At 69.2% G+C, this 56834-nt stretch carries 47 protein-coding genes, 4 tRNA genes, 1 other RNA gene and 2 pseudogenes (1 of these 54 cut by a window edge); 25 read left to right on the forward strand and 29 right to left on the reverse strand.

Annotated features, from left to right (window positions below):
• Nucleotides 1–412 carry the final stretch of a hypothetical protein gene (locus ACIP6N_RS12790; protein WP_401815100.1) on the forward strand. Its footprint begins 881 nt before the window's first position, so 412 of the gene's 1293 nt are visible here — the last part of the coding sequence; the start codon falls outside the window, past its left edge; its stop codon occupies nt 410–412.
• A gap of 17 nt (nt 413–429) precedes the next feature.
• On the opposite strand, the gene ACIP6N_RS12795 is transcribed toward ACIP6N_RS12790, so the two are convergent.
• Nucleotides 430–1566, reverse strand: a complete 1137-nt coding sequence (locus ACIP6N_RS12795) for a hypothetical protein (RefSeq protein ID WP_401815101.1) — start codon at nt 1564–1566, stop codon at nt 430–432.
• A 185-nt stretch (nt 1567–1751) separates the two neighbouring features.
• Here ACIP6N_RS12795 and ACIP6N_RS12800 point away from each other — a divergent pair, with 185 nt between their 5' ends.
• Both ACIP6N_RS12800 and ACIP6N_RS12805 read left to right on the forward strand, forming a co-directional pair.
• Nucleotides 1752–2603, forward strand: a complete 852-nt coding sequence (locus ACIP6N_RS12800; protein ID WP_401815102.1) for an alpha/beta fold hydrolase — start codon at nt 1752–1754, stop codon at nt 2601–2603.
• A 57-nt stretch (nt 2604–2660) separates the two neighbouring features.
• Nucleotides 2661–3107, forward strand: a complete 447-nt coding sequence (locus ACIP6N_RS12805) for a hypothetical protein (protein ID WP_401815104.1) — start codon at nt 2661–2663, stop codon at nt 3105–3107.
• A gap of 147 nt (nt 3108–3254) precedes the next feature.
• Here the strand turns inward: ACIP6N_RS12805 and ACIP6N_RS12810 are convergent, their stop codons facing one another.
• Together ACIP6N_RS12810 and ACIP6N_RS12815 are read right to left on the reverse strand one after the other, a co-directional pair.
• Complete coding sequence (locus ACIP6N_RS12810; protein WP_401815105.1) at nt 3255–4388, reverse strand: hypothetical protein; 1134 nt, start codon at nt 4386–4388, stop codon at nt 3255–3257.
• Nucleotides 4389–4708: 320 nt separating this feature from the next.
• Nucleotides 4709–5728, reverse strand: a complete 1020-nt coding sequence (locus tag ACIP6N_RS12815; RefSeq protein ID WP_401815106.1) for an LLM class flavin-dependent oxidoreductase — start codon at nt 5726–5728, stop codon at nt 4709–4711.
• 279 nt (nt 5729–6007) lie between these two features.
• On the opposite strand from ACIP6N_RS12815, the pseudogene ACIP6N_RS12820 reads away from it, so the two are divergent.
• Nucleotides 6008–6166: pseudogene (locus ACIP6N_RS12820) on the forward strand (Uma2 family endonuclease); the annotation flags it as partial.
• A gap of 76 nt (nt 6167–6242) precedes the next feature.
• Here ACIP6N_RS12820 and ACIP6N_RS12825 read toward each other — a convergent pair.
• Nucleotides 6243–6441 (reverse strand): annotated as a pseudogene (locus ACIP6N_RS12825) (6-pyruvoyl trahydropterin synthase family protein); the annotation flags it as partial.
• A gap of 117 nt (nt 6442–6558) precedes the next feature.
• On the opposite strand from ACIP6N_RS12825, the gene ACIP6N_RS12830 reads away from it, so the two are divergent.
• Complete coding sequence (locus ACIP6N_RS12830) at nt 6559–7965, forward strand: SUKH-3 domain-containing protein (RefSeq protein WP_401815107.1); 1407 nt, start codon at nt 6559–6561, stop codon at nt 7963–7965.
• A gap of 394 nt (nt 7966–8359) precedes the next feature.
• Nucleotides 8360–13018, forward strand: coding sequence for a DUF6531 domain-containing protein (locus tag ACIP6N_RS12835; protein ID WP_401815108.1), 4659 nt, complete (start codon nt 8360–8362; stop codon nt 13016–13018).
• A gap of 203 nt (nt 13019–13221) precedes the next feature.
• Here ACIP6N_RS12835 and ACIP6N_RS12840 read toward each other — a convergent pair whose 3' ends face one another.
• From ACIP6N_RS12840 to ACIP6N_RS12895, 12 genes are all read right to left on the reverse strand, one after another.
• Nucleotides 13222–14499, reverse strand: a complete 1278-nt coding sequence (locus ACIP6N_RS12840) for an IS256 family transposase (RefSeq protein ID WP_401815253.1) — start codon at nt 14497–14499, stop codon at nt 13222–13224.
• 265 nt (nt 14500–14764) lie between these two features.
• A complete protein-coding gene (locus ACIP6N_RS12845) occupies nt 14765–15220 on the reverse strand; it encodes a 6-pyruvoyl trahydropterin synthase family protein (RefSeq protein ID WP_401815110.1) in 456 nt (151 codons plus the stop codon).
• A 6-nt stretch (nt 15221–15226) separates the two neighbouring features.
• A complete protein-coding gene (locus ACIP6N_RS12850; protein WP_401815111.1) occupies nt 15227–17878 on the reverse strand; it encodes an ATP-binding protein in 2652 nt (883 codons plus the stop codon).
• A 223-nt stretch (nt 17879–18101) separates the two neighbouring features.
• Nucleotides 18102–18488, reverse strand: coding sequence for a hypothetical protein (locus tag ACIP6N_RS12855; RefSeq protein ID WP_401815112.1), 387 nt, complete (start codon nt 18486–18488; stop codon nt 18102–18104).
• Nucleotides 18489–18513: 25 nt separating this feature from the next.
• Nucleotides 18514–18831, reverse strand: coding sequence for a hypothetical protein (locus tag ACIP6N_RS12860; protein WP_401815114.1), 318 nt, complete (start codon nt 18829–18831; stop codon nt 18514–18516).
• 591 nt (nt 18832–19422) lie between these two features.
• Nucleotides 19423–19833: a hypothetical protein gene (locus ACIP6N_RS12865; protein ID WP_401815115.1), complete on the reverse strand. Its 411-nt coding sequence runs from the start codon at nt 19831–19833 to the stop codon at nt 19423–19425.
• A gap of 22 nt (nt 19834–19855) precedes the next feature.
• Complete coding sequence (locus ACIP6N_RS12870) at nt 19856–20299, reverse strand: hypothetical protein (protein ID WP_401815117.1); 444 nt, start codon at nt 20297–20299, stop codon at nt 19856–19858.
• 2 nt (nt 20300–20301) lie between these two features.
• Nucleotides 20302–21870: a peptidoglycan-binding protein gene (locus ACIP6N_RS12875; RefSeq protein WP_401815118.1), complete on the reverse strand. Its 1569-nt coding sequence runs from the start codon at nt 21868–21870 to the stop codon at nt 20302–20304.
• 15 nt (nt 21871–21885) lie between these two features.
• Entirely contained in the window at nt 21886–22269 is a 384-nt protein-coding gene (locus ACIP6N_RS12880) for a hypothetical protein (protein ID WP_401815119.1), read from the reverse strand.
• Nucleotides 22270–23036: 767 nt separating this feature from the next.
• On the reverse strand, nt 23037–24026 hold the full coding sequence (locus tag ACIP6N_RS12885) for a hypothetical protein (protein ID WP_401815120.1): 990 nt from the start codon (nt 24024–24026) through the stop codon (nt 23037–23039).
• A gap of 22 nt (nt 24027–24048) precedes the next feature.
• Nucleotides 24049–25341, reverse strand: coding sequence for a hypothetical protein (locus ACIP6N_RS12890; protein WP_401815122.1), 1293 nt, complete (start codon nt 25339–25341; stop codon nt 24049–24051).
• Nucleotides 25338–25700 (reverse strand): hypothetical protein, encoded by a 363-nt coding sequence (locus tag ACIP6N_RS12895; RefSeq protein ID WP_401815123.1) that lies wholly within the window; start codon nt 25698–25700, stop codon nt 25338–25340. The genes ACIP6N_RS12890 and ACIP6N_RS12895 overlap by 4 nt, the downstream gene beginning before the upstream one ends.
• Before the next feature lie 299 nt (nt 25701–25999).
• On the opposite strand from ACIP6N_RS12895, the gene ACIP6N_RS12900 reads away from it, so the two are divergent.
• The 3 genes from ACIP6N_RS12900 to ACIP6N_RS12910 are packed head-to-tail and all read left to right on the forward strand — an operon-like array spanning nt 26000 to nt 27254.
• Nucleotides 26000–26233, forward strand: coding sequence for a hypothetical protein (locus ACIP6N_RS12900; RefSeq protein ID WP_401815125.1), 234 nt, complete (start codon nt 26000–26002; stop codon nt 26231–26233).
• The gene (locus tag ACIP6N_RS12905; protein WP_401815126.1) at nt 26224–26646 is read left to right on the forward strand and encodes an SAM-dependent methyltransferase; all 423 of its coding nucleotides are present in this window, start codon (nt 26224–26226) and stop codon (nt 26644–26646) included. Before ACIP6N_RS12900 ends, ACIP6N_RS12905 begins: the two co-directional genes overlap by 10 nt.
• A gap of 20 nt (nt 26647–26666) precedes the next feature.
• The gene (locus tag ACIP6N_RS12910; protein ID WP_401815128.1) at nt 26667–27254 is read left to right on the forward strand and encodes a class IV adenylate cyclase; all 588 of its coding nucleotides are present in this window, start codon (nt 26667–26669) and stop codon (nt 27252–27254) included.
• 548 nt (nt 27255–27802) lie between these two features.
• On the opposite strand, the gene ACIP6N_RS12915 is transcribed toward ACIP6N_RS12910, so the two are convergent.
• A tRNA-Ser gene (locus ACIP6N_RS12915) sits at nt 27803–27890 on the reverse strand.
• 73 nt (nt 27891–27963) lie between these two features.
• Here ACIP6N_RS12915 and ffs point away from each other — a divergent pair.
• The 6 genes from ffs (at nt 27964) to ACIP6N_RS12945 (ending at nt 37583) form a co-directional block, all read left to right on the forward strand.
• An RNA gene (gene ffs / locus ACIP6N_RS12920) (signal recognition particle sRNA small type) lies at nt 27964–28058 on the forward strand.
• Between the two features lie 76 nt (nt 28059–28134).
• Nucleotides 28135–30426 (forward strand): DNA polymerase III subunit gamma and tau, encoded by a 2292-nt coding sequence (locus ACIP6N_RS12925; RefSeq protein ID WP_401815129.1) that lies wholly within the window; start codon nt 28135–28137, stop codon nt 30424–30426.
• A 153-nt stretch (nt 30427–30579) separates the two neighbouring features.
• Nucleotides 30580–31830, forward strand: coding sequence for a phosphoribosylamine--glycine ligase (purD, locus tag ACIP6N_RS12930; protein ID WP_401815131.1), 1251 nt, complete (start codon nt 30580–30582; stop codon nt 31828–31830).
• A 407-nt stretch (nt 31831–32237) separates the two neighbouring features.
• Nucleotides 32238–34148, forward strand: coding sequence for a hypothetical protein (locus tag ACIP6N_RS12935; RefSeq protein ID WP_401815133.1), 1911 nt, complete (start codon nt 32238–32240; stop codon nt 34146–34148).
• A 933-nt stretch (nt 34149–35081) separates the two neighbouring features.
• On the forward strand, nt 35082–36539 hold the full coding sequence (locus ACIP6N_RS12940; RefSeq protein WP_401815134.1) for a N,N-dimethylformamidase beta subunit family domain-containing protein: 1458 nt from the start codon (nt 35082–35084) through the stop codon (nt 36537–36539).
• A 144-nt stretch (nt 36540–36683) separates the two neighbouring features.
• Nucleotides 36684–37583: a phosphoribosylaminoimidazolesuccinocarboxamide synthase gene (locus ACIP6N_RS12945; RefSeq protein ID WP_401815135.1), complete on the forward strand. Its 900-nt coding sequence runs from the start codon at nt 36684–36686 to the stop codon at nt 37581–37583.
• A 100-nt stretch (nt 37584–37683) separates the two neighbouring features.
• Here the strand turns inward: ACIP6N_RS12945 and ACIP6N_RS12950 are convergent.
• The 8 genes from ACIP6N_RS12950 to ACIP6N_RS12985 all read right to left on the reverse strand — a co-directional run bounded on the left by ACIP6N_RS12950 (nt 37684) and on the right by ACIP6N_RS12985 (nt 42741).
• Nucleotides 37684–37756, reverse strand: a tRNA-Gly gene (locus ACIP6N_RS12950).
• 22 nt (nt 37757–37778) lie between these two features.
• Nucleotides 37779–38483 (reverse strand): response regulator, encoded by a 705-nt coding sequence (locus ACIP6N_RS12955; RefSeq protein ID WP_401815137.1) that lies wholly within the window; start codon nt 38481–38483, stop codon nt 37779–37781.
• 107 nt (nt 38484–38590) lie between these two features.
• A complete protein-coding gene (locus ACIP6N_RS12960) occupies nt 38591–39994 on the reverse strand; it encodes a sensor histidine kinase (protein WP_401815138.1) in 1404 nt (467 codons plus the stop codon).
• A gap of 22 nt (nt 39995–40016) precedes the next feature.
• Nucleotides 40017–40847, reverse strand: coding sequence for an ABC transporter permease (locus tag ACIP6N_RS12965; RefSeq protein WP_401815139.1), 831 nt, complete (start codon nt 40845–40847; stop codon nt 40017–40019).
• A 38-nt stretch (nt 40848–40885) separates the two neighbouring features.
• Entirely contained in the window at nt 40886–41836 is a 951-nt protein-coding gene (locus ACIP6N_RS12970) for an ABC transporter ATP-binding protein (protein ID WP_401815141.1), read from the reverse strand.
• Between the two features lie 202 nt (nt 41837–42038).
• A tRNA-Gly gene (locus ACIP6N_RS12975) sits at nt 42039–42111 on the reverse strand.
• 69 nt (nt 42112–42180) lie between these two features.
• Nucleotides 42181–42252 (reverse strand) — tRNA-Gly (locus ACIP6N_RS12980).
• 153 nt (nt 42253–42405) lie between these two features.
• Complete coding sequence (locus ACIP6N_RS12985; RefSeq protein ID WP_401815142.1) at nt 42406–42741, reverse strand: Lsr2 family protein; 336 nt, start codon at nt 42739–42741, stop codon at nt 42406–42408.
• 510 nt (nt 42742–43251) lie between these two features.
• Between ACIP6N_RS12985 and purS the strand changes: the two genes are divergently transcribed.
• The 6 genes from purS to ACIP6N_RS13015 all read left to right on the forward strand — a co-directional run bounded on the left by purS (nt 43252) and on the right by ACIP6N_RS13015 (nt 48647).
• On the forward strand, nt 43252–43503 hold the full coding sequence (gene purS / locus ACIP6N_RS12990) for a phosphoribosylformylglycinamidine synthase subunit PurS (protein ID WP_401815144.1): 252 nt from the start codon (nt 43252–43254) through the stop codon (nt 43501–43503).
• Nucleotides 43500–44183, forward strand: a complete 684-nt coding sequence (gene purQ, locus ACIP6N_RS12995; protein WP_401815146.1) for a phosphoribosylformylglycinamidine synthase subunit PurQ — start codon at nt 43500–43502, stop codon at nt 44181–44183. Before purS ends, purQ begins: the two co-directional genes overlap by 4 nt.
• On the forward strand, nt 44180–46429 hold the full coding sequence (gene purL, locus ACIP6N_RS13000) for a phosphoribosylformylglycinamidine synthase subunit PurL (RefSeq protein WP_401815147.1): 2250 nt from the start codon (nt 44180–44182) through the stop codon (nt 46427–46429). Before purQ ends, purL begins: the two co-directional genes overlap by 4 nt.
• Before the next feature lie 97 nt (nt 46430–46526).
• Nucleotides 46527–46733: a DUF4177 domain-containing protein gene (locus ACIP6N_RS13005; protein WP_401815149.1), complete on the forward strand. Its 207-nt coding sequence runs from the start codon at nt 46527–46529 to the stop codon at nt 46731–46733.
• A gap of 147 nt (nt 46734–46880) precedes the next feature.
• Nucleotides 46881–47702, forward strand: a complete 822-nt coding sequence (locus ACIP6N_RS13010; RefSeq protein WP_401815150.1) for a sterol carrier family protein — start codon at nt 46881–46883, stop codon at nt 47700–47702.
• 78 nt (nt 47703–47780) lie between these two features.
• Nucleotides 47781–48647: an META domain-containing protein gene (locus ACIP6N_RS13015; protein WP_401815152.1), complete on the forward strand. Its 867-nt coding sequence runs from the start codon at nt 47781–47783 to the stop codon at nt 48645–48647.
• Nucleotides 48648–49004: 357 nt separating this feature from the next.
• Here ACIP6N_RS13015 and ACIP6N_RS13020 read toward each other — a convergent pair whose 3' ends face one another.
• Together ACIP6N_RS13020 and ACIP6N_RS13025 are read right to left on the reverse strand one after the other, a co-directional pair.
• Complete coding sequence (locus ACIP6N_RS13020; RefSeq protein WP_401815153.1) at nt 49005–49202, reverse strand: DUF397 domain-containing protein; 198 nt, start codon at nt 49200–49202, stop codon at nt 49005–49007.
• The gene (locus ACIP6N_RS13025; protein ID WP_401815155.1) at nt 49199–50029 is read right to left on the reverse strand and encodes a helix-turn-helix domain-containing protein; all 831 of its coding nucleotides are present in this window, start codon (nt 50027–50029) and stop codon (nt 49199–49201) included. Before ACIP6N_RS13025 ends, ACIP6N_RS13020 begins: the two co-directional genes overlap by 4 nt.
• 296 nt (nt 50030–50325) lie before the next feature.
• On the opposite strand from ACIP6N_RS13025, the gene ACIP6N_RS13030 reads away from it, so the two are divergent.
• From ACIP6N_RS13030 to purM, 3 genes are all read left to right on the forward strand, one after another.
• A complete protein-coding gene (locus ACIP6N_RS13030) occupies nt 50326–50589 on the forward strand; it encodes a hypothetical protein (RefSeq protein ID WP_401815156.1) in 264 nt (87 codons plus the stop codon).
• 435 nt (nt 50590–51024) lie between these two features.
• A complete protein-coding gene (purF, locus tag ACIP6N_RS13035) occupies nt 51025–52551 on the forward strand; it encodes an amidophosphoribosyltransferase (protein ID WP_401815157.1) in 1527 nt (508 codons plus the stop codon).
• Nucleotides 52552–52594: 43 nt separating this feature from the next.
• Nucleotides 52595–53665, forward strand: coding sequence for a phosphoribosylformylglycinamidine cyclo-ligase (purM, locus tag ACIP6N_RS13040; protein WP_401815158.1), 1071 nt, complete (start codon nt 52595–52597; stop codon nt 53663–53665).
• A 123-nt stretch (nt 53666–53788) separates the two neighbouring features.
• Here purM and ACIP6N_RS13045 read toward each other — a convergent pair whose 3' ends face one another.
• Both ACIP6N_RS13045 and ACIP6N_RS13050 read right to left on the reverse strand, forming a co-directional pair.
• Complete coding sequence (locus ACIP6N_RS13045; protein ID WP_401815160.1) at nt 53789–54040, reverse strand: DUF3073 domain-containing protein; 252 nt, start codon at nt 54038–54040, stop codon at nt 53789–53791.
• Between the two features lie 301 nt (nt 54041–54341).
• On the reverse strand, nt 54342–55424 hold the full coding sequence (locus ACIP6N_RS13050) for a Leu/Phe/Val dehydrogenase (RefSeq protein ID WP_401815255.1): 1083 nt from the start codon (nt 55422–55424) through the stop codon (nt 54342–54344).
• 169 nt (nt 55425–55593) lie between these two features.
• Here ACIP6N_RS13050 and ACIP6N_RS13055 point away from each other — a divergent pair, with 169 nt between their 5' ends.
• Nucleotides 55594–56463: a hypothetical protein gene (locus tag ACIP6N_RS13055; protein WP_401815162.1), complete on the forward strand. Its 870-nt coding sequence runs from the start codon at nt 55594–55596 to the stop codon at nt 56461–56463.
• The last annotated feature ends 371 nt before the right edge of the window (nt 56464–56834 follow it).

The raw sequence follows: 56834 nt of genomic DNA on the forward strand, positions 1-56834 counted from the left end.
GAGGGTAGCTGAGCAGGACGGTATTGTGGATTCCATCGTCCAGTTGCTGAAGGAGCTGGGGTTCACTGAAGGGTCGGACGATTGGAAAGTCTACGTGCATCGTATCGCGGGCTCGACGGAGGCGGCAGGCCACCAGGCTGCCGCAGATCGTATTCGCCGGGATCTCCTCGGTGAGTCTCCTTCCGGTGGAGAGAAGGTTGTAAGTCAGCCTCGACCTAATCCCGAACCGGGCGCTGCAGATACGGGATTCCACGTTGGTAAGGACCCGGATACCGGCCGGGAGAATCCAATGAGTGAAGCAAGGCAGAGGGCGTATCCAGGGTGGTCTGGTTCGGCTTGGGCTGTCCCCCCTGCAGTTGCGGAGCCGAACGTGAACGAGCCGGAATCTGACACCGAGACGTCGGTTGGTTGACATCCGGATGTGAGTGGTCAGTGGCGCGGACGGCCCGGGTTCTGTGCGGCCCACCGCAGCAGGGCCGCCGCGGCCTGCCGTATGCCGCTGTGGCCGAAGCGGTCCGTCAGGGACTGTGCTCTGCCCGGGAAGAGGCCTAGTTCGGCGGTGGACTTGGCGAGGCGTCCCACCAGCCGCTCACGCAGGGGCCGTTGGGTGGATAGCTCGCGTACCGCGCGGTTGACCGCTTCCATGGCGGTCGGGAGCGGTGCGCTGTAGTCGACCGGCCGGCCGAGGTCCGTCCAGTCCACGTGCGCGTCGCAGTAGCCGTGTTCACGGAGCAGGCGGGCCTGGGCGTACTGGCTGTCATTGGTGGACGGCAGCCAAAGGGTGGGGACACCGGTGGTCGCGGCGTCGTAGATGTTGCCCAGGCCGGGGGTCATGCAGGCGTATGCCGCGTTGCTCATCAGGTCGAGCACGGTGCCGTGGTCGTGGGTGCCGACGGCCGGATCGCCGAGCGCCGCGGCGATGCTCCGGCTCGCAGTGACGACGACGGAGCGGCCGACGGGCTGGGCGGCGCGGACGGCCGCCGCCATCAGGCGCGCGTACGCGGCGGCCTCGGACGGCTGCCAGAAGGGGCTGTGCAGACCGCCCAGGTTGACCAGGACGTGCTTACCCGGCCGCCATACGCGCGGCGGCGGGATGATCGGGGGCACGATCACGCTGTTTCTCCGGAGCGCCGGATCCGCGGCGATCCTTTCCCGGACTCCGAAGAAGTCCTGCGCGATGTACAGCGCCGCGTCGCGAGCCACTGCCGGGATGGCGGACCAGAACCACGTCAGCGCGTCGTAGACCGCCACGCTCAGGCCGGCGCGCTGCGCCCGATCGCCCGCCTCGAAGTCCATCGCCGTGACGAACAGGTCGTATTGCGGGGAGAGTTGAGTCAGCAGCGTCTGCTGTTCCGACTCCGACAGGCCTGTTGTGTCATGGACGGCGTGGTACGGCGGCCCGCACTGGAGGTCGAGGGTGTGGCCGCCGCCGACGTAGCCCAACGTGCCGCAGAAGGGCGCCAGTTCCGCGGCGAGGATCGCGCTCGCCGCCGAGGGCCCGAAGCCGAAGGGCTCAGCGTTGAGGAGGAGTCGGGGTCTGGTGGTGTCGGCGGTGTCGTCCGCCATATCGGCTACCCCCGGGAGGAAGGGCTGGTTCGGTCGGCCGGATCGGTCGGCCGGCAGTTCTCGGCCGATGGCATGGGCTTACGGCGCACGTTAACCTGAAATGGTAACCCTGAGTGCGTATATGGTGACTTTGAGGTGGTGGGTCGTGCTGGGAGTCGGGAAAGTCGTGCTGGGAGGCGGGAAAGATGTCGGAGGCGCCCGAGATCGGCACGCTGGCAGTGCCCGGCGCGACGCTGCGCTACGAAGTGCGCGGCGCGGGACCGTCCCTCCTGCTCATCGGGGGCGGGAATTCCGGCGCGGCCGTCTTCGAACGGCTCGCCGCCGTCCTCGCGGCCACTCACCGCGTCGTCTCCTACGACCCGCGCGGAATCTCCCGTAGCCCGCTCGACGGACGGCCCGTCGACCAGTCCATCGAGGTGCACGCGGACGACGCGTACCGCCTGCTCTGCCGGGTGACCCCACCCGGCGAGGCGGCTTCGGTTTTCGGTGGCTGCTCCGGCGGATCGGTCGCGCTTCAACTCGCCATCCGTCAGCCGGAGATGGTCGGGGCACTGGTCGTGCACGAGCTGCCCGCGTTCGGGCTGCTGCCGGACGCCGAGGCCGCGGAGCATCTGGCGTTCATCGACGCCGTGTACGACACGTTCCGGCGCGAGGGGATCCCGGCGGCCATGGAGCGGCTCAGCGCGCTCTTCGGCGGTCGTCCCGCGCCGGTGCTGCCGGAAGCGCGGGACAACACGGCCTTCTTCCTCGCGCACGTGCTGCGGCCGTTCACCCGCTTCGTGCCCGGCCTCGCGGCGCTCGACGCGATGGCGGAACGCACCGTGGTGGCGGGCGGCCGGGACTCACGTACGCAGCTCGTGCACCGCCCGGCCGTCGCTCTCGCCGAGCGCTTCCGGCAGGAGCTGGTGGAGTTCCCGGGCGGTCACGTCGGCTACGCGAAGTGGCCCGACGACTTCGGCCGGCTGCTCCGCGAGGTGCTGGCGGCGCTGCCCGGGGGCGGTCCGGGCGGTGCCGACGCCGCTGGCCCCGTACGGTAGGAGTACCGGCAGCGTGGTGGTTGGCGGCGCTGCCGAGTCATGTGGAAGGTTCGTACGATGGCTTCGGAACGCGACGACAGAGCTCCACGCAACGACACATCGCCCGCGGTGACAGAGGCGGAGGTGGCCCTCCGGTCCGCCGGCGCGCGGAACGCCACGTTCCACCAGCAGTCGGTCGGGCGCGGGCGCTGGTTCGCCGACTGGTCGGGCACGCTGGCCGATTCCGACGTCTACATCGCGATCACGGGCAAGGGCCGGACCCCGCGGAAGGTACGTCTGCTGCTCGACGACTGGATCTTCGACGACGTGGCCGCCGGCCATCTCGGCGGGATGCTCTCGGAGATCTTCTCCGGCGGGGCGACGATCAGGACGACGCGCGCCTTCCTGATCGTCCCCGTCCAGTCCCTGAAGGTGTCCGTGGGACGCTCCCGCTACTCCGCCGCGCGAAAGCTGCCGCCGGACGGCGAACTGTCGCCTTGGGAACGGGCGCTGGCGGACGGATAGGCCAGCTGCCCGGCAGGGGATCGTGCGCGCGCCCGACGGGATCGTGCGCGCGCCCGACCCACCGCCCCGACCGCCGGAAGCGGCCGGGGCTGCCGTCGGGCCGTCCGGCTGAGGAGGCGGCTGCCGGAGCGTCCGGCCAGGGACGGATCAGTGGGTGCCGGGGGTCATGGGGAGCGGGGCGGAATGCTCGATCAGGCCGTTGATCGTCCATTCGCCGTTCTTCGTCATCGGTGTGCTGTACTCGCCGACGGCCCAGAAGGCACCCGTATCGCCGGCCGGCTCCAGATCGTAGAAGCCGTAGTCCGGCCGCTCGACAGCGCCGTCGGGTGCCCAGGCTCCCGGCTCCTTGGACCAGGTGGCACCGTCGTAGTGCCAGAAGAACGGACTGGACTCAGCGAGTTCGGTCTTGTCCTGGCCGGCGATCCACAGGCCGCCGCGGCCGTCGGAGCTGATCGCGTTGACGTAGAGATCGGCGAGTGACCCGGTGATGTCTTTCCATGCGCTGCCGTTCCAGTGCACGACACTCGGGATGGGCGGGTCGGCGTGCGGGCCTTCGGCCCACCCGGCCACGTAGACGCTGTCCGGGGCCTCCACGGCGATCTTCGCCGTATCCGTACCGGCGCGCACCGGAGGCTGCTCCATCAGGGTCCACGTCGTGCCGTCCCAGTGGTAGGTCACCGGGTGGCCGCCGTCCACCGGGTACTGCATGCCGGTCGCGTAGGCGTCGTCCGCGGACAGGGCGTCGATGTCCCGGATGTGCACGAGGTTGGGCAGAGGGAAGGTCTGCCATGCGCCGTCGGCGTATGTATAGAGCTCCTTGCCGCCCTTGAAGAGGCGCCCGGGGACGGCCTTGATCGGGACCTCCGGCCAGCCGTCGTCGGAGGGGCCGACGGTGGGAACGACGGACCAGCGCACGCCGTCGTAGTGCACGAGAACCTGATCTCTCACCAGTGTGCCGTAAGCCCACACCTCGTCGGCGGAGACGGCGCTCACCGAAGACCATTGCCACACGTCAGGAAGCCCCGGCGTGGTGTCTTCCCGCCAACTCTTGCCGTCCCAGCGCATGATGACGCCATGCTGGGCATCCCTTCCGACGGCCCAGGCCAGATCGTCGCTGACGGAGGAGACCGACATCAGGGACTCGGCAGCGCTGTCACCGGAGAGCGAGACCGTCCAACTGGACGCCGTGCCTGCGGCGTCGGCGCCGCCCGCAGTGATCAGCAGGGTGGCGGCCAGAGCGAGTGAGGTGGTGGCGGTACGTAGCAAGTGCCTTGTGCGCATGGAGAAGTGGGTCCTTTACGGTGGGCCTCCATCCGTTGGTGACGTTCGCGGACGCACGAACTGACGGGAGGACCGGGGGAGATCTGGACGATGGCCAGACTCCCGGCAGGGCCGGATGGTTGTACGAAGGGCCGACCCGCCCTGACGCGTGGTGCGAGGTATGAACCACCCGATGGGGGAGACGGGTTGAGGAAACGGGTCGATGAGTCCGCGTTGCCCGGCCATGGCCCGCACGGCCCGTCGTCAGGAAAAAACCGCCTGCTCAAGCGGAACGCTGCCACCGCTGCGTGCTCAGGCGGAAGGCTGCCACCGCTGCATGCTCAGGCGGAAGGCCGCCACCCCAGCGCCGGGCCGAGCTTGGTGGCGATGTCGGTGAGGATCTGTACGTAGTCGTCGTGGTCGAAGCTGAACGGCAGTGCGAACGCGACCTCGTCGATCTCCCTGAAAGCGGCCTGGGCGTAGAGCCGTTCGGCGATCTCGGCGGAGCTGCCCACGATGTCGGGCGCGAACATCAGGCGGGCCGGACCCTGTGGCGTGCTCGTGCGCGGCAGCCGCTTCTGCGCGTACGCCTCGTACTTGGCGCGCTGTTCCGGCGAGGCGCTGTCGGTCGGGATGACGACGAGTCCCTGCGAGACGCGGGCGCGGTCGCCGTCGGGGTGGTGGGCGCGGAAGGCCCGGACGTGCGAGAGCTGGATCCCGTCGAAGTCCTCCGACTCCTCGGCCTTCACGACGCTGCTGGTCAGGAAGTTCACGCCCTGCTCACCGGCCCATTGCGCCGACCGCAGGCTCGCGCCGCCGTACCACATGCGGCTCGCCAGTCCAGGCGCGTGGGGCTGGACGCGGTCGGAGAACTCCTCGAAGCCTTCCGTGCCGCTGAAGTCGCTGGCCGTCTCACCGCGCACGAACGCCAGGAGCCGGCGTACGCGCTCGTAGCTGAAGTCCTCGGCCTCGGAGGTGTCCGGGTACAGCGCGTGCCGCACCCGGTCGTACTGCATCGGCGGACCGACGCTGACCCCCGGATTCAGGCGGCCGCCGGACAGGATGTCGACGGTGGCCAGGTCCTCGGCCAGCCGCAGCGGGTTCTCCCAGCCCAGCGGGATGACCGCGGTACCCAGCTGGATGCGGCTGGTGCGCTGGGAGGCGGCTGCCAGCACGGCGACGGGAGAGGAGATGCCGTACTGCAGATGCCGGTGCCGCACCCACGCGCTGTCGAAGCCGAGCTGTTCGCCCAACTCGATGATGGAGAGCGTCGTTTCGTGGCCCCGGCGCGGATCGGCTTCGTCGAACAGCCCGATGGTCAGGAAACCCAGGCTGCGCAGCGGCTCAGAGATTGGTGGCACAGGCTCCTCCATCGTCCACGGACGCTCTGACGTACACCAGTACTGTCCCGATTGTCGCAGGCGGCTGGGGCGCGCACCTCTTGGCGTCGGGCTCGTTTCGCGGGTCGGGGCGGCACGCCAGGTGGACGAGCGGATACGTGCGCGGTGGGTGACACGGAAGACCGAAGTGCGTCTGCGGACGGTCGTCGCCGAGTCCCGCTCGTCGCCAGGGCCGGACGGGGGCCGGACAGTACGCTGATCTCAGCAGCGTCATGCCCGTCGACCAGTGGAAGGTACGGCATGAGCGCCGAGATGGTGGTGCCCGCGTGGATGCATGCTCCGGTCACGGCTGAGGAGTACGCCTCCTGGTCCGAGGAGCAGTGCGCAGGTATCGAGATCGTGGACGGGATGGTTGTCGTGAGCCCCAGTGCGTCCAAGCGCCACAATCGCCTGGCTCGGAGATCGACCTCGGCGGGGTGTGAGGCACCTCGTCGATCGTCGCCCTCGAACGAAAGCGGATCCCGCGGTGTGCGCGTCAGCGCGGTAGGCCCGGTTGTCCGCCCGGGCCGGTGGAATCCCGCTCCCGGTAGATCGCCCGCGTTTTCGGTGTCTCCGAGACCCAGACCCGCCATGAGCTCCGGGTAGGTCTCGACCCACTCGCTGTACACCCACAGTGCCAGGTGCTCCGCCGACGGAGAGATGTCCATGACGTCGTTGAGATGCCGGTGATCCACGATGTGTCACCGCGAGAGGGCAACCTGGGGTTACGCCACGCATCACACACCCGAGCCCGGTTGCCGCTCACGCCCAGATACGGTTGATATGGAGGGCGACAGGGGAGCTGACTGGGTATGAGAGATGAAACGCGGCAACGCTGGTCTGCGGAGACAGAGCGAGGACTGGGCGCATCGGGGTGGTTCCCGGGCCGGTCGGTCTCCGCTGAGTCCCTCGACGCGTGGCTGGTTGACCAGCGAGGACGCGGCGGCCTTGAGATGCATGAGGCGGCTCGCCGTTTCCTGGCCGAGTTCGGGGATCTGACGCTTGAAATCGGCGCTGCGCGCGTGCGGTTCGTGCCTGTGGCGGCGGGTTGGGATGCCAAGGTCTTCGACGTACCGGGCGATGCGTCTCCGTCGTACCTCTATCCGCTCGGCGGCAGCGGCCAGGGGGACGCCATCGGGATGGCGCGGGACGGGGCGGTCTACATGGGGCGGGGTGACAGCGTCCATCTGGTCGCGGGTTCTGCGGACGAGGCGCTGGAGCGGCTTGTCGGGAACGGGGCCGAGGGCGCGGGAATAACGGGTTCGCGGCCCGAAATCCGTACGCGGTGGTCCGCGTTGACTTATCGGGTCATGCGCTATGCGGCGTGGACCCCCGACCGGCGGCTGACGAAGTCACTTTGGGAGGACGCCCTGCGTGAGCGTGGCGGGTTTGAGATGCATGAGGCCGCAAGGCAGTTCCTGGCGGAGTTCGGTGGTCTGCGGACCGATGAGTGGACGCCCGGCCCGATCATGCCGCAATCACCGTTTCGCTTCGACCCCCTGCTCGCCGCGCAGGACCTCCGGGCCTTCGCCCGATTCAGTGAGCAGGTGGGCACCGCGCTCTACCCGATCGGTCAGGTCGACGGAGGAGCCAGCTGCATGGGTATGGCCGAGGACGGTGCGGTCTACGTCGGGCGCCTGGGCGAAGACGGTGGGACCGAGCGGCTGGCGGATTCCGGTTACGGGGCGGTGGAGGCGCTTGTCATGGATCGGCATACGGAGGCTCCGTTGCCGTTCGTAGTGGACGGAGACCACCTCGTACTGCCGCACGATCCTGAGCACGACCTGAGTGAGGAGATCGGGACGCGGTGGTCGGCGGAGACGGACCGCGTGCTGCGTCTGGCGGGCTGGTTCCCCGGCCGCCGCGTCGCGACCGAGGAATGGGAGCGCGGCCTGCGCGCGGAGGACGAAGGCTTCGTGATCCATGAGGCCGCTCGCCGCTTCCTCGCGGAGTTCGGCGGTCTGGAGATCAAGCAGCAGGGTGCGGGCCGTTCGCCGTTCCGGTTGGATCCGCTGGTGGCGAAGTGGGACTACGAGATCATCGAAGATCTTGCAGAGCAGGCTGGGACCGACCTCTACCCGCTCGGCGATACCAGGGGCGGGGTCTTCTATCTGTGCATGGACGTGAAGGGCTCGGTGTACCGAGGTTTGGATTACGTCCAGCTGCTGGGGGAGAGCGGTGACGGGGCGCTGGACATACTTATCAGCGGGGCCCGGTAGCTGTCGGGGGCGGAGGCGATGATGAGCGCACGTGCTGTCCGGAGCCGAAGCTGCACCGTGAGATCGCTGTCCGTGCCTGATGGCCGATCACGCTCGCGCCCACTGATCGGCGATGACCGGGCAACGGGCTGGGACGATCGCCGACCGGCTTCGCTCGGCAGGAAACGCAGGTCGGTGCACTTGACGGTCGTGCGTGCGCGCCGCATTTCCCCGGCGTGGGGTGTCACTCCCCACACGTCGTCGCTCCACACGCCCATGGCACCCTTGCGCGGACGCTTGCTGTGATCGAGCTGCCTGGACAGGTACATCTCCTGCCCGCAGCCGATCCCTTGGAATCAATCATCTAGTAACTTTGCGCACTCTTGAGGTTGCTGATGAGCGCGGGGGGCACAGGGTGACGGGCAATCGTCCAGCGGACTGGCACATTCTTGAGCTGGACAAGGACCCGACCCCGGGGGACCCGGACCGGGTCCGCGACCTGGCCAGGAATCTGCATGATTTTGCGGACGACGTGGCGAAGGCGCTGCGGGACGTCAAGGGTATGGCGGGCGAGGACGCCATTCTGTCCTGGGTGGGGAAGACAGCTGACTCGTTCACGGCGGAGTTCGAGGACGTGCCCGGCAAACTGAAGAAGCTCAAGAAGAGCTATGAGATGGCGGGCGACGCGCTCGCCGCCTATTGGCCCGAACTGGAGCGAGCTCAGGCTCTCGCAGACAAGGCTCTGGCCCAAGGGCGAGAGGCACAAGGGGACTTGGGCTCCGCGCAGACTCGCCTGGGCAGCGCCGACTCATGGGTCGACCGAGCCGGCAGGGTAGCCGACAAGTACAAGAAGGACAGGGGCAAGGATGTTCCTCCCCCCGATGAGAGCGATGTCCGCGCCGCGACCCGCAACGCCGCAGCCGCCAACAAGGAACGGGCTGCGGCCCAAGACGCCGTTGACTCCGCTCGAAACCATCTCGACGCCGCAAAGAAGATGGCTGAGGATGCCCGCAGAATGCGTGAGGACGCTGCGCACACGGCGAAACAGAAGATAGAGGATGCCTCCGACGCCGGCATACACAATCGTCACTGGTGGGAGGAGGCGGGCGACTGGGTTTCCGATCACTGGGACGGCATCGTCGCCGTCTGCAAGGTAATCGTCACCGTCGTCGGTGTCGTCGCCATGATCGTGGGCGGACCCATCCTTGGCGCCATCGTTCTGATTGCCGCACTTGTCGTCCTTGCCGACACCCTCAACAAGTACGTCAAAGGCCAAGTCGGCCTCTTGGACGTGGCGTTCGCCGCCCTCGACTGCATACCTGGCGGCAAAGGCATCACCTCCATCGGCAGGCTCGCCAAGGGAGCGAAGGGACTTGCCAAGGTCGGCCTCAAAGGTATGGGCAAGGGGCTGAAGGGGCTCGGAAAGAAAGGGCTGCGGGAAGGGGCGGACGACGCTGCGGGCGCGAGTAAGAGAGCCGGCTCGCGTTGTAAGAACGGCGACCCCATCGACATGGTCTCCGGTGAGATGATCATGGAGGAGGTGGATGTCGACCTGCCGGGCCTGCTTCCGCTGACCCTTCGGCGTACGCATCTGTCGACGTACCGCTCGGGCCAGTGGTTCGGCCCCTCCTGGGCCTCCACGCTCGACGAGCGCCTCGAACTGGACAGCGGGGGCGCCGTCTTCGCCACCGAGGACGGCATGATCCTGCTGTACCCGGTGCCCGAGCCCGGCATCTCGGTCATGCCTCTTGAAGGCCCGCGTTGGCCGCTCGACTGGGATGGTGCCCCCTCCGCTCCGATCGTGATCACCGACCCGGCCACCGGCACCACCCGCCACTTCGCTCCATGCGCCACGCCCGTTCCCACCGAGGCTGCTTTCACGATGCCGCTGGCAGCCATCACCGATCGGAATGGTCTTCGCGTCGACATCGAGCGCGACGCGAACGGCGCCCCCACGGCCGTACGCGACTCCGGCGACAGGTACGTCCGCATCGACATCGAGGGCGACCGGATCACAGGGTTGCGTCTGCGTAACCCGGAGGATGGACCGGAGGGCACCACTCTGCGGCGTTTCGGCTACGACGTCGACGGCAACCTCACCGAGGTCCGCAACTCGACTGGTCTGCCCCTCACTTTCACGTACGACGACCGCGCCCGCATCACGTCTTGGACTGACCGTGTCGGCTGCTGGTATCGCTTCACCTATGACGATCAGAACCGCTGCGTCGCCGGTGAGGGGGCGGAAGGGCGTCTTTCGTGCACCATCGAGTACGACGATGACGCCCGGCGAACGCGTTACACCGACGCCCTCGGCCACACCACCACGTACCGTCACAACGAGCTGCGCCAACTCGTGGCGGAAACCGACCCACTGGGCCACACCACGTACTCCGAGTGGGACCGCTACAACCGACTGCTTTCCCGCACGGACCCGCTCGGTGCGACGACCCGTTACGTCTATGACGCGGAAGGCGCGCCTACGGAGGTCATCCGGTCCGACGGCACCCGGGAAACAGCGGAAAACGGCCTGTACGGACAGCCCCTGACCGTGGCCCAGGCGGACGGGCATGTCTGGCACCTGGAGTACGACGAGCGCGGCAACCTGTTGGCCGAGACAGACCCCGAAGGCGCTCGGATCGCCTACGAGTACAACCCCTTCGGCGCGTTGACGGCGATCACTGACGCGGTAGGGCGCACGGCACAGTTGGAGCCCGATGCGACTGGTCAGCCGGTCGCGAGTACCGACGCCGAGGGTGCAACGACCCGCTACGAGCGCGACGCCTTCGGCAGAGTCACCACGCAGACCGGCCCGGACGGCGCGATCAACCAGTTTGCCTGGAATCCCGAGGGCAAACTGATCCGGCGCACTCTGCCCGACGGCAGCATCGAGCGCCGGACCTACGACGGCGAGGGAAACCTTGTCGAGCACGTAGACCTTGCCGGCCAGGTGACCCGGTTCGAGTACTCCGGCTTCGACGTGCCTTCGGCTCGAGTGGACCCCGACGGATCCCGCCTCCAATTTACCTACGACCGCGAGCTGCGTGTCACCTCGGTGATCAACCAACGGGGAGCCACTTGGGAGTATTTCTATGACGAGGCCGGTCGCCTGACCCGTGAGCTGGACTTCGATGGTCGAGAACAGAGTTACCGTTTCGACCCGGCCGGGCATCTCATTGCCCAGACCAACGGGGCGGGGCAGACGGTCGAGTACACGCGCGGCTCCTTTGGCAAGGTGGTGGAGGAGCGGACGGCCGAGGGAGTCACGGCCTACACGTACGATTTGGTCGGGAACGTGCGCCACGTCCGGAGCGGGTACGCCGAACTCACCTACGAGCGCGACGCCTGCGGAAGGGTTCTCGCCGAGACATGCAACGGTGCCACAGTCCGCTCGGCGTACGACGCCGTCGGCAGACGGACCCGCCGTGTGACCCCCTCGCAGGCCGAGAGCGTTTGGGAGTATGACGGCCGTGACCAACCCGTGCTTCTGCGGACGGCAGGCAGGACCGTCACCTTCGGTTATGACAGTGCCGGGCGGGAGGTGGAACGCCGCGCGGGCATTACGGTACTCAGCCAGACCTGGAACACGGACGGTCGGCTGGCCTCCCAGACGTTGACGGCGGACAGTGCGGCTCCGGGCCTGCTTGGCCCGCGACGTATACAGCACCGTTCCTACAACTACCGCCCGGATGGGACGGTCAGCGCGATCAGTGACCTGCTGGGCGGCGACCGGCGCATCGAGGTCGACGGCAGAGGCCGGGTCACCGGCGTACAGGCGGCGACGTGGTCGGAGCGGTACGCGTACGACCCGGCGGGAAACATCAGCCAAGGAGGCCGGCAAGAGGCTCCCGCTGCTTCCCTTCCGGCCGGCCCGCTGGCTGGGCGTGAAACGGCCGGCCGTTCCGAAGACGTCCGCTACGAGTACGACGCGCAGGGGCGGGTGGTCGTACGGCGGAAGAAGCGGCTGTCACGCAAGCCGGATGTCTGGAAGTACACGTGGGACAGCCAGGACCGTCTGGTTGGGGTGATCACTCCGGATGGCACGAAGTGGGCCTATCTGTATGACCCGTTCGGTCGTCGTGTCGCCAAGCAGCGGTTCGCAGGCGACGGCAGAACGGTGGTGGAGGAGGTCACCTTTGCCTGGGACGGGTTCGTCCTGGCCGAGCAGGTCAGCAAGGTCGGCGACGGGGCCCCCAGGTGCACGGTGTGGGACTGGGAGCGGGGCCGCTTCAGCCCGGTTACGCAGATCGACCGGATACCCGCGCAGGAGACCGGGGAGCGTCCGGAGGTCCAAGAAGATCTCGCGCAGGAGTGGGTGGACGACCAGTTCTACTCGATCGTCACCGACTTGGTGGGCACACCCACGGAAATGGTCGACGAAGAGGGTGAGGTGGTTTGGCACTCCCGCACGACAGTCTGGGGCGCGCCCCTGGACGCCCCTGGTGACGGCGGCGCGGACTGCCCGCTGCGCTTCCCGGGCCAGTACGCTGACACGGAATCGGCGCTCCACTACAACTATTACCGTCATTACGACCCGGAGACAGCGCAGTACGCCTCGCTCGACCCTCTGGGCCTTGCCCCAGGCCCGAACCCCCGCGCGTACGTCCCGAACCCGTTCACTGCCGTGGACCCGCTCGGCCTCGCTCCCGACTGCGAACAGGCAGCCAGGGACGCGGCGAGGAAGCGGGCGGACGAAGAACAGACGCGGCCGGGCGCCAGTAAGAAGACCAGACCGACGAGCGCGGCGGGGCTCTCGGTTCCCGGGCACGAGACACCGTTTACCGGCGCGAACGCCAAGGGCGGAGTCGATGTGCAGCACGACCTCCATCCGACCATCAGGAAGGCATACGACGACGTGCCTCCGCATATCAAGGAGGAGGCCGGCAATCAGCATGGCAAGTGCGCGGAAGCGGAAGCCTTGTCGAATGCGGTGCGCGCGGGCGTCGACGTGAGGGGCGGTGTGAGTGCGGCAGTCAATGTGCGTGCGGAGGGAAACGTGGCACACGGTACGCCGAAGCCTCCTTGTCCGTCGTGCGCAGATGTTCTCGAACGGTTCGGCATCAAGGCGGTGCTTTAGAAGTGCGGCATGAACCTCAGTAGCCGTTGTTGTACCGCTCCTGGGACTTGGTGATCGAACGGTCGTCCCGATCGGGTGGTCGTCGGGTGCTCGGTGCATACGAGGAGGGCCTCCTGAACAGCTCGCTGGTGTCGAATCACCGAGCATCAGGAGGCCCTGGTGTGGGTCTGTCAAACGAGCGGTGTAACTCGGGTTGTTGAGGGTTACTGTCGGGCTGCGGAGAGCCGGCCGTCAAAGGTGATGTCGAAGGCGTTCAAGGCTGTCTTCCAGCGCATGGTCCAGCGGGCCTGGCCCTTGCCGGTCGGATCCAGCGACATGATGGCCATGTAGACGCACTTCAGGGCGGCCTGTTCGTTCGGGAAGTGGCCGCGGGCTTTCACCGCCCGGCGGATCCGCGCGTTGACGGACTCAATCGCGCTGGTGGTGCATACGATGCGGCGGATCTCGGTGTCGAAGCGGAGGAACGGGGTGAACTCCTCCCAGGCGTTCTCCCAGAGCCGGACAATCGCCGGATATTTCTTGCCCCACGCGTCGGCGAACGCCGCGAACCGCTCGAGTGCGGCCTCTTCGGTCGCTGCGGTGTAGACGGGCTTGAGCACCTTGGCGATCTTGTCCCAGTCCTGGCGTGCTGCGTAGCGGAAGGAGTTCCGCAGCAGGTGGACCACACAGGTCTGCACGACGGTGCGGGGCCAGACGGCCTCGACCGCGTCGGGCAGCCCCTTCAGCCCGTCGCAGACCAGCATGAGGACGTCGTTCACGCCGCGGTTCTTGATCTCGGTGAGGATGTGCATCCAGTGCTTGGCGCCCTCGCCGCCGTCGCCGGCCCACAACCCCAGGATGTCCCGTCGGCCCTCGGTCGTGACGGCCAGGGCCACGCAGATCGGCCGGTTCGCCACGGCGCCGTCGCGGATCTTCACGTGGATCGCGTCGATGAAGACCACCGGATAGACCGCGTCCAGGGGCCGGTTCTGCCATTCGGCCATGCCTTCGAGGACCTTGTCGGTGATCGTGGAGATCGTCTGGCGCGATACCTCGGCGCCATAGACCTCGGACAGGTGAGCCTGGACCTCACCGGTCGTCAGGCCCTTCGCCGCGAGTGAGATGACCATCTCGTCGACGCCCGTCAGACGCTTCTGCCGCTTCTTGACGATCTTCGGTTCGAAGGAGCCCTCGCGGTCGCGAGGCACGGATATCTCCACCGGCCCGACATCAGTCAGCACGGTCTTGGCACGGGTGCCGTTGCGTGAGTTGCCGTTGTTCTTCCCGGCCGGGTCGTGCTTGTCATAGCCGAGGTGGTCGGTGATCTCGCCCTCGAGAGCGGACTCCAGCAGCCGCTTGGTCAGCTGCTGGAGCAGCCCGCCCTCGCCGGTCAGCTGCAAGCCCTCGGCCTGGGCCCGGCCCACCAACTCGTCAATCAGCCGGTCGTCCAAAGACTTCGCCGACGCCGCCTCAGAAGGCTCGACGGAATCGGCCTCGGTCATGTTGTTGCTGGTCATCGATGCATCTTCCATGATCAGGAGTTACACCGAACGTTTTACAGTCCCCCTGTCGACCAGCCGGAGCTGTGGCACAAGCGTCGAAGGGTGACGCCGGGTGGACGCGGCGCGCCGGTCACGGTTCAGGGGTGCGTCTACCCGGTCCTCCGAGGTCGTCCGGCTTCTCGGAAATCGGCCTGGGCGGGCTGAGAGAGGTCTCGTGGATCGGCGCGCTCAGACTTTGGCGAAAACGGATCCCGCCGTCGTCGGGTCAGACCGGTGGGCCCGGTTGTCCGCCGGGAGCGGCGGAATCCCGCTCCCGGTAGATCGCCCACGTCTTCGGCGTCTCCGAGACCCAGACCGCGACGAGTTCGGGGTACTTCTCGACCCACTGGCTGTACACCCACAGTGCCAGGTGCTCCGCCGACGGGGAGATGTCCATGACGTCGTTGAGGTGGCGGTGGTCCACGGTGTCGTCGAGCCACGTCTTGAACGCGTCGAGGTCGCTGTAGTCACGTACGAAGCCGACCTCGCCCAAATCGGCGGGCGGTGCGGAGAGTTCCATGACCACGATGTAGTTGTGGCCGTGCAGACGCGCGCACTTGTGCCACGAAGGCAGTTTGTCCAGGACATGGCTGGCCGAGAAGTGGAACTCCTTGGTGATGGTCAGCGTCCCGGGCGCCCCCGGCCTCAGGTCTGCGAGCGGCGATCCGTTCTCGTAGGGCATGACGGGTTAATCAACCTCCAGGTCGCCGAGCATGATGGCCCGGTTGAGTGGCACTGCTTCGAGGAAGCCGCGGCGCGCTGCGACGTCATCGATGCTGTCGGCCTTATCCGTCACCTTGACGCGGGCCTGCTGGAGCAGGTCCTGCGCTTCGGTCTCGGCTCCGGTGATGTACAGGGCGCGTGCCGCGTGGAACAGCACCTCTTCGCTGCGGAGAGCAGGCATGTCGCCGGTCTGTCGCAGGAGTTGGACGGATGCGCGGGCGTGCTCCGCGGCTGCGGTCACGTTGTCCTGTCGAAGCCGGACCTGCCCCGAAAGGCAGAGGGCGGCGATCTCGCTGCGGACCATCCCTGTGCGGCGGGTCTCCACGACGGTGTCCGTGGTGAGGCGGTACGAGGCTTCCAGCGTCTGTGGGTTGCCGTCCGCGGTGTCCAGCAACACCTGCGCGTAAAGGTTACGGACGATGGGGACGAGGTTGATCAGCCACGTCCGCTCGGTCTCCAGCCACGCCTCCTCGATCAAGGTCAGGCACTCGCCGCGGCGGCGCGGGTCGGGTGCGATGAGGTGGGCGAGGAGCGCGGTGTTGTAGGCGTGCCAGCCGCTGTCGCCGCCGCGCCTCGACTCGATGCCGCGCGCCTCGTTCAGTACTTCCTCGGCCTCGCCGAAGTGACCGAGGCCCGCTCGGATCTGGGCCAAGTAGTTCAGCGCGATGGGCAGTTCGGCGTTCAGCCGCTCCGTACGGAGCCGGGCGGTGCAGCGCAGAAGACGGGTGAGTGCCTGGTCGAGCTGTCCGTGGTCGAACAGGGTGATGCCCAACTGCATCTCGTTCAGGTTGCGCGCGTGCTGGAGAACCGGGTCGCTGCCCCCGCCGAGCCGTGGCTCGGACGCGTACAACTCCTCGGCCTCCCGCAGCTGTTCCAGCCCGTCGACGAGCGTACGTTTGGACGCCTGACGGCCGTATTCGACCTTGGCCACGAACAGTGCGACCGGATCTTCCTGCTCTTCGGCGATCCGAACGGCGTCGCGGAGCTTGTCGAGTCCGGGCACCAGCCCCTGGGTGGCCATGAGGGTCTTGCCGCGCAGCAGGGTCGTACGGGCGACGAGCTCGGGCGCGGCACACCGGGACGCCGCTTGCTCGGCCTCGACGGCGAGTGCGTCGATGTACGAGCCACCGCCGGACTCCGACTGACCGCGCCAGCGGACTTCGGTGAGCGAGAGCAACAGCTCGATCGCTTCCACCAGTTGGCGATCACGACCCGGATCCTCCGCAGGCAGGGCGCGCGCGGAATGGATGGCCTTCTCGCAGTGCCGCTCGGCCTCGGTGAAGGACAGGCCGTCGATGGCGGCCGAGCGGGCCAGGGCGTAGTGCGCGGCGGCCGACTCGGCCAGGCACTCGTAGCCGCCCTCTTCAAGATGGCGGGCGATCTCCAGCCGCCGCTCGAGCGAGGCCCGTGCCCTCACGTCGCCCCGCGCGAGGGCACGGGCGATGCGAGCATGCCGGGAGCGGCGCTGCTGTGTGGTCTGCTGCCGGTAGAGGACATCCCACAGGGCCCGGTGCTGGAACTGGTAGCAGTCCGAGCGGTCGTACCGGGCCCACTCGGGCGTCGCGGCCGAGACGATCAACTGGTCCGGGCCGGACAGAACGTGCAGACGTTCTTCGACCTCCTCGGGAGGCAGATCGAGAGCCGCCGCGACCGTACGCGAGAGGAACGTGGGACCTTGCGTGGACGCCGTGGCCAAGAGCCTCTTGTCCTCGGGGGAAAGGCGTCGCATCCGGTCCTCCACGACCCGCGACAGGCGATCAGGGAGAGGTATCCGATCGCCGTGCTCGGGCTGCCACTCGTCCAGACACAGCTGCACGAAGACCGGGTGCCCTGCGGTGAGCCGGCTCAGATTCGCGGACAGGGCCGGCGGTGCCGACGGGTGTCGGTGGCGTACGAGTTCGGCCACCGCCTCGCCCGGGAGCCCGCTCAGTGAATGCGAGCGGACCAGCCCCTCGCTCTCCCAGCGGCGCAGCAGCTCGGCGACGCTGTCGGAAGCACCGTCCGGGACTTCGCCGACGGCGTGGCTGAGTACCAGGGCGAGCGGCGCTCCCGGGAGCACCCGCAGGAGCCGGTCCAGGACGTGCAGGCTGCTGGGGTCGATGTTCTGAACGTCGTCGATCACCCAGATCACGGGCGGGCCGGACCTGGCCAGGTTCAGCAGAGCTTCGACGATCTGCGCGGCCATTCCCTGCTGGAACGGGAGGAGCGAATCGAACGGCATGGAGCCCGAGGAGAGCGCCGCCTTCGTGGCTTCGCTCCCGATCGTCAGCACGGCGCCGAGCCCGGGCACCAGCGCGGAGAGAATTTCCGGCAAGGAGCGCACCGCGCCCCGCCCGGCCCCACGGAAGAACCTTCGCACCGGACCCGGCTGTTCCGGCTGTACGTCCAGCTTCATGAGGATGTCGATGACAGGGCCGTAGAGCAGCCCCGGCCCGATCCCCGGAGAACAGTGCGAACTGACGACCCTGCACGCCTGCGCCCCCGGTGTCGCCGTGGAAGCGCGGCGGTCGAACTCGCCGAGCAATGAGGTCTTCCCCATCCCGGAGACGCCTTCGAAGAGGAGTGCGCTTCCTCGGCCGCCGGCCAGGGCCAGCCCCATGGAGCGGAGTTCTTCCATAGGCTCGACACGGTCGACAAACACGCTCTGCACTACAGCCCCCGTAGGCTCGCTCACCGCTGTGTACGCGTTGGCACTTCGCCGGCACTCGTCACTCATTGCACATGGATGGTCAGCGTAGAGCACAAGAGATCGTCACCGCGAGAGGGCGACCCGGGGCTGATGCCGTACATCCGGCGCGCACGACCGGTTGGGCTCGTGCCCGGATCCGGCCGCGCTCGGGTCATCCCCTTCGCGCTTCCGCGTCCGGCGCCGCGGGAGCCTGTGCGCGGGGCGCGGCCGTCTTCCGGGCGCAGGTGAAGGGGCCGCCGACCCGGTGGCCCCGCGCGTCCTGGAGTTGCGCGTGGTCCACGGTGTGTTCGGTGGGGCCGGTGAAGTAGGCCTGGATCCGGGCGTGGGTGGTGACCCAGCTCGGGTTCACGGCGTCGGAGAGGGTGGGGGCCGGGTCGACGGAGTAGGTGTTGGCTTCGCCCCGCCGGGGCCCGGTGGCTCGGCCGCCGGCCAGCCAGCGGGTGCCGGACGCTCTGCGGCCGGTGGAGGCAACGACGGTGGTGTCGCGGCCGACTGCCGTTTCGCGCGGCCAGCCGGCCTGGTCCCAGATCCGGCGCATCGCCCTGCCCTGGTCGAGGAGGCGTTCAGCCTCGCATGCGCGGGGGTTTCCGTAGATCAGTGACTCGGTCGACTCGGTGGGGGGCGATGCGAAAGACGCAGGAGATACCGGGGTTGGTCTTGAGGGCGGGGAACTCTGTGCTCTCCCAGGTATCGCGCAGGCTGCTCAGCATGACCCATGCCTTGCGCGAGGCCTGGCGGGCGTACTCCCGCGAGGCGAAACTCCAGATCCTGTCCTCCTCGGGCGCGTTGGGGTCGTCGGGGTCGTCTTCCGGCATCCGGATCCCGGCGCGCTCCAGCAGCAGGCCCAGTGTCGTCCCTCCCCTGGACTCGGACAGCTTCACGGTCTGCGCCTGGACGTTGTGTCCCCACTGGTCGAGGCCGGACCAGAAGTAGCTGGTGGCCGGCTTCGCGACAGCGGCAATGGCCCTGCGTACGGCGTCCTTGCTGGGTACGGGGACTGTCCGGGCGGGGTCGACGGCTGGGGCCGCGTCGACGGCTGGGGTGGACGAGACAGCTGGGGCGGATCAAGGTCTGAGGCGGAGGAGACGGCCGAGACGGAGGAGACGGCCGAGGCGGAGGCGGCCCGGGCCGGGGCGGTGACGACCGGGGTCAGGGCAGCTGCCAGGGAAAGCAGGACGGAGGCTGCTCGGCACCACCCGCGCGAAGTGATCATGCCCGAACACCTACCGGCTCGGCCGCCGCCGGTCCACCGCCTCCGTTCGTGGGCGTGCCTGCCGGTTCGGTTGACGTGTCCGGGCGTGTCCGGGGCTGAGCCTGTCGTGTGTGGTCCGGATGGTGATCCCCGGACCGCAGGCGCCAAGTCCGGGCGCTGGCGGTGTGGTTACCGAGCGGCGACGTGGGACTCCGGCCTTCGCGGTCCGCCGGTGGGAATGATCAGGTCGTGCTGCACGGTGCCGGAGCACTCGTCGGGTTCACGCCGGACCGGGACCCGCCGTCGCGGCCCGGCTGCCACGGCGCAGGCCGATGAGCTCGGCGACCGTGTCCAGCCAGCGTGCGGCGCGCGCTTCGTCATCCGGTGTGCCGGCGACCTGCGCGGCGGTCTCCAGCCAGTCCCGCAGGCATGCGGACGCGGCATCCGACGGCAGCGGCTCGGCCAGCCCGGCCGCGTACGCGAGACCGCCGACCCGGACGATCTTCGCGACGTACGCCACCGAGCGCGGCAGCGCACCGAAGCGGTCGAGGGTGACGGCGGCGGCGATCGCACCGTCGCCGAAGAGCGCGGTGCGGAAGGTTTCGCGGCTGAGGCCGTATCGCAGCAGCGCCTCGATGTCGGTCGCGGCGAGCACCTGGTCGTCGGTGCGTGGCGAGCGGTCGTGGACCATCGTCGTTCCGTTCCGGTCCGGTTCAGCGGACGGTGATCGTATAGAGGTAGTAGGCGGCTTCCTGGTCCGAGTCCTTCGGTGCGCCCGTGGCCGTCGGGACCGGCTTCGACGCGGCCTCTTCGGCGCTGTGGCACCGGCCGTAGGGGCAGAACAGCAGCTTCACCGTCGTCTTCCCCGGCGAGATCGCCGTGAAGTCGAAGAGCTGGGTTCCGTCACCGTCTCCGGTGTCCTCGCGGTCGCCCCGGTACGTCAGGACGCCCGCGTCCTCGCGCGGGCCCGCCAGGTACCAGTTCTGGCCGAGCTCGGGGTTGGCCGGGACCTTCAGCGTGAACTTCTCGCCGTGGTCGACGGTGATGGTCCGGTCGTCGGCGCCGTACGCAGTCGGCCCGGAGCCGCCGCAGCCGGTGAGTACGAGGAGCAGGGCGGCCAGGGCAGGCGTCGTACGCAGGGCGGATCGCATGGACATCATCAGTTCTGCTCAAGGTAGACGCGGTTGACGTCGCCTGCATGGGCCTTGGAGTAGCGGTCGTCGGTGGCCGCGGTGAGGTCACCGTTGATGAAGTCGTCCTCGCTCACCCATGTGGTGGTTCCCCAGGGGTTGTAGATCTGCAGCTTTCCGTCCTCTTGAGCGATGATCATCAGGCTATGGCCGTGCGTGTTGCCGTCCTCGTCCTTGCGGGAGATGTTGAAGGGGACCGGCTTGCCGTCGGCGACGGACTTCTCGATGTCGGGCAGGACGCCCCGCCGGTCGTCGGCGCCACCCATCTCCTGCGTGTCGTAAGTGTCGCCGGTGTGCGGGCCGAGCTCCTTGTCGGAGATCTCCTCCTGCCCGTCGGCGTCCATGCCGGCCGCGTGGCGGTCCCACCACCAGCCGTCGTACTCGCCGTCGCCCTCGTCGTTCATCCGGAACTGCTCGTCGTGCAGGCGCTTGCGGAAGTGTTCGGGGTCGCTGTCCCGGCCGTCGGGGCCTCCGGTGAGTTCGAGGGCGTAGACCGGGTCGACCAGGGCGCGCGCGGTAACCGTCGAGGACGGGACGCAGGTCTCGTCGTCCTGGGACCAGTGCTCGTCACCGAACTTCTGCTCCTCCTGCCCCGTGCCCGAGCCGGTGGAGACCGGCGCCAGGTGTGCCTGGAACCACGTCGAGTCCTTGCCGTGGATCTTCCCGCCGAACTCCTCGACCTCGCCGACGTCGTAGCCCGAGGCGAGGGCCTTCATGAGGTACGCCTTCTCCTGCTGGCTCGACGCGTTCGCCAGGAGTCTTTCCATACGGACCCGTTCGCCGGGAGGGAGGTTTTCCATGGCGCGGCCCGAGCGTGCGAGGTCGTTGGCGCTGAGTATCTCGTTCAGTTCGGCGTCGCCGCCGACGTTGCTGGTGTCGGCGAGGGCGAGGCGGTCGGCGGCGCTCAATTCGTCGGTGTCCATCCGGCCCGCGCGGGCCTCGGCGGCGAACTTGTTGAGGTCGCGGGCCGCGACGCGGGCGGCGTCGTCGGCCTCGGCGGCCGCCGTGTGCAGGTCGTCGACGCCGTGGGAGGCCAGCGAGCGGGCCCGCAGACGGAGGTCCTCCTCGTCGTCGTCCTCGTGCAAGTCGTCGAAGAAGCCCTCCCTGCCGCCGAGCATGGCGCGGGCGTCGCGCAGCTTGCCGCGGCCGGTGCGGTCCCTGCTCTGCGCGGTCTCCAGCGCGTCCGACAGCGCGATCAGCGCCTTGCCGCCGCCCTGGAACGCATCGATCATCTGCTGGGCGTCGCGGGAAGCGGCGCCCACCACGTCGGAGGCGAGGACACTCGTGTCGCCTACCCAGACCTGTGGAAGCCCCTTACGGGCGATCTTGCCGATCCGGTCGCTCACTGCGTCGGCCTCGTCGGTCTGGCCGGTGTAGCGCTTGCCCAGGGACTCGATCACCTTCGGATCGCCGACCGGTGCCGAGACGCCCAGGGCGTCCTCGATCAAGTCGATCAGGTCGTTCTTGCTGCCGGCTGAGGAGATGCGCCCGCACAGGCCGTCGAGCTTCTGCCTGCGGTCGTTCGTGGATTCCGTCATGGACGCCTGCCCTCATCAGTAGCCGGTCAGCACGGACGGGCGCGGGGCGTGGGCCGGCATCGTGCTGACGCCCTCGTCGGCCGTCGAGCCGACAGAGACGGTGTGGACTCCTGTACGGACGTCGACGTCGGAACCGCGGTACGCCTGGCCTGCGAGACGGACCTTGTCAGCGAGTTCGTGCAGCGCCGCTTCGAGGACCTTGGTCTCGGCCTCCCAGGCGGCCGTGAACGCGTTGAACGCGGACCAGGTGTCGGGGCCGCCGAGGGCCTCCTGCGTGTAGCACATCGTGCCGGCGACGGCCTCGCGGATCGCGCCCACGTCGTCCCCGGAACCGTCCAGTTCCCCGGCCTGGCCCGACATGCCCTTGTGCCCGACCTGGTACCCCTCGGCAGAGGTCATGGCCCTTCCCCCGTTTCCCGCGTCCCCGCTACGCCTTCTGGGAAGGGTAGTTGGGCCAGGCTGGAATCGTCAGTGTTAGCAGAAGACTGCCATGGACCCGCCCCATCCTCGACACTGCCAAAGACGCAACAGCGTCAGGCCGACGACGAGATCACCTTCTCCGAGCGGAGATCGACCGGAACTGCCGCGTCGGCGAGGCAGTTCCGGTCACCAACGTCGAAGGGCCCCACCGCGAACCTTGAATTCAAGGGGCCCTTCGACGTATTGCCCGGTGAGAGCAATGGCGGAGGATACGAGATTCGAACTCGTGAGGGGTTGCCCCCAACACGCTTTCCAAGTCTTCGTCTGGGAGTTCTGGGGTGTGCGACGGCGTTCTGACCTGCGGTCGAGGTGCGGCGGGGGAACCGGTGAACAGTCCCGGACGTACGCGAATGAGACCCGAACTGAGACCACGGTGCCGCATCGTTCGACCTGCACAGGCACCCTGTCCGCCGCGCGGGCAGGGTGCCTCTCAGTGGTAGTCGGCGCAGGTTGGGCATCGTCGTACGGCGACGCGGTCTGTGTTGCCCTGGGTGGCTCGGAGCGGACGTTCCTCGTCGATGAGCTGCCAGTCGTCGGGGGCCGGTCGGGGACCCATCCGAACTTGGGTGCGCGGATCTCGCTGTCGGCGTGTGGTCTCTGTCCTGCGGCCGTCCGCGAGGGGGTACCCCGGCCTCAGCTCTCATCTTGAGGCAGCGTGAACGGGGCCTGGCAGGGCATTCGAAGAATCACGCGCGGTGGAAGACGTCGAGCGGGCCGTAAGCGGTCGGCTTGCTGTTGGCCAGCTCAGGGTGGTTGCCGACGCGGTCCCGGAGGATGCCGATGGTGTCGGGCCACACGGTGAAGTGTGCTCCGTTGCCCGTGAGGATGCGGTCCCAGTCCTGGAAAGCCGAAACGCCGGTTCGGTCGATGACGAAACCGCGGCACTCGGTTGCGTCCTGGTCGAGCGTGCGCACCAGTGCTGCCACGGCCTCCTCGCGGTCGGCTGCCGGGACGTCGGCGAGGCGCAGTGTGATGCTCTGCGTCGTCTCGTCCGTGCGTCGCACGATGCCGGTCAGGGACTGGTCGTAGCCCTTCCAGCAGGTGAACTCGGCTTTCGAGTAGCGGTCGTCGGCCAGGGCGGCGGCGAGGGCTGTGCCGTCACCCATCAGGGGTTCGCGGTTTCCGGTGGGCGTCTCGCGGAATCCGAAGAGGGCGTTTGTCAGGGGGTGCACGGCGGAGAGTCCCGCGTTCTCCAGACGGGCGAGGAGCTGATGAGCGCTCGTGCTGTTCAGCTTCGGCACGTACCAGGTGAAGAAGCCGACGGACTTGGGAGAGGCCGCTGCGGGGGCGTTGTCCGGGAACTCCTCCTGAAAGATTTGCCTGGCCCGCTCGTCGGATACGGCGGGGGCGGTGTAGCTGTTGGCTCGGATGTGCTCCAGGAACTCCTGCGGCAGGGCGATGTGGTGACGGCGCACGTAATGCACGAGGTCGATCGGCCAGATCCAGGTGCCGTCGGTCAACAGGGACTCGGAGCCCGCGATCCACTCGTCGTCGGCGAGGGCGTCGCGCTGAGCGCCCATCGTGGTGTAGATCTCCCGAGCCGAATCCAGGTAGGCGAGGATGCGGTCCTCGTCCCAGGGCCCGCTGCTTCGCACGTCATCGCGCAGGGACGGCGCATCGCCTGCTGTGGCATCCGGGCCGCTGATCTCCTGGTAGAAGCCCGCTCGCTTAGTCATCTTCACTCCCGTGGGCCTGCCGTCAGTGGGCCATGGGCAGGTAGGTGCGCCAGTAGCCATTGTTGCCGATGGTGGGGGTCTGTTTGAGTCCGAGGTCGGGGGACGTGCCCACTTTGCTCGTGGGTGCGGTCACGGGTACGCCGAGCTCGTTGGCGACGGACTGAGCGAGGGGCAGCTCGGGAGGTCTCGCGTCGGCGCCGGAGTAGCAGGAGATGAGGCGTACCGGTTCGCCGTGGTAGTTGGGATTGCTGCGGATGGCATCCCCGATGTGGTTGGGATGCACGTCGAAGTCCGTCAGGGTTTTTCCCGCGGCATTGATGCGACCGGGTACGAACACTCCCTTGTCCGTGCCGTGGATGACCACGTCGTGTACGCCGGGGATCCGGGCGACCCGCTGCAGGTTGTTGAGGGTGCGCTCGTCGTAGCCCACCGTGGTGGTGGTCCTACCGAAGTAGACCGGGTCGCCCGAGATGAGCTCGTAGTCGCCTGCCTTCACCGGCGCTACGGGGATCTTCGAGTCCGGGGCCTGGATCAGCTTCCAGGTACGGGACTTGCCCATCTCGTCGAGGGCCGCGCTGTTCAGCCGGAAGCCGTTGAACAGGCCCTCCATCCCGCCGTTCTCGGTGACGATTCGGGCTGTGCTTCCGCCCGCTCCGAAGGCGCCGCCGAACTCCATGCCGTAGAGGGCGGAGTCGCTCACCTCATCGAGGCTGAGGCCCTTGCTCTCGCCGGTGGCCATGGCGACGGGCTGGGTGACGGCGAGGTCGACCGTGATCGATTCGAGGCCACCGATGGCGGCCGTGGCGAGTGTGGTGCCGGCGATGGTGGCGATCTCGGTGGAGACCGTGACGCCGAGGGTGGCGGACAGTTCCAGGATCGAGGCGGTAGCGGCTGCCGCGGCGCCTTCGGAGATGCCGAAAGTGAAGACGGCGAGGGCGGTTCCGGCGACGATCGTGGCGCCGACGATCTCCAGCTCGTGTTCCAGATGTTTGACGGCCTTGTGGGCGACATCGGCGTACTGGTCGAGGGCTTTGGCCATGTCGCGGGCGCCGTCGATCATGTCCTGGAGCCAGCCGTGGCCGTCGTAGTAGTAGCGGCGCCAGAAGGGGTCGTCGAAGGCGGATATCGCCTCGCCCCTGTTGTGCTCGATGATGCCGCGGGCCGACTTGTTGGCGGCAACCGCAACGTCTTCCAAGTCGTCGGCGAAGTCCCGCCACGCCTTGGCCGCGTCCCGCAGACCGCCCTCGTCGGCATCCGGCCACCACATGCCGGTCATGTCCTGGACGATCTCTTTGACCTTGTCGGTCGCGCTCACTGCGCGGTTCCGTTGCCGTCATGGGGAGCGGGCTGGATCTTGGCGAACATCGAGCGGATGAGCTTCTCGTTCTCGACGTGCCCGTCCGCCATATCGGCCATGGCGTCGTGGATGCTGGCCAGGCCGAGAGCCAGGATGCCGGCGGCCTCTTCCATCTTCGTCACGTGCGGGCCGTAGTGCTCGCGGAACGCTTTGCCCTGCTCGTCGTCGCCCCAGGGTGAACCGGCAGCCGCCAGACCGGTCTTGAGCTTCGTGAGCGCCTTTGCCAGATCCGCGCTGTGGGTGTGGAAATGCGGGGCTGTCGCCTTCAGGTCGGCGATCTTGACGTCGAGTATCCGGCCGTCGCTTGCGTCGCTCATGGCTTTGTCATTTCCCCCTGGTCGACCGACTGGCCCGAAGACAGTAGCCGACCAAGGGCTGGGTATCCCTCGTCCCGTCACTCACTACCTCGCCTGCGCGGAGAGTGAGCGTCAGCGCCGACTCGCCCGGCGCGACAAGCCTGTCTCGCGTTGGGACGCCCTCGCCGAGATCACCGCAGACAAGATCACCGACGCCTACGCCTCGTTCCCGATGCACCGCGTGAACACCACCGGTCTCACCACTGACGAGGCACTCCGAGCCGTCCTGAGCAGCACCCACCCGCAAGGAGAGCAACCCCGTGCAGACACCCGGCATGTGGCGGCACACCCTCACCTTCTTCCCCCAGTTCCTCGCCGCGCTGAAGGAGCGTACGGAGCCTGACTCCACCGTGACGGTCATCGGCGCGAGCGACGGCAGACTCGTCGTACCCCTGGCCGGCTACCGCGTCGTCGCCATCGAGGCGACCCTCTCGCCCTCCACGGCGGCGAGGTCCAACTCCCGGGTGGCAGGACCGGTCACGCGATGGGAATGATCGAGCGGCTGAAGCAGGAAGGGCTCCACGACCGTGTCCAGGTCGTGGAGGAGGACTTCCTCGCCTCCGAACCCGTCACCGCCCCCTGTGATGCCGTCTGGACGAGCTGCTCGTGGCATTACAGTGCCAACCACCACCGCCCGTTGGGCGAGTTCGTCGACCGCATGCAGCGCCTGGTCCGGCCCGGCGGTCTGTTCGGCGCGGAGTTCATGATGCCCCTCACGCAACGCCACCACGTGCTGGAGCACTACACATCCCCCGAGAAGCTGCGGCGTTACTTCATCGGGGACTGGGACGTCCTGCTCACCCTGCGGACCAACGAGTTCACCGAGCAGGCGCACGTCGGGCAGCTGCAGGACCACAACCACCGCATGGGCCTCCTCCTCGCCGCCCGTGCGTCCACCCCCTCCTAGAGCTACGGGAAGAAGGACCGATGAAGCACGAGTACGAGGCCAAGTTCCTCGACGTCGACGTCGACGGCCTCCAGGCCAAACTGACGGCGCTCGGAGCCGTCCAGGCATTTCCGCGCACCCTCCTCACCCGGAAGATCTTCGAGAACGACGCCCTCGAAGGCGGCGCCTGGGTCCGCCTGAGGGACGAGGCCACCCGCTCCACTCTCACGCTGAAGCAGGTCACCGACTCCACGACGATCGACGGCACCACCGAGATCGAGACCGAGGTGTCCGACCTGCACGCCATGGCCGAGATCCTCCGCAACGTCGGCCTGCGTGAAGTCCGCTACCAGGAGAACTTCCGCGAGGAGTGGCGCCTGGGCGAAGTCGCCTTCGATTTCGACACCTGGCCGGACCTCCCCACCTTCGTCGAGATCGAAGGCCCCGACGAGGCATCGGTCCGCCAGGCAGCAGCCCTGCTCGACCTCGACTACACCGAGGCACGGTTCGGCAGCGTCGACGAGATCTGCAAGAGCGAGGGCGGCAGGGACATCCTGGCCGAGCCCACGCTCCTCTTCGCTGACGCCGACAAGCAGGCTTCGGCCAGGGCAGCTGTCCCCGGGGAGTGATCTTGGGGACGAGCTGTGTTGATAGAACTGACCGTGACGCCTCGGGTCATACCCGGCATCGCCGAGTTCGCGCGCGGCGGTCTGCCCGCCGCGGCAGACACTGACGACGGCAATACGTGGACCGACGGCTTCTGCTGGCTCTACTGCGGCCAGCGAGGGACCCGTGTTCTGTGGATCGGCCCGGTGAGTGTGGCGGGTGCCCAGACGGCGATGTTCGCCTGCGGCCCGTGCATCCGCGTCTTGCAGGAGCAAGTCTGGCAGTCTCTCCTCCTTCACGACGAACCGACTCGCCCCCCACCTGTGAGCACGGCTTCTATAACCGAGCAGCCTGAGGGACGCCGCGTTGGAAAGCATCGCGCGCGGGGCGGCATGTTCCGTCGGGAGCGAGGCTGAGAACGGACAGCGGGCGTATCAGGCGCCGGTAGTGGACCGTCGGGCGGTTCCAGGCTGTGCCGCCACACGAACTGCAACCAGAACTGCAACTACCAACGCCGAAGGGCCCCACCGCGAACGGTGGGGCCCTTCAACGTATTGCCCGGTGAGAGCAATGGCGGAGGATACGAGATTCGAACTCGTGAGGGGTTGCCCCCAACACGCTTTCCAAGCGTGCGCCCTAGGCCACTAGGCGAATCCTCCGCGACGAACAATACAAGATGTTGAGCCGTGCTCGCGAACTCGATCCCGGACCCCGAGATCGGGTACTGTGTGCGGAGCCCCTCACGTGGCGCTATCTGACTGAACTCCCCCAGGGCCGGAAGGCAGCAAGGGTAGGTTGGCTCTGGCGGGTGCGTGAGGGGCGTTTGCGTGCTCGGGGGTGCGCGGGGCTGCCTCGGACAGCGGTATGGGGGCGTTGTCGTAGGGGGCCGATATCGTCGTAGGTGTGTCGTCCCTTGCGCTCTACCGCCGCTACCGTCCCGAGTCCTTCGCCGAGGTCATCGGGCAGGAGCATGTCACTGACCCGTTGCAGCAGGCGCTGCGCAACAACCGGGTCAATCACGCGTACCTGTTCAGCGGGCCGCGCGGCTGTGGGAAGACGACCAGTGCGCGCATCCTCGCCCGGTGTCTGAACTGCGAGCAGGGGCCGACGCCGACGCCGTGCGGTACGTGCCAGTCCTGTCAGGACCTGGCCAGGACCGGGCCCGGGTCGATCGATGTCATCGAGATCGACGCCGCGTCGCACGGTGGCGTGGAGGACGCCCGTGATCTGCGGGAGAAGGCGTTCTTCGGGCCCGCGTCCAGCCGGTACAAGATCTACATCATCGACGAGGCGCACATGGTCTCGCCGCAGGGGTTCAACGCCCTGCTGAAGGTGGTGGAGGAGCCGCCGGAGCATCTCAAGTTCATCTTCGCGACGACCGAGCCCGAGAAGGTCATCGGCACGATCCGCTCGCGTACGCACCACTATCCGTTCCGTCTGGTGCCGCCCGGCACGCTGCGGGACTACCTCGGTGAGGTGTGCGCGAAGGAGCAGATCCCCGTGGCGGACGGGGTGTTGCCGCTGGTGGTGCGGGCCGGTGGCGGGTCGGTGCGTGACTCGATGTCGGTCATGGACCAGCTGCTCGCCGGCGCGGCCGACGACGGTGTGACGTACGCCATGGCCACCGGGCTGCTCGGCTATACGGACGGTTCGCTGCTCGACGCCATTGTCGACGCCTTCGCCTCGGGCGACGGGTCCGCGGCCTTCGAGGTCGTGGAGCAGGTCATCGAGGGCGGTAACGACCCGCGGCGCTTCGTCGCCGATCTGCTGGAGCGGCTGCGGGATTTGGTGATCCTGGCCGCCGTGCCGGACGCGGCGGAGAAGGGGTTGATCGACGCTCCCGCCGATGTCGTGGAGCGGATGCAGGCGCAGGCGGAGGTACTGGGGGCGGCCGAGTTGAGCCGGGCCGCGGATCTCGTCAACACGGGGCTGACGGAGATGCGCGGCGCCACCTCGCCGCGGCTTCAGCTGGAGCTGCTGTGCGCGCGGGTACTGCTGCCCGCCGCCTTCGACGACGAACGCTCCGTGCAGGCGCGCCTCGACCGGCTGGAGCGCGGAGTGGCGAACGCCGCCTTCTCGACCGGCGGTCCCGGCCCCGCGGCCGGGTACGTGCCGGGGCCCGAGGCGCACGCGATCGCGCCCGCCCCGCACCAGGCGCCGCCGGCCGCACCGCCTGTGGCGCCCGCGCCACCCGTAGCGCCCGCACCGCCCACGGCACCCGGTACGCCTGGTACGCCAGGTGCTCCTGGAGGCCCCGCTCCCGTGCCGCCCGTTCCTCCCGTCGCCGAGCCGCAGCGGCCCGGGGCGTGGCCCGCCGCCGCGCCCGAGGGCGGTGCCGGGCGCCGCCCCGGCGGCTGGCCGACGGCGTCCGCGCCGGGGCAGGGCCCGGCCGCCGCGCCGGCTCCGGCCGCGCCGGAGGCCGTCGGAGCCGCTCCCGTCGTCACCTCGCAGGGGGCCTGGCAGGTACGGAACATGTGGCCGGACATCCTGGACGCCGTCAAAAACCGCCGCCGCTTCACCTGGATCCTGCTCAGTCAGAACGCGCAGGTCGCGGGGTTCGACGGCACGACGCTCCAGATCGGCTTCATCAACGCGGGCGCCCGCGACAACTTCACCAGCAGCGGCAGTGAGGACGTGCTCAAGCAGGCGCTCTCCGAGCAGTTCCGGGTCAACTGGAAGATCGAGGCGATCGTCGACCCGTCAGGAGGCACCCAGCCCCCCGCAGGCGGTGGCGGTAACGGAGGCGGGTTCGGCGGAGGCGGTAACGGCGGCGGATACGGCGCTCCGGGCGGCGGTGGATACGGCGCCCCAGGCGGCGGAAACGCCGGCGGCGGAAACACCGGAGGCAACGGCGGCGGTAACGCCGGTTTCGGCGGCCCGCCCCCCGCGCCCGCCCCGGCACCGTCTCCCGGTCCCACGCAGCAGCACGCGCCGTCCGCGCCGCCGTCCGGGCCGGCATCGTCGTCCGCCGCCCAGAGCCCCGGGCCGCAGTCGCCCCCCGACCGCTCCTCGGGCCCCGGGCAGTCCCGGCAGGCCGCGGGCCCCGGGGCACACGTACCGGTCCATCACGTAGCCCCGGAGGACGACACCGCCGAGGACGACGACGCCGATCTTGTCGACTCCGCGCTGTCCGGCCACGACCTGATCGTCCGCGAGCTGGGCGCCACGGTCGTGGAGGAGTACACGAACGAGTAGCGGGCGACCCGTCAGGGCTCCCCGCGAAGGCTCCCCGGGAAAGGCCCGCAAAAGGCCGTCGGGCGGTCGGTAAACGGTCGGTAGACGGTCGGCGGTCGGCGGACAGAAGACCGGTAGCCGGAGAGCGGGTCCGTCCCGGCTAGGCTGCCCCCCGTGAAGGTCCTTGTCATTGGCGGCGGCGCCCGCGAACACGCCCTGTGCCGCTCTCTCTCCCTCGACCCCGAGGTCACCTCTCTCTACTGCGCTCCCGGCAACGCCGGTATCGCGGAGGTGGCCGAGCTGCACGCGGTCGACGCCATGGACGGCGCCGCGGTGGCCCGTCTCGCCACGGAGCTGGAGGCCGGGCTCGTCGTCGTCGGGCCCGAGGCGCCGCTCGTGGCCGGGGTCGCCGACGCCGTGCGCGCCGCCGGCATCCCCTGCTTCGGCCCCTCCCGGGAGGCTGCGGAGCTGGAGGGTTCCAAGGCGTTCGCGAAGGACGTGATGGCCGCGGCGAACGTCCCGACGGCCCGCAGTTACGTCTGCACCACCCCGGAGCAGATCGAGGACGCGCTCGACGCGTTCGGGGCCCCGTACGTCGTCAAGGACGACGGCCTGGCCGCCGGCAAGGGCGTCGTGGTGACCGAAGACCTCGCCGTTGCGCGTGAGCACGCGCTCAGCTGCGGCCGTGTGGTCATCGAGGAATTCCTCGACGGTCCCGAGGTCTCGCTCTTCGCCATCACGGACGGCGAGACGGTCCTCCCGCTCCAGCCCGCGCAGGACTTCAAGCGCGCGCTCGACGGCGACGAAGGCCCCAACACCGGCGGCATGGGCGCGTACTCCCCGCTTCCCTGGGCCGACCCCAAGCTGGTCGACGAGGTCCTCGACTCCGTCCTCCAGCCCACGGTGGACGAGCTGCGGCGGCGCGGTACGCCGTTCTCCGGGCTGCTGTACGCGGGGCTCGCGATCACGAGCCGGGGCGTACGGGTCATCGAGTTCAACGCGCGCTTCGGCGACCCGGAGACGCAGGTGGTCCTGGCCAGGCTCAGGACCCCACTGGCTGGTGTGCTGCTGGGAGCCGCCGAGGGGACGCTGGCCGGGCTGCCGCCGCTGAAGTGGCGTGACGACGCCGCGGTCACGGTGGTCGTCGCCTCGCACAACTACCCGGACACACCGCGCACCGGCGATCCCATCGACGGCCTCGACGAGATCGCGGCACAGGATGCGCCCCATGCGTACGTTCTGCACGCCGGGACGCGGCGCGACGGCGATGCCGTGGTGAGCGCCGGCGGACGGGTGCTGTCGGTGACCGCGACGGGCAAGGACGTGGCGCAGGCGCGGGAGCGGGCGTACGCGGCCGTCGCGCGGATCCGGCTTGACGGCGGGCAGCACCGCACGGACATCGCCCGCGAGGCCGCGCAGGTCTGAGCGGCGCCCGGTCTGAGCGAAGGTGGTGGAGGCGGTCCTGAGGGGCCGCCTCCGGCCTTTTCCGCGGTGCTGTCTGCTCCTGTCCCCTCCGGCGGCCGATGGCCATGGTTTCCGTCCGGGAGTTCCCGGGATGAGCTCTGCCGGGTGCCCACGAAAGGGCTGTGACCTGCGGGTCTGCCGGCCGTTCCGGGGATTGGGGGTCCTCGGCCGGTACGTCAGCAGCTTTACCCAAAGCCATCCCATCGAGTGACGACTAAGCCATCCGGATGACTGCCGTCGAGGCCCCAACTAGGGTGCGGCGCAAGCATTCCGGCACTTGGCCCATCGGCATTGCGATGTCAGTGGTGGCTGCCACAGTGGGGGAGTGAGCAACACCACCGCAGGGGCAGAGGGGGTGAGGTCGGACCATGTCCGGTTCCGGTATTCGTATCGGTGACGAGATCGGCGCTCAGGGCGCCCGCGTCAGGGCTCTCGCCGTGCTGCGCGTACGCGGCAGGGCGCTGGCCGTCGCGCTGCTGCCCGCGGCCGTCGCCGTCGTGCTGCTCGTGGGAGGTCTCACGGGCCATCTCGCCGGCGCCGGGTGGGAGGTGGCGCGGTGGGTCGTGACGGGCCTCGCCGTGGCCGTGCTGGGGCTCGCCGGGGCCGTCTCCGCGATCGTCGCCAGGGCCAGGCCCGCCTTCAGTCCTACCGTCGCGGTCGCCGAGCGGTCGGCTCCCGATCTCTACCGGCTCGTCCGCGATCTGGCGGACAAGCTCGATGTTCCCGTGCCCTCCGCGATAGCCCTCACGCCCGACTGCGACAGCTGGCTGGAGGACCGTACGCATCCGGCGTACGCGCTCCCCGGAGCCGGCGGCAGACGGCGGGTGGCCGCCGCGCCCGTCCTGGTGATCGGCTCGCCCTTCCTGTGGTGGATGCGCGTCGCCGAGCTGCGTGCCGTGCTCGCTCCCGTCGTGGCGGGTACGGGCCCCTCCGCGCACCCGGACATAGCCGCGGCCCGTCGCTTCGTGCGCGGGCTGGACGCGGCGGTGGCCGTCGCAGGCGCCCGGCCGGAGCGCGGTGCGATACGCGGCGCCGTGCTCGGCTTCGTCGGCCGTGTCGCGCGGCTGCTGCTGCGCGCCTGCGCCGAGCACGCCACGCTGATGGAGCGCGGCGTCGCGTCGGCCGCGTCCGAGCGCGCGCACGCGGTGGACTACGGCCTGCGCATCCAGGCCCAGGAGCAGGTCGGTCTCGCCTACGCGGGCTGGGACCGGCTGCTCACCCGTGTCGCGCTGCCGGCCTGGCGTATGGGCCGCTGGCCCTCCCGCCTGGACGTCGGTGTGGTCTCCGCCCTGACCGAGCTTTCCCGCCGCGACCGCCTCGCCGAGGGCTTCACCTCCCGGCTGGGCGAGCGCCCCGCCTGCGACCTCCTCGAAGAGCCAGGCGCGGCTGACGAGGCCGCGTCCCTGCTGGCCGCCCGTCTCTTCCACGGCGGGCCCGCGGAGGCGGGGCCCGACTGGTCCCCGGTGGACTGGCAGCAGTATCCGGAGGAGGTCGTCGACCGGAAGTGGCGTACGGAGGCCGCCCGGCTGCACCGGGTGCTGGACGGGGCAGAGATACGTTGTCCGGCCGACCCGGCGGGACCGACGCTGGCGCGCGTCCTGGACCACCTGACCGCCGGACGCGGCGCCTCGGGCGGGAAGGCGCGCGCCGAGACGCGGGACAGGGCGCGCGATGAGATGCGCGACGTCTCGGTAACCGACGCGGTGCACGGCGCCTCGGCTGCGGGTGAGTCGGGCGATGAGACGCGCGGCGCCTCGGCCATCGGCGAGACGGGCGACGAGATGCGAGACGCCCCGGCTGTGGGCGAGTCGGGCGATGAGACGCGCGACGCCTCGGCCGCCGGCGAGTCGGGCGATGAAGACGGCGAGGACGTGGGCGGCGCGGTGGCAGACGCTCTCGCGGCCGGCATCAGCGCCGAGCTGGCCCGTGAGGAGGCCGCCGCGCCCACGGCGCGTATGGAGCCCGCAGCGGACGCACCGGCCTTCTGGGGCGCGGACGCGGAGCCGCTGCCCCTGTTCCCGCTCCAGCCGCCGCGTACGGGCCGTGAGCTGCTCGCCGACCATGTGACGGCGATGGTCTGCTGCTCGGCCGTCGACACGGCGGGTGCGGCGCCGGGGCTCGACTGGCTCGACGGACCCACGCTCCTGGTCGGGGGCGAGCGCCGTGGCGATCTGGGCGGGCGGGTGCTCAGCCTGGTCGAGGACGGCGACCCGGAGCCGCTGCGGAGGTGGCTGGCCGGGGTGGGCGTACGGCCGGAGAAGCCGGTCCGGCTCGTTTGAACCCCGCGTGCCGGGGCTGCCGCCCTGTCGGCGCTGCCGTCTGCTGTCTCACGCTTGCCTGCCGGGGCTGCCACCCGCTGTTTCCCAGTTGTCCGCCTGCGCTCCCGCTGCCGTAGCCCGTAGCCGCCCGGTCTCCCGCTCGCCCCGCGCTGCCCGCCTGCCCGTGCTCCTGCCTGCTGTCCCGCTGCCCCGAGATTCGACTGCCGTACCCCTGACCTGTCCGGTCCGACCGCCGATCTGTGCGTCGTGGCGTACCTGAGCCTTAAGGCCCGTCACAGGGGCTCCGCCTCGCCAGCCTTACGGGGGCGGGCTCACCCGGCTCGCAGAACGACTCAGGGGCGCCAAGGGGCGCCTCAAGGCCCATGGCGCCCGAGGGAGAGTCCACAGAGCCCCAAGAATCCACGGAGACCCACGGAGACCCACGGAGCCCGGAGAGTCCACAGAGGCCCGCGGAGACCCAGTGAGACCCCCAGGGCCCCGGAGAGGCCCACGAGGCGCCGGAGGCACCCCAGCGAAAGCTGACCACCCCAGCGAAAGCTGACGGGCGCGCAGGGCCCCTGGGGCGCTCTGAGCGCCCTGTGACGCAAGACCGCCGCCTGCCGAGCGCTCACCCACCGCGAGCTGCCCGCTCGCCCGGCGTGAGCCTCACCGGCCGCCCACCGCAAGCCGCCCGCCCGCTCGCCCGGCGTGAGCCTCACCGGCCGCCCAGCACCCGCCCACCGCCCGCCCACCGCCGGTCGAACAAGGATCCGTACGTGTCAGAAATCCCGCCTCCCCCGACCCCGCTCCGCAACGGCCACCGGCGACAACGCGCTGCGACGGCCGTCCACCACAGGCGCCACGGAGTTCCCGGGTGCACCAATTAGCGACGAACGGTGACCGGCCGCGTGCGTTATGTGATGTGCTGGGGGCTGGCTCAAGGAGGGGTGCACCATGGGGGCTGAGCAGATTCGCCGATGGGAATCGGGCGCTCTCGCCCACGCGGTCACCGACCCCTTCGGGCAGGGCCCACTGCCCTGGCTGCGCGGCAGTGAGAACTATTTCGACGACACCGGCCATCTCGTGCCCTGGTACGCGGACCCCACCCTCGACCAAGGGCGCGGCGGCCTCCGTACCGCCGACGACGTGGACCGTCAGATCAAGGGCTTCGCGTCCACCAGCGCCGCCGCTCCCGGTGAGTCCATCGACTTCCACATCACCGTCGATCCGCCCCGGCAGTTCTCCGTCGACATCTATCGCATCGGGCACTACAGCGGTGACGGCGCGTCCAAGATCACCACCAGCCCGCGTCTCTCCGGCATCGTCCAGCCCCCGCCGCTGACCGCCGACCGTACGATCTCCTGCCACCACTGGTGGCTGTCCTGGCGGCTCCAGATCCCGTCGTACTGGCCCGTCGGGGCGCATGTCGCGGTGCTCACCACCGTCGACGGCTACCGCTCGCACATCCCCTTCACCGTCCGCCACAGCGAGCCGGCCGACCTGCTGCTCGTGCTCCCGGACATCACCTGGCAGGCGTACAACCTGTATCCGGAGGACGGCCACACCGGCGGCAGCCTCTACCACGCGTGGGACGAGCAGGGCCGTCTCCTCGGTGAGGAGGACGCCGCGACGACGGTGTCGTTCGACCGCCCGTACGCGGGCGCCGGGCTGCCGCTGCATGTCGGGCATGCCTACGACTTCATCCGCTGGGCCGAGCGTTACGGCTACGACCTCGCGTACGCCGACACCAGCGACCTGCACGCGGGCCGCGTCGATCCCAGCCGCTACCGGGGGCTGGTCTTCGCCGGGCACGACGAGTACTGGTCGGCCCCCATGCGCCGCACCGTCGAGGCGGCGCGCGACGGCGGCACCTCGCTGGTCTTCCTCTCCGCCAACACCATGTACTGGCAGGTGGAGCTGGCCCCGTCGGCCTCCGGGGTGCCCGACCGCCTCCTCACCTGCCGCAAACGCCACGGCCCGGGAAAGCCGGCGCTCTGGCGTGAAGTGGACAGACCCGAGCAGCAGTTGTTGGGCATTCAGTACGCGGGGCGTGTCCCGGAGCCGCATCCGATGGTCGTACGGAATACCGACCACTGGCTCTGGGAAGCCACCGGCGTCGGAGAGGGCGACGAGATCGGCGGGCTGGTCGCGGGCGAGGCCGACCGCTACTACCCGCGCACGGCCCTGCCGGAACACCGCGACCGCATCCTGCTCGCGCACTCCCCGTACCGGGACAGCGAGAAGGCGCTGCGCCACCAGGAAACGTCGCTCTACCGCGCTCCCTCGGGCGCCCTGGTCTTCGCCTCCGGGACATTCGCCTGGTCACCGGCGCTCGACCGGCCCGGACATGTCGATTCCCGTATCCAGCGCGCCACCGCCAATCTGCTGGACCGCATCTGCAAGCGGGACTGAGAGGAACCTGCCGGAGCCGGCGGGACTGAGAGGATTGAAGGAGGCGGGGGCCGTAAGCCGGGTCACACCCCTCCGTTCCTGGAGCTTCCGGCATACGGAAGAATCGAGGCGATCTCCAAGATCGAACAACCACGGGGAGGAACCGTGTCCGGATTCGTCGAAAAGCCCGAGCCCGTTCAGGTGCCGGGTCTGGTGCATCTGCACACCGGCAAGGTGCGCGATCTGTACCAGAACGAGGCGGGCGACCTCGTGATGGTCGCCAGCGACCGCATGTCCGCCTACGACTGGGTGCTGCCCACCGAGATTCCCGACAAGGGCCGGGTCCTCACCCAGCTCTCGCTGTGGTGGTTCGACCAGCTCAACGACCTCGTGCCGAACCACGTGATCTCCACCGACCTCCCCGACGGCGCCCCCGCCGACTGGGCGGGCCGCACCCTCATCTGCAAGTCACTGCGGATGGTCGAGGTGGAGTGCGTCGCTCGCGGCTATCTCGCGGGCTCCGGCCTCCTGGAGTACAACGAGCACCGCACCGTCTGCGGGATCGCGCTGCCGGAAGGCCTGACGGACGGCTCCGAGCTGCCCGGCCCCATCTTCACGCCCGCCACCAAGGCAGCCGTCGGCGAGCACGACGAGAACGTGTCGTACGAGGAGGTCGCCCGCCAGGTCGGCGCCGAGACGGCCGCGCTGCTGCGCCGTACGACGCTCGATGTGTACGGCAGGGCCCGCGACATCGCCCGCGAGCGCGGCATCATCCTCGCCGACACCAAGTTCGAGTTCGGCTTCGACGGTGATGACCTGATCATCGCCGACGAGGTGCTGACCCCCGACTCCTCGCGCTTCTGGCCGGCGGAGTCCTGGGAGCCGGGTCACCCCCAGCCGTCGTACGACAAGCAGTACGTACGCGACTGGCTGACCTCAGCCGCCTCCGGCTGGGACCGCAAGAGCGAGCAGCCGCCGCCCGCGCTGCCGCAGGAGGTCGTGGACGCGACCCGCGCGAAGTATCTGGAGGCGTACGAAGGACTCACCGGCCTCAGCTGGTCGTAGCGCCGTCTTCCGGCCCCGTGTCAGCGCCCTACGGAGCGGACACGGGGCACGCGGACACGAAGAAGGCCCTGATCGCGATGATCAGGGCCTTCTCCAGCTGAGCGGACGACCAGGTTCGAACTGGCGACCTCAACCTTGGCAAGGTTGCGCTCTACCAACTGAGCTACGTCCGCAAGCGCCGTGGCGCGAGCACCACTATACCCAACCTCGCTCCCGTGCGAGACGCACTGCCGTGTGCCGGTTCTCCGCCCCCAGCTTCGTCGCGGCCGACGACAGGTAATTGCGCACGGTGCCCTGCGACAGCGACGCGCGCTCGGCGATCTCCGCGATCGGCGCGCCGTCCGCCGCCAGTTCCAGCACCTCGGCCTCGCGCACGGTCAGCGGGGAGTCCCCGGCCGAGATCGCGTCGGCCGCCAACTCCGGGTCCACGAAACGGTTTCCCGCGTGCACGGTACGGATGATCTCGGCGAGCTGCCGGGCGCTGACCGTCTTGGGCACGAAGCCGCGTACGCCCGCCGCCAGGGCCCGTTTCAGGTGGCCGGGACGGCCGTGACTCGTCACGATCATGGTCCGGCAGCCGGGCAGTTCGGCGCGGAGGGATGTGGCGACCTTCACACCGTCCAGGCCCGGCATCTCCAGATCCAGTACGGCCACGTCGGGCCGGTGCGCGAGCGCCATCGCCAGCGCCTCCGGGCCCGAAGCGGCCTCGGCGACCACCAGCAGATCGTCTTCGAGCCCGAGGAGCGCGGCGAGCGCGCCCCGGATCAGATGCTCGTCGTCCGCGAGCAGAACCCGCACCCGGCCGGTCGCGGCGGCAGCAGAATCCGCCCGCCCTGGCCCGGTCGCCGGAGCCGCCTGTCCCGGAGCGGTCGCGAAAGCCGCCTTCCCCGGTCCGGTCATGGGAGCCGTCTGTCCCGGCCCGGTCGCGGAAGCGGCCTGCCCCGGCCCGCTCGCGAAAGCCGCCCGCTCCGGGCCGGTCGCGGGAGCCGCCCGCCCCATGATGTGCGTCACGCCACCGCCCCGTTCCCGGCCACGGACACCTCAGCCGTACCCACAGCCACACCCGTAGCCGTAACGGCAGACGCAGCCCCAGCCCCAACCCCCGTCCCGCCCGACCGCGGCACCCGCGCCGTCAGCCGGAAGCAGCCGTCCGCCGCGCGCCCCGCGTCCAGCGTGCCGTCCAGCAGCGCCAGCCGCTCCCGCAGGCCCACGAGCCCCGAGCCCTTCGTCGCCGACCCTGAAGACGCTGAAGCCCCCGAAGCCCCCGAAGATCCCGAGGACGCCGAAACACCCGAGGCGCCCGAAGCCCCCGAGGCGTCTCTCCGGCCCTCCGCCGGCAGTCCGTCGTTCTCGACCACCAGCACCGCCTCCCCTCCCTCGCTCTCCGACAGCCGTACGGTGCACCGCCGCGCGTCCCCGTGCCGCAGTACGTTCGTCGTCGCCTCGCGCACCACCCACGCCAGCGCCGACTGCACCTGCGCCGGCAGCCCGTCGCCGCCGTCGCCCCTGATCCGGCAGTCGATGCCCGCCGCCTTCAACACACCCCGGGCGCCTTCCAGTTCGGTGTGCAGATCGGCCTCCCGGTAGCCGCGTACGACCTCCCGGACCTCCCGCTGCGACTCCCGCGCCATCCGCTGCACCTCGACCATCTGGGCCACGGCCTCCGGCCGTCCGCGCTCGGCGAGACCGACCGCCAGCTCGCTCTTCAGCGCGATCACCGAGAGGTTGCGGCCCATCACATCGTGCAGGTCACGGCCGAACCGCAGCCGCTCCTCCGCGACCGCGAGGCGGGCGTTCACCTCCCGTGCCGCATCCAGCTCCCAGACGACGCTGAGCAGCCACGCCGAGAAGACGTAGGTGACGACGAGGCCCGTGCTCATGCTGAGGACCCCGATCACGTGCGCGGCGGCGAGACCCCACCCCATGCCGAACAGCAGCCCCGCGACCGCTGTCCCGACCGTTGTCGCGAGCACCGCGACCACCCGCTGGGACGTCGTACGCAGCCCCAGGGAGACGGAGGCCACGCCGAAGCCTGCGAAACCCAGAACCAGGGGGATGTAGTCCTTGTCCTGAGCGATCGTGCCGGCGACGCGCAGCGCGAGGACGGTGACGATGCTCGCGGCGGACAGCGCGGCCGTGCTCAGCAGCAGCCGTACGGGCCGCTCGCGCCGGCCCAGCCGCCAGTCCAGGGCCACGGACTGGTTGACGGCGCACAGCGTTCCGTGCGCGCACACCAGCAGGAACAGCCAGCCGCCGAGCGGTTTCGAGCTGACCAGCGGCTCGAGCCCGACGAATCCGACCTCGAAGGCCAGGAGAGAGTGGAACGACCAGCGGGTGTACAGCTCGACCTTCGCCGTTTTCGTCCTGGCCGCCCTGCTCTTCCGGCACCACCAGCCCGTCAGCACCGACATCGAGTCTCCCCGTCCCTCCGCCTCAACGCCGCGGCTCCCAGCGGAACCACCGCTGTACAGCAAACACCGCGAGTACGGTCCACACCACCGCGTTCACCGCCGCGCCCAGCACGTCGGCGCCGTCCGTGCCGCCCAGCCAGCCCGCGCGGATCAGGGTCATCACGCCGGTCGTGGGCAGCAGTTCGCAGACGAACGCGATCCGGTCGGGCAGCGCCTCCAGAGGGATGAACAGGCCTGAGCCGAGCGCCGAGACCAGGAAGAGCGGCATGGTGGTGATCTGAGCGCTCTCCGGGCTGCGCGTGAAGGCGGCGGTCACCGCGGCCAGCGCCGTGAGCAGCACGATGCCCGCCAGCATCCCGCAGACCAGCAGCTCCGGCCTGCGGGGCCCGCCCAGTCCGAGGAACGCGACGCCCGCCGCCACCATCACCGCGCACTGCCCGACCGCCAGCGTGGCCGCGGGCAGCGCGGTGCCGATCAGGATCTCGCGGTCCGAAGTCTCGCCCGTACGCAGCCGCTTGAGCACCAGCTGCTCGCGCCTGGCGGTGTACGCGGAGACCAGGTTGGAGTAGATGATCATGATCAGCGCCATGCCGACCCCGCCGGTCATCGCGGCCTCCACGGCGCTGATGCCCGTCGAGGACAGATCGATCCGGTCCAGCGAACTCTTGATCGCGACCACCATCACGATCGGCACGAACAGCGCGGAGAAGAGCGCCGTCCTGTTCCGTACGAGCAGCGTGAACTCGGCCCGGCCCAGGGCCCCGAGGCGCCCGGGAGTCGTGCTCTTCGGGCCGGCCGCCATCTGAGCCACCTCATCCGCCGTCACCGCGGTTTTCGCTGTCGTCCCCGTCATGCCCGTCCCCATCCCCGTTGCCTCCCTCGTTTTCTCGCTCATCGCGCGCCCGCCGTCTCCGCGACCGCCGTCTCCGCGCTCTGCGCCGCGATGTCGAGGAACGCCTCTTCGAGTGAGGCGGACCGCGCGTCGAGTTGGCCCAGCTCGACGTGCGATTCCTCTGCCCAGTGCAGGAGTTCGCCAAGATCACGCTGCAAGTGATGCGTAAGGATCAGGACCCGGCGCTCGTCCCCGTCGCTGGTGCCCGCCCGCAGTGACAGCGGCAGCCGCGCCGCCTCGATCCCCTCGGGCAGCAGGAAGCGGATGCGGGCCGGGCGCGCGGCGGTCACTTCGGCGGGGGTTCCCGACGTCACGATGCGTCCCTGGTGCATGATCGCCAGCCGGTCGGCGAGCGTTTCGGCCTCTTCCAGGTAGTGCGTCGTCAGCACCACCGTCGTCCCTTCGTCGCGCAGCGTCCGTACCAACTCCCAGGTGTCGCGCCGCCCTTCGGCGTCGAGTCCCGTCGTCGGCTCGTCCAGGAAAAGCACCTCGGGACGGCCGAGCAGCGCGAGTGCCAGGTCCAGGCGGCGCTTCTCGCCGCCGGAGAGCTGTTTGACCCGTACGGAGGCCCGTTTGCCGAGTCCCACCAGCTCCAGGGCCTCCGCCGTCGGCCGCGCGCCGCTGGTGCACCCCGCGCACATACGTACGGTTTCGGCGACCGTCAGCTCGGACGGGAAGCCGCCCTCCTGGAGCATCACGCCGACCCGGGGCCGCACGGCCAGCCGCTCGCGGTACGGATCGTGCCCGAGGACCCGGACCGAGCCGCCGCTGGGCTTCGCCAGGCCCTCCAGCAGCTCGACGGTGGAGGTCTTGCCGGCGCCGTTGGTCCCGAGCAGCGCGAACAGCTCGCCTCTCGGCACGGAGAACGAGACGCCCGCGACCGCCTCGAAGCCGCCGGCGTAGGTACGGCGCAGCTCGTCCGCCTCGATTACGTCATTCAGGTAGCCCATGCCTCCAGGCTTCCGCCGGATCGCGGCGGCGGGCAGTGCGCGCTGTCATCACAGCTGATGACAAATGTCATCGGGCGGCGGGAAGCGCGAAGGCCGGCGGGAAGCATGAAGGCGGCGGGAGCACCAAGACCGGCGGGAGGCACGAAGATCGGCCAGGAGCACGAAGAAGGCCCTGATCCAGAGGATCAGGGCCTTCTTGCTGAGCGGACGACCAGGTTCGAACTGGCGACCTCAACCTTGGCAAGGTTGCGCTCTACCAACTGAGCTACGTCCGCATGCACCGAGCGAGTCGATGCGATCACCGTCCCGATCAGTCCACCGAAGTGGACTGTGGAGCGATGTAGAGCGGGTGACAGGAATTGCACACTGCGCCTCCCCCTTGGAAAGGGGGCGTTCTACTACTGAACTACACCCGCACGCTGCGTCGGACTTGGCTTTTCGGCCTTGCCCTTCGGCGTGTTCCAGACTCTAGCCGATCAGTGGGGGTGTCGCGCAAGTCGAGACCCTGACGCCTCGTCCGGCCCCCCTCCGCCCGGTCGCGGCACAGCCCCGCGCCCGGGCCGTCCGGCTCAACTGGCTTGGCTGAAAGCCTCGTACACCCGCTTCGGGATACGGCCCCTGGCCGGCACCTCCATCTTGTGCGACTGCGCCCAGGCGCGGACCGCCGCCGGGTCGGGGGCGAGCGAGGTGTGGCTGTACGTGGTGCGCGTCTTGCCGTTCTTGCCGGCGTTTGACTGCTTTCGTCCCGCTGCCATGTAAGGCGCCAGCGCCTTGCGCAGTTTCTTTGCGTTGGCGGGATTGAGGTCGATCTCGTACGACTTACCGTCCACGCCGAACGTGACCGTCTCCGCCGCGTCTCCGCCGTCCATGTCGTCGGAGAGCGTAACTACTACGCGCTGAGCCACGGATATCGGTCCTTTCTTGCGGTACCGACCCTGCAGGACACCCGCAAGAAACACGGCTGACGTGCGGCGATACCGGCCTTCCGGCTGTTATGGGGCAATGCTGTTTCTGCTGTATTCCTTTGTACAGCGGAAGATGCCGCATTGTGAAGCCCCGACAATTACCTCAGCGTGTCCCCGGGCAATGTCGGCAGCCGATTTTTTCCCGGATTTTCCGCCGTGGTCACCGGGCCCGATATCGCGCCGTCATCCGCGCTGCGAGACGTGCCGGCATCCGTGCCGTGATCCATGCCGTCAGCCGCGCCGCGATCCGAGTGGGGACCCGCGCCGTGGCGCGGGCGGCCCGCCGGCGGTCCCGTGGCCGTCGCGGTCCCGGGGGCGAGGCGGCGCCGCCAGGGGTGACCTGCGATATCTACCCGCGTAGATTCTGTGGCCAGGTACGCTGAGAGACCTCGGGGGGTCGAGGGGGATTCCCTTGAAGAACACAGCCGCACCACACCACCGGGAGTGCCAGTGGCACGCGTCGTAGTCGACGTCATGCTCAAGCCGGAGATTCTCGACCCGCAGGGCCAGGCGGTGCAGCGTGCACTGCCCCGCCTGGGCTTCGAGGGGATCGCCGACGTCCGCCAGGGAAAGCGCTTCGAGCTGGAAGTGGCGGGGCCGGTCGACGACGCCGCCCTCGCCCGCATCCACGAGATGGCCGAGACGTTTCTCGCGAACACCGTCATCGAGGACTTCGTAGTGAAGGTCGAGGAGGCGAAGTGACCGCTCGGATCGGAGTCGTCACTTTCCCGGGAACGCTCGACGACCAGGACAGCCTGCGGGCCGCCAGGATCGCCGGAGCCGAGCCCGTCAGGCTCTGGCACCGCGACAAGGACCTCAAGCAGGTCGACGCGGTCGTGCTGGCCGGCGGCTTCTCCTACGGCGACTACCTGCGGGCAGGCGCCATCGCCCGGTTCTCGCCGGTGATGGAGACGATCGTGGAGCAGGCGAAGGCCGGCATGCCGGTGCTCGGGATCTGCAACGGTTTCCAGATCCTGACCGAGTCGCATCTGCTGCCCGGCGGGATGCTGCGCAACAACCATCTGCACTTCATCTGCCGCGACCAGAAACTGCGGGTGGAGCGCGCGGACACGTCCTGGACCGCCGATTATTCCGAGGGCCAGGAAATCTCCGTACCGCTCAAGAACATCGACGGCCGGTACGTGGCCGATGAACGTGTTCTCGACGAGCTGGAGGCCGAGGGGCGGGTCGCCTTCCGGTATCTCGACGGCAACCCGAACGGTTCGCTGCGCGACATCGCGGGCGTCTCGAACGCGGCGGGCAACGTCGTGGGGCTGATGCCGCACCCCGAACACGCTGTGGAGCCGCTGATCGGTACGGGCCGTACCGACGGCCTCGGATTCTTCACCTCGATCCTGAAGAAGCTGGTAAGCGCGTCATGACTCTGGACACCGTCAAGCACGCGGGCGGCACGCCCGACGTCGAGCAGCCCTGGAAGGAACTCGGCCTCAAGGAGGACGAGTACGCCAGGATCCGCGAGATCCTCGACCGCCGTCCGACCGGCGCCGAGCTGGCCATGTACTCCGTCATGTGGTCGGAGCACTGCTCGTACAAGAGCAGCAAGGTGCACCTGAGGCAGTTCGGCGAGAAGGTCCCGGCCAACGACGCCATGCTCGTCGGCATCGGTGAGAACGCGGGCGTCGTGGACGTCGGCCAGGGGTACGCGGTCACCTTCAAGGTCGAGTCGCACAACCACCCCTCGTACATCGAGCCCTACCAGGGCGCGGCCACCGGCGTCGGCGGCATCGTCCGCGACATCCTCGCGATGGGCGCGCGCCCGGTCGCCGTCGTGGACCCGCTGCGTTTCGGCGCGGCCGACCACCCCGACACCCGCCGCGTTCTGCCCGGGATCGTTTCGGGCATCGGCGGGTACGGCAATTCCCTGGGCCTGCCGAACATCGGCGGCGAGGTCGTCTTCGACGCCTGCTACCAGGGCAACCCGCTGGTCAACGCCGGATGCATCGGCGTGATGCGGCACGAGGACATCCACCTCGCGCAGGCCTCGGGCCCCGGCAACAAGGTGATCCTGTACGGCGCCCGCACGGGCGGCGACGGCATCGGCGGCGTGTCCGTGCTGGCCTCGGAGACCTTCGAGTCGACCGGGCCCGCCAAGCGCCCGGCCGTCCAGGTCGGAGACCCGTTCCAGGAGAAGCTGCTCATCGAGTGCACCCTGGAGCTGTTCCGCGAGAAGCTGGTCGCGGGCATCCAGGACCTCGGCGGCGCCGGTCTGTCCTGCGCCACGAGCGAGCTGGCGAGCGCCGGTTCCGGCGGTATGCGGGTCGAGCTGGACACCGTGCCGCTGCGTGACTCCTCCCTCTCGCCCGAGGAAATCCTCATGAGCGAGTCGCAGGAGCGCATGTGCGCGGTGGTCGAGCCCGACAAGGTCGACCGCTTCATGGAGATCTGCGAGAAGTGGGACGTCATCGCGACGGTCATCGGTGAGGTCACCGAGGGCACGCAGCTGGAGATCTTCTGGCACGGCGAGCAGATCGTGGACGTACCGCCGCGCTCCGTGGCCCACGACGGACCGGTGTACAACCGGCCCTTCGCGCGCCCGAAGTGGCAGGACGCGCTCCAGGCCGACGACGCCAACAAGCTGGCCCGGCCCAGCACTTCGGCCGAGCTGCGCGAGCAGGTGCTGCGGCTCGTCTCGTCGCCGAACCAGGCGTCCAAGGCGTGGATCACGGACCAGTACGACCGCTTCGTGCAGGGCAACACGGTGCTCGCGCAGCCCGAGGACGCCGGCATGGTCCGGATCGACGAGGACACCAACCTCGGTGTCGCGATGGCGACGGACGGCAACGGCCGCTTCGCCAAGCTCGACCCGTACACGGGCGCGCAGCTCGCGCTGGCCGAGGCGTACCGCAACGTCGCCGCCTCCGGCGCCAAGCCGCTCGCCATCTCCGACTGCCTGAACTTCGGTTCGCCCGAAGACCCGGACGTCATGTGGCAGTTCGCCGAGGCCACGCGCGGTCTCGCGGACGGCTGCCTTCAGCTCGGCACACCGGTCACCGGTGGCAACGTCTCGCTCTACAACCAGACGGGCGAGACGGCGATCCACCCGACGCCGGTCGTCGCCGTGCTCGGCGTGATCGACGACGTGACGCGCCGGACGCCGATCGCCTTCAAGGAAGAGGGCCAACTCCTCTACCTGCTGGGCGAGACGCACGAGGAGTTCGGCGGTTCCGCCTGGTCCCAGGTGATCCACGACCACCTCGGCGGGCTACCGCCCAAGGTCGACCTGGACCGGGAGAAGCTGCTCGGCGAGATCCTGATCTCCGCGTCGCGCGACGGCATGATCGACGCCGCGCACGACCTGAGCGACGGCGGTCTGATCCAGTCGGTCACCGAGTCCTGCCTGCGCGGCGGCAACGGCGCGCGGCTCGTGGTGCCGGACGGACTCGACGCCTTCACCTTCCTGTTCAGCGAGTCGGCCGGCCGCGCGGTCGTCGCCGTCCCGCGCAGCGAGGAGCTGCGGTTCACCGACATGTGCGGTGCACGCGGGCTTCCCGTGACCAGGATCGGTGTGGTCGACGGCCAAGCGGTCGAGCTGCAGGGCGAGTTCAGCGTCGAGCTGAGCGAACTGCGCACAGCGCACGAGTCCACGATCCCCGCGCTGCTGGCCTGAACCCCGTCGTGAATGTCCTGGGCTCGTGATTGTCTTGGGCCGCACGCGTCCCGCCGTGCGGCCCAAGACATGAGACATGAACGAGGGGAACGCCCCAATGTCCTACGAGTACAAGGTCATTACGTTCCGTGAGTCGCTGATCGGCGACGCGCTGGACAGCGACAAGCTGGAGAAGACGCTCAACAAGCACGCCGAGGACGGCTGGGCCCTCAAGGCGCTCACCGCCGCCGACGTCAAGGGCCGTATCGGTCCTGGCGCGGTCGAGGGCCTGCTCATCACGCTGGAGCGGCCGCGCCAGGCGTGACGCGTTGTTTTTCTCTGGCCGAGCCCCTGCCCGTTTCCGACCGGGCGGGGGCTCAGCCGCGTTCCCGCCCGGCCCCGGCTCGGTCGCGTCCCGGTCGCTCAGTCGCGTTCCGGGCGGGCCGGGGCACGGTCGGTTAGCCTCACGGCTATGCCCCCGGCCAAGAAGCGTCTGCGCAGCTACGACCCCGCCAAGATCCGCACCGCGGTGCTCGCCCAGTTCGGGAACGTACGCGAGGCGATCCGTACCCTCACGCCCGACCAACTCGCGCTGCCCACCGGCCTCGGCGACTGGGCCGTACGGGATCTGGTCGCGCATCTGACCGTGGTGGTCGGCGCGATCGGCGGCGGCCTGGAGCAGGCTGAGCCGCCGCCCGGTCCGGTGGTGCCGCTGCTGGACTGGCCGTTCGCGACGGCCACGTACGCCGGGGCGATCTCCGAGGACGTGGCGCGGATCGCGGCGGAGTCCGTACCGGTGGAGGCCGGATCGGCTGCGGGCGCCGAGGAGTTGTTCACCCTCGCCGCCTCACGGATCGACGCGCTGTTGCCGGGGGCGCCGGACGACCGGCTGGTCGCGACCCGGGTCGGCGCGATGCGCCTGGCCGATTTCCTGGTCACCCGTACCGTCGAACTGATCGTCCACACCGACGACTTGAACCGCGCGACCGGCCTGTCCGTACCGTACGACCGGCAGGCGCTCGCCGCCTGTACGCGGCTGCTCGCCGACGCGCTCGCGGTGAAGGCGCCGGGCGCCTCGACCGAGGTGCGGATCCCGCCGTTCGCGGTGGTGCAGTGCGTCGAGGGCCCCCGGCACACGCGCGGCACGCCGCCCAACGTGGTCGAGACCGATCCGCTCACCTGGATCCGGCTCGCCACGGGCCGTACGTCGTGGCACGAGGAGTTGGACGCGGCGCGGGTCAGCGCGAGCGGGGAGCGTGCGGATCTGGGTGGGCTGCTGCCGCTGATGGGGTGAGCGGAGGGCGGTGTCCGGGGCGCGGGGCGGTGTCTGGGGCTCGCGGAACCGGTCGCGGCCGTGGCTCGTCCCATCGCCATGCGAAAGCAACGGGTCATCTCAGCCACATCAGTCACTGCTGTCGCGCTGCTTACCCTGGGCGCGTGCGGCACGGAGACGGGTTCCGGCAAGGGTGCCGAACCCGAAGGCAGCGCCGTACGGAACGACTTGCCCGTCACCGGCGTCAGCTGGACCGTCGAGGGCCTGAGCGTCGCCGGCAAGAAGGCCGCGGTGCTCTCCGGGGCGGTCCTGGAGATCGGCAAGGACGGTCAGGCCTCGCTCCGGACGGGGTGCAACGGCTTCGGCACGAAGGTGTCGGTTTCCGGAGACACGCTCACCGTGGGTCCCAAATCGTCAACCATGATGAGCTGTTCCGAGCAACTGGACGATTTCGAAAGGGATTTGGGCAAAGCCTTTTCCGGCAAGCTCAAGGCCGAAATGACGGACGGCGAAAAGGGCCTGACCCTGAAGGGCGCGGACGGCGACGCGATCGCGCTGACCTCCGAGCCGTCCGCCGCGCTCACCGGGAAGTGGACGGTGAACACGCTCGGCGGCGATCCGAAGGCCGGGGTCACGCTGCCCGAGGGCACGGATGGCAAGGCGTTCATCACGTTCGGCGAGGACGGCACGGCGCACGGCAGCCTGGGCTGCAACAGCTTCCGGACGACGGCGAAGACGGCGGCGGCTGACGGGGCTGACGGGGCTGACGGGGCTGACGGGTCCACGGTCACGTTCGGCCGCGTCACCTCCACGCGGAAGCTGTGCCCGGGTCCTGAGATGGCGGTGGAGCGCCGGATGCAGAAGGTGCTGTCGGGCAAGGTCACGTACAAGCTGAACGAACAGGGCCTGTCCCTGACGGCGGCTGACGGCACGAGCCTGTCGGCGCGGCCGGGGAGCCGGGCGTAGCGCGGTTCCGGGCGGCGCGGTGCGGCCTGTCGGCGCCGGGTTCCCGTCTGGGGTTTCGGGCCGGGGGCTCGTGCGGGTGGTCTGTGGCCGGGGCGTGGTGAGGCGGGCGCCGGGGCCTCCGGAGGAACATGTCCGGACGGCATGATGTACGGCGCGCGCGACGGGAGCGGACAGCGACCGGTGCTGTGCGCCACACATCACGCTTCAGTGTCCGGACACGCACCTCCTCCGACCCCGACCCCCTCGCGCCGGACTGACTCCGACGGTTTGTGGGCCGTGAGAGGCCCGTGCGTGTTCGCGCCGGACGACGTTTCGCCGTTGCGCAAGCCTATTTCCGGGCGCGGAAATCGGTGAGCGTTAATTGGCCGCCTGGTTCGCGGCGAATATGACGAGGCCGGCCCACGCGCCGGGAGTGAGCATGAGCACGGGGCCGTTGGGGTTCTTGCTGTCACGTACGGGGACGACGCCCGCCGCGGCGGAGGCGGGAGCGAATTCGACGCAGTTGCCACCGTCGCCGTTGCTGTAGCTCGACTTGACCCAGTTGGTGGTACTCATGTCGGAAGTGCCTCCATGGCGGATGTGATGAGGGCGCCGGTCTCCCTGGGCGAGAGCGCGTTGGCCCTGATCACATCGTAGGCCCGGCGGTGTCTGACAACGTCCTCGCTGCCCTCAATCAACTGCCCTGTCCTGATGCTCTCTTCGTAGGCCACGGTGGTGCCGTCGTCCAGGCCCAGGAGTGTCGGAGAACCGCCCATAAAAGCATGCCCGCCGTGCCGGAAGGGCAGGATCTGGATGATGCCGTCAGGGCTGTCGACAAGCGGGAGGAGCGCTTCCAACTGCGCGCGCATTTCGGCCGGTGTGCCGACCGTACGGTGCAGGATGGCCTCGTCGAGAATGATGGACGGATAGGGCGGGCGGCTGCCGTGCAGCAGGGCCTTCCGGCTCATGAGAACCGCGACCCATTCCTCGGTCTCGTCCGATGATGATTCCGGGTTGCTCATCCGGAAGATCTCGCGGGCGTACTTCTCTGTCCGGAGAAGACCGGGCACTAGGTGCCCGGCGTACTCGTCGATGGTGAGAGCGCGGGCCTCAAGCTCCATGCGCCAGCGGTACTTGTCCGGGTGGACCTCCCTGCCCGCGATCGCGTACAGCTTCGAGAAGAGCCCGTCCGTGCCGAACGCGGCGTCGAGCTTGTTCGGGAGGTCCGGGGGGACCATCACGTCCGCCGTCTCGAATCTCGCCAGTGAACTTCTGGAGTATCTGACCACAGGAGCCAGGCTTTCCAGGGTCATTCCCGCCTGTTCGCGTAACCGGCGCATTTCCGACCCGAACAGGTGCCGGACCGACCGGTCCGGCGTGAGTTCACGTGGGCGAGCAGGCATGACGCAACCCCGATTCTCAGAGGGTCCATTGAGACATCGATCGCTTCCGATCGTACGCACAAATACCGATCCTTGATGCACAGACGGTAATTGAGTGATGACGGAAGGCGTACCCCCACGATGCTGGAACGGCTCCTTGAACCGGCGGTGCTGGACGGCTTGGCTCCTCGTGAGGCCACGGTCCACGGCTGGGGCCTGCTCCGCATAACGGCCGTCGATCGTGTGTCCGGCCGGTACGCGCCGGTGGCAGGGGAGTTGATGCGACGGGTGCTTCGTGGATCGAAGGGGTTGGCGGGATGGCGAGGAGCGAGGCGCGGCAGTCTCTGGCGCGGCTGACGGAGAAGTTCGGCAGGAACGGTGTGCTCATCGTTCCGACGAGTGATCCGGGCGGCGGCGGCGCCGACTTGGTGCCGGGGTCGGCGCTGCGGTGGCCGCCGTGCGAGTGCGGGAGTGAGCAGTGTCCGGACTCGGTGCCGGGCGTCAAGCCGCTGTCGCCCGCCGAGGTGTTGAGCGCGCGGCTGGCCGAGCGGAACCGGCTGAGCCGGCAGGAGCGGCTGTGAGGGCGGGGTCCGGTCCTGGCGGGCTGCGCCTGGGATGGTCGTATACGACCGGACGTACGGCATGGTCGGGGTGGTGGACGACTTCGCCGGGCCGCTGGTGAATTTGTCGCGGTCCACCGGGCTTGCCCGGGTGAGCCGTTGCGCGTCCGTGCGGCGGGGGCCGCGTGCGGGCACCGGCAGGTTCGGGCCATCGCCGCGCTCTGCCGGCTCCGCCACAAAGTGCTGGACGCCTCGCAGGCGCGACCGCGAGGAATGGGTCACACGGCCTGATCGTCACCGACGGTGAGGAACTGCTGGCGCTGGTGCGCGGAGAGGGCCGGATTCGCGCACTCGCCGGAGCGGGTTCGTTACGCGGTGTGCGGGAAGTGGGCCGGGATTCGGGTGGGGCGTATCCCCAATTCGGACCAGTGGTCGATCTCGCCTACACTCGGTGGCGTGCCTCGTGGTGATGGGAAACTCAACCACGACCTGCTCCCCGGTGAGAAAGGCCCCCAGGACGCTTGCGGCGTCTTCGGAGTCTGGGCCCCGGGTGAAGAGGTCGCCAAGCTCTCCTATTTCGGACTGTATGCCCTGCAGCACCGCGGACAGGAGTCCGCGGGCATCGCAGTGAGCAACGGGTCCCAGATCCTGGTTTTCAAGGATATGGGCCTGGTCTCACAGGTCTTCGACGAAACGTCTCTCGGCTCTCTCCAGGGCCATATCGCGGTGGGTCATGCCCGTTACTCCACCACCGGAGCCTCGGTGTGGGAGAACGCGCAGCCGACCTTCCGGGCCACCGCCCACGGCTCGATCGCGCTCGGCCACAACGGCAACCTGGTCAATACGGCCCAGCTCGCCGAGATGGTCGCCGATCTGCCCAAGCAGGGCGGGCGCTCGACGCAGGTCGCGGCGACCAACGACACCGACCTGGTGACGGCGCTGCTGGCCGGCCAGACGGATGAGGACGGCAAGCCCCTCACCGTCGAGGAAGCCGCGCCCAAGGTCCTGCCGAATGTGCGCGGTGCGTTCTCGCTCGTCTTCATGGACGAGCACACGCTGTACGCCGCCCGTGACCCGCAGGGCATCCGCCCGCTGGTTCTCGGCCGGCTGGAGCGCGGCTGGGTGGTCGCGTCCGAGAGCGCCGCTCTCGACATCTGTGGCGCCGCCTTCGTCCGGGAGATCGAGCCCGGCGAGCTGATCGCCATTGACGAGAACGGTCTGCGCACCTCGCGATTCGCGGACGCGAAGCCCAAGGGCTGCGTCTTCGAGTACGTGTACCTGGCCCGTCCCGACACGGACATCGCCGGCCGGAACGTCTACCTCTCGCGGGTGGAAATGGGCCGGAAGCTCGCGCGGGAAGCTCCCGCGGACGCGGATCTGGTCATAGCGACTCCGGAGTCCGGCACGCCCGCGGCTGTCGGATACGCCGAGGAAAGCGGCATTCCGTACGGTGTGGGTCTGGTCAAGAACGCCTATGTGGGGCGAACTTTCATCCAGCCCTCACAGACCATCCGCCAATTGGGTATCCGGCTGAAGCTCAACCCGCTCAAGGAAGTCATCCGGGGCAAGCGCCTGGTGGTCGTGGACGACTCGATCGTCCGCGGCAACACACAGCGCGCCCTCGTGAAGATGCTCCGGGAGGCGGGCGCGGCCGAGGTGCACATCCGGATCTCGTCGCCGCCGGTCAAGTGGCCGTGCTTCTTCGGCATCGACTTCGCCACCCGCGCGGAACTGATCGCCAACGGTATGACGATCGAGGAGATCGGGACGTCCCTGGGCGCCGACTCCCTCTCGTACATCTCCATCGACGGCATGATCGAGGCGACCACGATCGCCAAGCCGAATCTCTGCCGCGCCTGCTTCGACGGCGAGTACCCGATGGAGCTGCCGGACCCCGAGCTGCTGGGCAAGCAGCTGCTGGAGACCGAGCTGGCGGCGGGGCCCGCCAACACCGCGGCCACCGAAGCCCTCCGGCGTCCGTAATCTCCGCACCCCTTTTCGTCTCCCCATACCGAAAGTTCCAACCATGCCTGAGCCGATCACTGGTGCCAGCTATGCCGCCGCGGGCGTTGACATCGAAGCCGGTGACCGCGCGGTCGAGCTGATGAAGGAGTGGGTCAAGAAGACCCGGCGCCCCGAGGTCCTCGGTGGCCTCGGCGGTTTCGCCGGTCTCTTCGACGCCTCCGCCCTCAAGGGCTACGAGCGCCCGCTGCTCGCCTCCGCCACCGACGGTGTCGGCACGAAGGTCGACCTCGCCCGCAAGATGGGCGTGTACGACACGATCGGCCATGACCTCGTCGGCATGGTCGTGGACGATCTCGTCGTCTGCGGCGCTGAACCGCTGTTCATGACCGACTACATCTGTGTCGGAAAGGTCCACCCCGAGCGGGTCGCGGCCATCGTGAAGGGCATCGCGGAGGGCTGTGTGCTGGCCGGCTGCGCGCTGATCGGCGGGGAGACCGCCGAGCACCCCGGGCTGCTGGGCGAGGACGACTTCGATGTCGCCGGAGCCGGTACCGGTGTGGTCGAGGCGGACCGGCTGCTCGGCCCGGATCGTATCCGTACGGGTGACGCGGTGATCGCCATGGCGTCCTCCGGTCTTCACTCGAACGGGTACTCGCTCGTCCGGCACGTGGTCTTCGACCGGGCCGGCTGGTCGCTGGACCGGGAGGTCGCGGAGTTCGGCCGGACGCTCGGCGAGGAACTGCTCGAACCCACGAAGATCTACTCGCTGGACTGCCTGGCGCTGACCAGGACCACCGAGGTGCACGCTTTCAGCCATGTCACGGGCGGCGGCCTGGCCGCGAACCTGGCCAGGGTCATTCCGGACGGACTGCACGCCACGGTCGACCGCTCGACCTGGCAGCCCGGCGCGGTTTTCGACGTCGTCGGTACAGCCGGTCAGGTGGAACGCCTCGAGCTGGAGAAGACGCTGAACATGGGTGTCGGCATGATCGCCGTCGTGCCCGCCGGCTCCGTCGACGCGGCGCTCACCACGCTCGCGGACCGGGGTGTGGACGCCTGGGTCGCCGGTGAGATCACCGAGCGCGGTACGCACGCCACGGGCGCCGCCCTGACCGGCGACTACGCGAAGTAGGACCGCGATCCACTCGCGCCGGCGCCGGGAAAGGCGCCGGCCGCGGGCGGGCAGCACACAACCCGGTCCAGGACTGCTGCCCAGGACCGGGTCGGGAGGTGGTGGTGCCCAGCTATACGGACGTCAAGCGCCGCGGCGCTGCGACGAGGGCCCGGACTCATCGTCCTCATCCTCGTCGTCGTTGTACAGATTTGCGTACTGTGCGTACGGGTCATCTTCCTCGTCGTCATCCTCGAACGGCTCCGCGTTCGGCGGTTGACTCGTAGGTGATGCGCCCAGCTCGTTGGCCAGACGTGACAGATCTGTCCCGCCGCTGTTGTACTTCAGCTGGCGGGCGACCTTCGTCTGCTTGGCCTTGGCCCGGCCGCGCCCCATGGCTCGACCCCCTCGGTGACGGGGCTCGACGGCCCCAGAGTCTTGACACGCGTTCATGTTTCGGAACGAGCTCTCCGCGGAGAGGCCCGTCCGTAGGGCTTCAACGGTACCTGCTTCCGGGGCCATACGGTACGCCGCCCGCATCACGTGCCCCGCCGCAGAACCGGCGAGACGTGTCGTCCTCGCTGGTCAGGTGCGATTTTAACCTCTTCTGGAGGGGCGAGCCGCCGACCGGCGTGAGTCTCGTCTCCAACCGGTCGCGCGCCGCCCCTCCAGAAGCCCCTCGGAAGCCTTCCGGCGTTCAGCTCCGGCGAGCTTCGGCCATCCTCTGTTCGGCGATCCTGTCGGCCGCCGCGGCCGGAGGAATCCCGTCTTCATTCGCACGTGCGAAGATCGAAAGAGTCGTGTCGAAGATCTTCGCGGCCTTCGCCCTGCACCGCTCGAAGTCGAAGCCGTGCAGCTCGTCGGCGACCTGGATGACCCCGCCGGCGTTCACCACGTAGTCCGGCGCGTAGAGGATCCCGCGGTCGGCGAGGTCCTTCTCGACACCCGGATGCGCGAGCTGGTTGTTGGCCGCGCCGCACACCACCTTCGCGGTCAGAACGGGCACACTCGCGTCGCTCAGCGCGCCGCCGAGCGCGCAGGGCGCGTAGATGTCCAGGCCCTCCGTACGGATGAGCGCGTCGGTGTCGGCCGCCACGCGGACCTCGGGGTGGCGTTCGGTGATCCGGGCGACCGACTCGTCCCGTACGTCCGTGATCACGACCCGGGCGCCGTCCTGGAGCAGGTGCTCGACCAGGTGGTTGCCGACCTTGCCGACGCCCGCGATACCGACCGTGCGGTCGCGCAGCGTCGGATCGCCCCACTGGTGCTGCGCCGAGGCGCGCATGCCCTGGAAGACGCCGAAGGCGGTCAGGACGGAGGAGTCACCGGCGCCGCCGTTCTCCGGGGAACGGCCGGTCGTCCAGCGGCACTCGCGCGCCACCACGTCCATGTCCGCGACATACGTGCCGACGTCGCAGGCGGTGACGTACCGGCCGCCGAGCGAGGCCACGAACCGGCCGTAGGCGAGCAGCAGTTCCTCGGTCTTGATCTGGGCGGGGTCGCCGATGATCACGGCCTTGCCGCCGCCGTGGTCGAGACCGGCCATGGCGTTCTTGTACGACATGCCCCGGGAGAGGTTCAGCGCGTCGGCGACGGCCTCCTCCTCGGACCCGTACGGGTAGAAGCGGGTGCCGCCGAGGCCGGGGCCCAGGGCGGTGGAGTGGAGGGCGATGACGGCCTTGAGGCCGCTGGCACGGTCCTGGCAGAGCACGACCTGCTCGTGGCCGCCCTGTTCGGAGCGGAACAGGGTGTGCAGGACACCGTCGGTCACATCGGTCACGGTGGTGACTCCCAAGTACGAAACGGTGGGGCGGGCCCTCCCGGGGGTGTGGGGAGGCCCGGTCGGGCAAGCACGAGCGTAGGGGCTTCACGGGCGAAGATCAGCCGGACCGCGAGGAGTGCGCCCGGATCACCCTCCCGGGGAGGGCGGGCGTGGGACGATGCGGCGCATGCCGGCGGTGTCTTCAGTCCTTGTGCCTTACACGTCCTACCTGCGGGTGTACGAGCCGCTGGCCGCCTTTCCCGAACCCGAGAGAAGCCACTGGGCGCGGTACGCCCGGCGCGGCCGCACGCCCACCGCCCAGGACGAACTGCGCGGGTCCCTCGCCGACTTGCTGCCCACGCCGCCCGTGCCCGTGCCGGTCCACGAGAGCGGCGACGCCTTCGTGACGGAGGTGGACGGCGTGGTGTGCGTCTGTCCGTGGCGGACCCGGCTGCGCGGCTGGCTGGCGCTGGAGGAACTGGCGGAACAGCTTCCCCCGCCGCTGCTCGACGCGGTGCTGCCGCCGGTGGTGCGCGGCCAGGCCGCCGCCGACTACGAACGCTGGCGGGACCGCAATCCGGACGCGCGGCCGTGGATCAGATCGGCGGTCTGGCAGGTGCCGGTGCGGTGGTTCACGCTCTTCTCGGACGACGAGCGCACGTACGAGGAGGCCGGCGCCCAGGTCGGCGAGGACGCCGCCGACGTCTCCAAGGCGCATGTCCTGCGCTACCGGACCCCTATGGTTCAAGCCAGACGGCGTGTCGCCCGCGCGCTGAAGGCACTGCGGGACGCGATGGACGACGGGCCGCTGATCGAGGGCCTGGTGGACGTCGGCCGGTGGCTGGAGGAGTTCCATCCGCGTTCGCTGGTCGAGCTGGACTACGGCGGCCTCGTGCACGTGCTGTCCGCGGAGCGGCTGGACGAAGATCATTCAGCGGCCGATGTGGCCGCCGGTATCGCGGCATTGCGTGCCGGTGACGGGGAAGGCGCCTCAGAGGCCTACGGACGGCTCTCTGAGCGCTGGCGGGCCGTTCGTGATCTCCAGTTCGCCAACTGAAGCCCCTGGGCCCGCAGCGGGCTCCTCAACGGTTGGATAACAACCGGGTCGCGATCCGGGCGTTTTGCCTCAAGGGTGATGGACCGCACTAACGGGGCTCTTGCGCCCAACGCCCCTCCTCGTGTCAAAATAGGACAAGGAGTCCGCAGAGGACTGCATCCGCCCAACTGTGGGCGGATTTCTTTGGCTTGCGCGCTATGGGGGGGTTCTGGTGACGCCTGATGTCGCTGTGACTGATCGTCACGGGGGTGTGACTGTCCGCTATGGCATGGTCCATCGGCTTCCGCCGCTGATGGACACCTCAGAGGGCAATTCCATCGGTTTGGCCGACGAGGCTGGACGGATGGTGTAGTTGTAGTGCCGAGGACAAG

Source organism: Streptomyces sp. NPDC088725, assembly GCF_044751305.1.
Taxonomy (GTDB): Bacteria; Actinomycetota; Actinomycetes; order Streptomycetales; family Streptomycetaceae; genus Streptomyces.

Excerpts from the sequence above, each read along its gene's own strand:
- ACIP6N_RS12795 (WP_401815101.1), bottom strand. The coding sequence starts at position 1,566 with ATGGCGGACGACACCGCCGACACCACCAGACCCCGACTCCTCCTCAAC.
- ACIP6N_RS12935 (WP_401815133.1), top strand. The coding sequence starts at position 32,238 with ATGTCCGGTTCCGGTATTCGTATCGGTGACGAGATCGGCGCTCAGGGC.
- ACIP6N_RS12940 (WP_401815134.1), top strand. The coding sequence starts at position 35,082 with ATGGGGGCTGAGCAGATTCGCCGATGGGAATCGGGCGCTCTCGCCCAC.
- ACIP6N_RS12810 (WP_401815105.1), bottom strand. The coding sequence starts at position 4,388 with ATGCGCACAAGGCACTTGCTACGTACCGCCACCACCTCACTCGCTCTG.
- ACIP6N_RS13020 (WP_401815153.1), bottom strand. The coding sequence starts at position 49,202 with ATGAGTACCACCAACTGGGTCAAGTCGAGCTACAGCAACGGCGACGGT.
- purL (WP_401815147.1), top strand. The coding sequence starts at position 44,180 with ATGACTCTGGACACCGTCAAGCACGCGGGCGGCACGCCCGACGTCGAG.
- ACIP6N_RS13055 (WP_401815162.1), top strand. The coding sequence starts at position 55,594 with ATGCCGGCGGTGTCTTCAGTCCTTGTGCCTTACACGTCCTACCTGCGG.
- ACIP6N_RS12895 (WP_401815123.1), bottom strand. The coding sequence starts at position 25,700 with ATGAGCGACGCAAGCGACGGCCGGATACTCGACGTCAAGATCGCCGAC.
- ACIP6N_RS12865 (WP_401815115.1), bottom strand. The coding sequence starts at position 19,833 with ATGGTCCACGACCGCTCGCCACGCACCGACGACCAGGTGCTCGCCGCG.
- ACIP6N_RS12870 (WP_401815117.1), bottom strand. The coding sequence starts at position 20,299 with ATGTCCATGCGATCCGCCCTGCGTACGACGCCTGCCCTGGCCGCCCTG.
- ACIP6N_RS12965 (WP_401815139.1), bottom strand. The coding sequence starts at position 40,847 with ATGACGGGGACGACAGCGAAAACCGCGGTGACGGCGGATGAGGTGGCT.
- purM (WP_401815158.1), top strand. The coding sequence starts at position 52,595 with ATGCCTGAGCCGATCACTGGTGCCAGCTATGCCGCCGCGGGCGTTGAC.
- ACIP6N_RS12960 (WP_401815138.1), bottom strand. The coding sequence starts at position 39,994 with ATGTCGGTGCTGACGGGCTGGTGGTGCCGGAAGAGCAGGGCGGCCAGG.
- ACIP6N_RS13015 (WP_401815152.1), top strand. The coding sequence starts at position 47,781 with ATGCGAAAGCAACGGGTCATCTCAGCCACATCAGTCACTGCTGTCGCG.
- ACIP6N_RS12955 (WP_401815137.1), bottom strand. The coding sequence starts at position 38,483 with ATGACCGGACCGGGGAAGGCGGCTTTCGCGACCGCTCCGGGACAGGCG.
- ACIP6N_RS12905 (WP_401815126.1), top strand. The coding sequence starts at position 26,224 with ATGGGAATGATCGAGCGGCTGAAGCAGGAAGGGCTCCACGACCGTGTC.
- ACIP6N_RS13025 (WP_401815155.1), bottom strand. The coding sequence starts at position 50,029 with ATGCCTGCTCGCCCACGTGAACTCACGCCGGACCGGTCGGTCCGGCAC.
- ACIP6N_RS12885 (WP_401815120.1), bottom strand. The coding sequence starts at position 24,026 with ATGACTAAGCGAGCGGGCTTCTACCAGGAGATCAGCGGCCCGGATGCC.
- ACIP6N_RS12855 (WP_401815112.1), bottom strand. The coding sequence starts at position 18,488 with ATGCGCCGGATCTGGGACCAGGCCGGCTGGCCGCGCGAAACGGCAGTC.
- ACIP6N_RS12800 (WP_401815102.1), top strand. The coding sequence starts at position 1,752 with ATGTCGGAGGCGCCCGAGATCGGCACGCTGGCAGTGCCCGGCGCGACG.
- ACIP6N_RS13030 (WP_401815156.1), top strand. The coding sequence starts at position 50,326 with ATGGCGAGGAGCGAGGCGCGGCAGTCTCTGGCGCGGCTGACGGAGAAG.
- ACIP6N_RS12875 (WP_401815118.1), bottom strand. The coding sequence starts at position 21,870 with ATGACGGAATCCACGAACGACCGCAGGCAGAAGCTCGACGGCCTGTGC.
- ACIP6N_RS12805 (WP_401815104.1), top strand. The coding sequence starts at position 2,661 with ATGGCTTCGGAACGCGACGACAGAGCTCCACGCAACGACACATCGCCC.
- ACIP6N_RS12830 (WP_401815107.1), top strand. The coding sequence starts at position 6,559 with ATGAGAGATGAAACGCGGCAACGCTGGTCTGCGGAGACAGAGCGAGGA.
- ACIP6N_RS12880 (WP_401815119.1), bottom strand. The coding sequence starts at position 22,269 with ATGACCTCTGCCGAGGGGTACCAGGTCGGGCACAAGGGCATGTCGGGC.
- ACIP6N_RS12970 (WP_401815141.1), bottom strand. The coding sequence starts at position 41,836 with ATGGGCTACCTGAATGACGTAATCGAGGCGGACGAGCTGCGCCGTACC.
- ACIP6N_RS12850 (WP_401815111.1), bottom strand. The coding sequence starts at position 17,878 with ATGGAAGAACTCCGCTCCATGGGGCTGGCCCTGGCCGGCGGCCGAGGA.
- ACIP6N_RS13005 (WP_401815149.1), top strand. The coding sequence starts at position 46,527 with ATGTCCTACGAGTACAAGGTCATTACGTTCCGTGAGTCGCTGATCGGC.
- ACIP6N_RS12910 (WP_401815128.1), top strand. The coding sequence starts at position 26,667 with ATGAAGCACGAGTACGAGGCCAAGTTCCTCGACGTCGACGTCGACGGC.
- ACIP6N_RS12845 (WP_401815110.1), bottom strand. The coding sequence starts at position 15,220 with ATGCCCTACGAGAACGGATCGCCGCTCGCAGACCTGAGGCCGGGGGCG.
- ACIP6N_RS12840 (WP_401815253.1), bottom strand. The coding sequence starts at position 14,499 with ATGACCGAGGCCGATTCCGTCGAGCCTTCTGAGGCGGCGTCGGCGAAG.
- ACIP6N_RS13045 (WP_401815160.1), bottom strand. The coding sequence starts at position 54,040 with ATGGGGCGCGGCCGGGCCAAGGCCAAGCAGACGAAGGTCGCCCGCCAG.
- ACIP6N_RS13010 (WP_401815150.1), top strand. The coding sequence starts at position 46,881 with ATGCCCCCGGCCAAGAAGCGTCTGCGCAGCTACGACCCCGCCAAGATC.